The sequence below is a fragment of the Flavobacterium sp. LC2016-01 genome (genome assembly GCF_009711135.1).
GTDB lineage: Bacteria > Bacteroidota > Bacteroidia > Flavobacteriales > Flavobacteriaceae > Flavobacterium.
Genome location: NZ_WMIC01000006.1, coordinates 230,687 through 288,357, shown reverse-complemented (window position 1 = coordinate 288,357; position 57,671 = coordinate 230,687). Strand labels below are relative to the sequence as shown.

Genomic DNA, 57,671 nt, shown 5'->3' with positions numbered 1-57,671 from the left:
CAATTCCTGTAGAAATTACTGAAATACGTTTTCCTTTGTAAATTCCGGTTTGGGTTTTAAACTCTCTTTTTTGCGTAGAAAATTCTATTTTTTCAAAAAACTGAGTGATTTTTTCCACTCTGTTCTGGTCTCCCACAAAAATAATATCGTGTGCAATATGTTCAGGACGAAGATTTAAGTGGTAAACACTCCCGTCTGGGTTAAGTATTAATTCTGAGTTTTGGATCATTTTTTTTAAGTTGCTAAGTTTCTAAGGTTTGAAAAATAAATTCCAATTTTTTAAATTCCAAATTCCAAACCTAAATTTAGCTAAAGCATTGCAAACTTTGTGTTTTTTATTAAAACTTCGAGTTATTATTTTTAACTAGTTTTTGTTTTTTTTTGAATTGGAATTTGGAATTTAAAAAATTGGAATTTTATTTAACCGCCTACACGTTTCGTTTTAAATCCTTTTTCTTTTAAAATAGCCATAATCTTATCGCGATAATCGCCTTGAATAATGATTGAAGCATCTTTAAAAGTACCGCCAACGCTTAATTTTGTTTTAATTTCTTTGGCAAGAACTTTAAAATCTTCATCAGATCCTTCGTAACCTTCAATAATCGTAGTGGCTTTTCCTTTTCGTTTTTCGAATTTACAAATCATAGGTTCTTTCTGAACGTATAATACATGCTCTTCGGCCTGAATTTCCTCAGGTTCATTCGATTCAACGTGGTCTGGAAATAAGTTTTTTAATTGATCTTTAAAGTCCATAAATTTTTTTATTCTAAAAAATAAATTTCAATAAATATAGTTTGTAAAAATTAAATTCCAAATCCCAAAGTTTGAATTGGAATTTGGAATTTTAAAAATTTGAGATTTAAAAAGGTTATTTTTTTATTAACCCTAAATCTACTAAACGTTCGTATAAATAATCTCCCGCTGTAATATCTTCAAATTTCTTAGGGTTTTCAGCATCAATACAGTTTTCAAGACAATCCAAACGCATATCGCTTACAGGATGCATGAAAAATGGAATTGAGTAGCGTGAAGTTCCCCATAATTCTCTTGGCGGATTTACCACTTGGTGAATTGTTGATTTTAGTTTGTTGTTAGTATGTCTTGACAACATATCGCCAACATTAATTACTAATTCATCATCGGCTGCGATCGCGTCAATCCACTCGCCATCATGATTTTGAACCTGTAATCCTTTTCCTTGAGCACCCATTAAAAGTGTAATCAAGTTGATATCACCATGTGCTGCTGCTCTAATAGCGTTTTCAGGCTCAGTAGTAATAGGCGGGTAGTGAATTGGTCTTAAAATTGAATTTCCGTCTTTTGCATAGTTATCAAAATAAAATTCATCTAAACCTAAATGCAAAGCTAAAGCTCTAAGAACGTAAACTCCAGTTTTTTCAAGCATTTGGTAAGCTTCTTTACCAACCACATTAAAACGTGGCAACTCTTTTACTTCAACGTTGTCTGGATATTCTGACGCGTATTTTGAATCTGCATCAACATACTGGCCAAAATGCCAAAATTCTTTCAAATCTCCTTCTTTGCGTCCTTTAGCATGTTCTTTTCCAAAAGATACATAACCTCTTTGTCCGCCAATACCAGGAATTTCATAATTATGCTTAGTTTCTATTGGCAAAGCGAAAAATTTTCTAATTTCGCTATAAAGCTCGTCTACCAATTGGTCGTCAAGAAAATGACCTTTTAGGGCTACGAAGCCAATGTTTTCAAATGCATTGCCGATTTCATTTACAAATTTTTGTTTACGTTTCGGGTCGTCCGAAAGGAAATCACGTAAGTCTACACTAGGAATGTTTTGCATACTTTACATTTTTTATTTAAAGATGAAAGGTGTCGAAAAACCTTTCAGTAACAAAGGTAGAGAATATTTTAGAATTGAATTTTAAAAGTTATATTAAAATTGAAATATTATAACAAAAACAAATAAAATTGTTATAATTTTCTATATTTGAAACACTAAAAAACACTAACCCAATGATCTTTTACAGACAAAATCTGACCGACGCTCAATTACTTGATTTATATAAAAAAATTCTAAAACCTCGATTAATCGAAGAAAAAATGCTGATCCTGATTCGTCAGGGAAAAGTTTCAAAATGGTTCTCTGGAATAGGACAGGAAGCTATTGCAGTAGGTGTTACAGCTGTTTTAGACGAATCTGAATATGTACTGCCAATGCACCGAAACCTGGGCGTTTTTACCACCAGAAATATTCCGCTTCACCGTTTATTCTCGCAATGGCAGGGAAAAGCGAACGGTTTTACTAAAGGAAGAGACCGCAGTTTTCACTTTGGAACGCAAGAATATAAGATAATCGGAATGATTTCGCATCTCGGTCCGCAATTAGGTATCGCAGACGGAATCGCATTAGCCAATAAACTTCAGAATAACAAAAAAGTAACTGCGGTTTTTACTGGAGAAGGCGCAACCAGCGAAGGCGATTTTCATGAAGCGCTGAATATTGCCGCAGTCTGGAAATTGCCTGTAATGTTTGTTATTGAAAACAACGGTTACGGACTTTCGACACCAACAAACGAACAATATTTATGCGAAAATCTTGCTGATAAGGGCATTGGATACGGCATTAAAAGCCATATTATTGACGGAAATAACATACTTGAAGTTTACAATAAACTTGCTGAATTAAAAGAACAAATGCAGCGTGATCCGCATCCAGTATTATTGGAATTTAAAACGTTCAGAATGCGCGGGCATGAAGAGGCGAGTGGGACAAAATATGTTCCGCAGGAATTAATGGACGAATGGGCAGCTAAAGATCCTGTGACAAATTATCGTAATTATTTGACTGAAAAAGGAATTTTAACAGCCGAATATGACGCAGAGCTTCACAATGAAATCAAACAAGAAATTGACGAAAATTTAGCCATTGCAAATGCAGAACCTGAGATTGTTCCAACTTACAGCGGAGAATTAGATGATGTTTATAAAGATTTTGAATATGAAGAATATACTCATGGTGAAGAAGTAAAAAATATTCGCTTTATCGATGCTATCCGAAATGGTTTAGAGCAATCAATGTGGCGCAATAAAAACTTAGTCATTATGGGCCAGGATATTGCTGAATATGGCGGTGCTTTCAAAATTACAGAAGGTTTTGTTGATGCTTTTGGGAAGGATCGAGTACGCAATACGCCAATTTGTGAAAGCGCAGTAGTTTCAGCCGGAATGGGATTATCAATCAACGGATATAAAGCGATTGTAGAAATGCAATTTGCTGATTTTGTATCGACAGGTTTTAATCCAATCGTGAATTTATTGGCAAAATCACATTATCGCTGGGGCGAAAAGGCCGATGTTGTGGTTCGTATGCCTTGCGGCGGCGGTACTCAGGCGGGACCTTTCCATTCACAGACAAATGAAGCTTGGTTTACCAAAACTCCAGGATTAAAAGTAGTTTACCCAGCATTTCCTTATGATGCAAAAGGATTGCTGAATACTTCTATCAATGATCCAAATCCGGTTCTATTTTTTGAGCATAAACAATTGTATCGCAGTATTTATCAAGATGTTCCGACAGATTATTATACCATTCCGTTAGGAAAAGCAGCCGTTTTAAAAGAAGGAAATAGTGTTACCATTATTGCGTTTGGAGCAACTGTTCACTGGGCATTAGAAACCTTGGCCAGTAATCCGCAAATTGATGCCGATTTAATTGATTTAAGAACATTGATGCCTTTAGATACTGAGACTATTTTTGCATCGGTTAAAAAGACAGGAAAAGTCATTATTTATCAGGAAGATACTATGTTTGGTGGTATTGCAAGCGATATTTCAGCTTTAATCATGGAACAATGTTTTGAATATCTTGACGGTCCCGTAAAAAGAGTGGCCAGTTTAGATTCGCCGATTCCGTTTACAAAAGCTTTGGAAGATCAGTTTTTAGCAAAAAATCGCTTTGAAGAAGTTCTTTTCGATTTATTGAAATATTAATCCTTTGAGTACAATTATTCAACACATAGAAACATAGGATTTAGATGTGAATAAGAAAATAAAAAAGAAACTTAGTTTCTAACACATAGCTATGTTTGTTAATAAAAGTGAAACGCCTTTTATAAGTTTACAAAATCTATGATTCTATGTGTTAAACAATTTATAATGAAGTAAATAACTACACAAAGACTTACTGTTTTGAAGAAAGAACATTTTTTCTATCTTTAAATCGAATAAAAAACCAAATTATGAAAAAACTCTTTGTTTCTATTTTTGCTGCTTCGTTGCTTTTTTCTTGTAATAAAAGTGCCAAGGCAACTGTCGATAAAGCTTTAGATGAAAAATTTGACCAATATAAAGGTAATTTTGTTGATAATTTATGGAAGATTTATCCAGACTGGGCTTCTGGAGTTGGTTTTCATAAATATGACAGTCTTTTGCTTGTTCCAGATGCTAAACAAAGTAAAATAGAACTTGATTTTGCAAATGCACAATTAGATTCTTTAAAAAAATATGATATCGAAAGTTTGTCTGATAATAATAAGACCGATTTTCAAATGATTAAAAATCAGCTGGAAGGAACTATTTTTAGCATAAAAGAATTAAAAGCATCTGAATGGGATCCTTCAGAATATAATGTTTGTGGTTCTTTTGCAGAAATTTTAAACGGAAAATACGATTCTTTAGAAGTTCGTCTTCGTGCTTTTAACATCAAAATGAATACTATTCCGGCTTATTATGAAGCTGCAAAAAAGAATATCAAAAACCCGACAATTGAACATACTGATCTTGCTATTGCCCAAAACATTGGCGGTTCTGCTGTTTTTGAAGGTGAATTAAATAACGCGTTAAGCAAAAGCAAACTTACGGAAGCAGAGAAAAAAGAAATTCAGGACAAAGCAAAGGTTTCTGTTAAAGCTATAAAAGATTATGCGGAATGGCTGAAAAATTTGCCTAATAAAACACCGCGTTCCTTTAGATTAGGCGCAGCTTTATACGCAAAGAAATTCAACTTTGACATTCAGTCAAGTTATACTGCTGATGAAATCTATAAAATTGCCGTTGATCATAAAAATGATCTGCATGATAAAATGTTTGTCATTGCAGATAAATTATGGAAAAAATACAACGGAAACGCACCAAAACCTGCTGATAAACTGGATTTGATCAAACAAGTAATTGATAAAATCTCATTACAACACACGACTCCGGAGAAATTCCAGTCGGAAATTGAGAAACAAATTCCTGAACTTACTGCTTATGTAAAAGCTAAAAATTTGTTGTATATCGATCCCTCTAAACCTTTAGTTGTTCGTAAAGAACCTGCCTATATGGCTGGCGTAGCGGGCGCTTCAATTTCGGCTCCTGGTCCTTACGACAAAAATGCAAATACTTATTATAACGTTGGAAGCATGTCGGGATGGACGGCTGAAAATGCAGAAAGTTACTTGCGCGAATACAACGATTACATTCTTCAGATTTTAAATATCCACGAAGCAATTCCGGGTCATTATACACAATTAATTTACAGCAATCAGTCGCCAAGCATCATCAAATCTATTTTAGGAAATGGCGCAATGGTCGAAGGCTGGGCGGTTTATGCAGAAAAAATGATGCTGGAAAGCGGTTATAAAAATTCGGATGAAATGTGGTTGATGTATTATAAATGGAATTTAAGAACAACTTGCAACACTATTTTAGACAACAGCGTTCATACTAAAAACATGTCAAAAGAAGATGCGATGATATTACTTACCAGAGAAGCTTTTCAGCAACAGGCAGAAGCAGAAGGGAAGTGGAAGCGCGTAACTTTATCTCAAGTTCAATTATGTTCATATTTTACAGGATATACGGAGATTTACAATTTAAGAGAAGAACTTAAGAAGAAAGAAGGCGATAAATTCAATCTGAAACAATTTCATGAGAAATTCCTAAGTTTTGGAAGCGCTCCGGTTAAATATATTAAAGAATTGATGCTTTCTGAAGAGTAAAATTTGCAACTATTTTAAAAGAAAAAAGGTTTGATCAGATTTATTTCTCATCAAACCTTTTTTCTTTTATACATTTTGAATAAATTTAAAAGATAAATAAAACACAAGAATTAAACATAATCTTGTCATTTCGAGGAACTAGAAATCTCCACAAGTAGCTCCGTATGGAATATTTCTAATCTTTGTAGAGTTTCTCGCGGAGATTTCTAGTTCCTCTAAATGACAAACAGCGTGGATAATTGATACAAAAATAATCCGCTTTATCCGCGTTTTGCTTTAGCAATCCGTTTTGTCCGCGTTTAAATTATTTTTAAATAACTACGACCAATCTTTTACCATCAGAAACTTCAGCATTCCACATTTTTTCAATGTTGGCTAAATTGACTTTTTCAATATTTACTTTTAATTTTTTCTGAGAAGCCAAAAGAAACATTTCAGGAAGAATTTCTGAAAATAATAATTTCACTTCCTCTCTTGTCCAGCTTCCTAGACCCGAACCGGACAATTGAAGATCAACGCTTCTTAAAATTTGTGCCGACAATTGAATAAGATCCCCAGACATTGAACCTACAGAAACATATCGTGTTTTATGTGTAAAATTTCCATTTCCTTTTAAAACAGAAAGAATAAGTTCTGCGGAATGTCCCCACAAATAATCCAAAACAATATCAATGGGTGTATTTTGATGAATGTCTTTCAATTGTGAAATAAGACTTCCGTCATCTTGTTTTAAAGAAACAATTTCATCGGCGCCTAATTCTAAAAGACTTTGAAGTGTTTTTTCATTTCTGCCAGTAACGATTATTTTCTTTGCTCCATAATGCTTCGCAATCTGAATTGCCATTTGGCCTGTAAAACCAGTTGCTCCGTTGATTAAAACCGTTTCGCCAGGTTTAATTCCGGCTCTAAAACGAAGCGCCATTGCAGATCCTGCAACTGCATTTGGCATCGCTGCAGCTGTTGCATCATCAATTCCATCAGGCAATGTGACCATTCTGCTTTTCTCAACTAAAGCTTTTTCCGCAATTGTTCCTGAAATACCACGGGCGTAAACTCGGGTTCCATTTTCCAGCAAACCAATGGCGTCACTGCCAATTATGGTTCCGTTTTGATTTTCATTTTCCGAAGAATAATGTTCTCCGCTCGCAATTCCTTTATCCAAATTTGTAATCGCAACGGCTTTAACTGAAATTAAAACCTCGTTTTCGTTTGTTGCAATTGGCTCTGGAAATTCTGCATATTTAGGCAATTCGCCTTTTCTATAAACTACTGCTGCTTTCATAATTATTAAATTTTATGAAGCAAAATTAAAAAGCCGTTTATGGGCAGACGATAACATTTGTTATCAAATACAAAATGATTATTTTTTGTGTGCCAATTTACTTTTGATTCGGCTTAAATGAACTGTGGTTACGCCAAGATAAGAAGCAATGTAATGCTGAGGAACACGCTGAATAATTTGAGGTCTTTCTTCAATTAAACCAAGATAACGTTGAGTAGGAGAGTCTTTTATAAAAGAAACAAAATATTTCATATAATCAAATGTTCTTTGAAAAAGCATATTAATCAACCCGTCTCTAAGTGCTGGAATTTCTTTTATTTCTTCTAAAATCGTATCCAGATCATTTTTATGAATCCACCATAAAACAGAAGGTTCGATTGTTTCTACCACAACCGGACTAGGCGATTTTTTCATGAAACTTTCAATGGAAGCGACACTTTGATTTTCGAAAAAAAATTGTGTCGTTAAATCTTTTCCGTTATTATTGAACCAAACTCTCACACAGCCTTTTTCAATTATAAAAAGCTTTTTAGAAATTTCTCCTTCCTCTAATAGAATCGTTTTTGCAGGAACTTCAATACGATTGAAATAGTCTGTGTATTCTAACCATTTTTCATCGGTTAAAGGGAATTTATTTCGGAATTGGTCGAACATTTTTTTTAAATAAAATATTAATCGGAATTAGAATTATATCCCGTTTTTGTTGACAAAACATGAATTATAATAAACTTTAATAAGTTCATATCTTTTTCATTGATATTCAAAATTATTTTTTGAGGTGAATTCCACAACTTTTGTTTTGTTTCAGCTACTTTATTTTCTTTATAAGTATAGAAACAATTTTGATTAAAAGATAAGAAATCACTTTTTTGATTTGTCAAAGTTTTATCTTCATCAAAACAAATATATTCTTCTGTAATTTCTTTGATATTAAAATCCTGAAATAAAATTTTATACTTTGAAGTTTTGAAAGGAGCCTCATAGCATTGGAGTTCAAAAATAAGCTTATCACTAGAATCAAAAATTTTAACCAAATTCTTTCTAAGCCAATTAAACTTTATTGTAGAGTGAAACAACAATTCATCATCATTATAAACAAATAGGCTTTGTTCCCTATTTTCTACAATTTCTATTTTCATTTAGATAATCTATTTCAAATCAGATTCCACTTCAAACAACTGCACTTGGCTTTTCAATCGATCAATCAATAAATTCATCATTCGTTTGTTTAAACTTGATGAATTCTGAATATAGGTTTCATATTCTTCAATCGTAAAAAGTGCCATCACAATTCCTTTTAAAGAATTTCGGAATTTAATGTCTTTTTGAATGGAATTTTCTATCGTCTGAAGTTTCTTTTCGACGGAATAGGAGTAAAAATCGGCTTTGTTTTTATTGACGTAATTTATGAAAACGGCAATAAACAAATCATTTTGCAGTTTTAAAATGGGTCTGATGGTTTGATTTTGAAACAATTCATCTGCCGAAGACTGAGCACTGACAGTTCCTAAAGTTTCACCTCTAAATTCTCTTAAAAAATTATCTCTGTCTGCCATGTTTTTTCTTTAAATTTAGAAAAAATTACAATGCAAAAACTAATTTAAAACATAAGTTAGTTAACAAAATTTAATTTAAAATGTTTAAATGTAGTTTTATCACTTATTTAGTTTTAAAAATTTATTATGAATAAAAACTCCTTCCTTTTTCTTCTTGTAATTATGATTTCTGTTATTTCTTGTAATTCAAAAGAAAACAAAAATGATTATCAAAAAATCGTTTATCGCGCCGTAAATCAAAAAGACACTGCTATTTTGACCATCAAAATCAATGATAAACGTTTTTACGGCCGTTACGAGATACTTTATCATCAGCTTGGAAAAGATTCGGGCGATGTAAGGGGAGATATTAAAGGAAATACCCTTACAGGCGATTTTCATTATATTTCCAATGGAGGAAGCTGGAAGAGAATCCCAATAGCTTTGCTGAAAAAAGACAAAAAACTAATTTTAGGAAACGGTGTAGTAGGAACTTACATGAATCTTCCTTGTTTTATTCAGGGAACATTAAATTATAAGGAACCGAAGTTTGTTTTTGAAGAGGTTGGGAAATAGTTTTTATTTGTTTCAAGTTTCAGGTTTAACGTTGACTTAACCGCAAAGAACGCAAGGTTTTGTATGATTGGCTACATAAAAACGCAAGGTTCGCAAAGCTTTATGTAAAAAACTTTGCAAACCTTGCGTTCCCGATAGCTATCGGGATTGCGCTCTTTGCGGTTAAATAAAACTTATTCCAAACGTCCAATCGTAGACGGTAATTCAAATATTTCAAGATTAAAATATTCTACAGAAGCCATAACATGGTCAAAAATATCAGACATGATATATTCGTAATTTGCCCAGCGTTTATCACTTGAAAAAGCATAAATTTCTAGAGGAACACCATGCGCTGTTGATTGCAGCTGACGACACATAATATGCATATCTTTATTCAGTCCTGGATGCGTTATAAGATATTGCATGATATACTTTCTGAACAAACCTAAATTGGTCATATTTCGACCGTTAAGAGCAAGTGTTTTATCAACTCCTCGAAGATCATTGTACTTTTCAATTTCAGCTTGTCGTGTATCTATATAAGAAGAAATCAGCTGGACTTTTTTCATTTGGGCCAGATCTTCATCATTTAAGAATCTGATCGTACTGCTTTTTATCAAAACATGTCTTTTGATTCGGCGTCCGGCTGATTTTTGCATACCACGCCAGTTCTGGAACGAATCTGAACTTAATGCGTAAGTTGGAATTGTCGTTATCGTATTATCAAAATTTCGAACTTTTACGGTCGTTAAATTGATTTCGATTACATCTCCGTCGGCACCAAATTTATCCATCGTAATCCAATCGCCAATTCGGACCATATCATTAATCGCAACCTGAACACTCGAAACAAATCCAAGAATTGTATCTCTAAAAATCAAGATAATAATTGCCGAAAGCGTTCCTAAAATGGTCAGCAGTTCGCCTTTTTTTATTCCGAATAAAGTCGAAATAATAAGTGCAACACCAAAAATCCAGAGCACAATCATAATAACCTGAACAAAACTGTCGATAGGTTTATCGCTGTATTCTGGTTTTTGCTTTAAATAATCTCGAAGCGAATTAAAAATCGTACGGACAATCCATAATCCTAACAATACAATATAAACGCCAACTATTTTTCCGAAGATAGATTCCCAGTAATCGTATTTATCTAAAATAACTGGAACAGCCTTATAAATAAAGAAAAACGGAATTAAATAAGCGGTATATCTTGTTGTCTTATTCTGAATTAAATAATCGTCAAATTTAGTTTTAGTACGTTGCGCGAAAACAGCAGTCAAGGTCACTAAAATAAATTTGGCGATATAATAAATCACATAAGCTAAAGCTACTAAAATGGCAATATTAAAAATAAGACTGGTATAAGACGCAACGTTGCGGCTCATTCCCCAATCTCTAAAAATCGGATATAAGAAATTAAATATTTTATCCAAAAGCTTATGCATTATTTTCTAAATATTTTTTCTCAATATAAAATGTTCCAAACGGAATAAGAGAAGCAATCAAAATGATTCCGAACGTTTTTAAATCCCAATTCATTGACTTTTTCAATAAAAAAGCAAGAATAATGTATCCGATAAATAAAACACCATGTGTCATTCCCAGCGGACGAAGTAAAGTATGATAAAGTTCAGGATTATTGGTTTTTATAAAAAGCATATTGGTGAATAATACTAAATATGAAATTCCTTCTAAAATGGCAGTAACTTTAAAAATCTTGAGCATGTATATGTATTTTTTGAATTTATAGAAGCAAAATTAAGTATTAGGATTGGTTTTTAAGTTATGTGTCAGAAAAGTAATTTATTTTTACACTCTTAAACTTTGATAATGAGCAAACGCGATTTAAAAAAATATTTAGCCGAATTAAGTAAGGAACAGCTCGAAGAACAGCTTATTGAGCTCTATGAAAAATTCATTCCTGTAAAAACCTATTATGATTTTGTTTTTAATCCAAAAGAAGACAAACTTTTGCAGGAATCAAAAGTTAAAATTTCGCAGGAATATTTTCCGATTAAAAAGCCAAATGCAAAATGGCGCCCAAAAGCAAAAATGCGCCGTTCTGTTGCTCAAAAAATAATCAAACATTTCATTTCGCTTGGTGTTGATTCTTTTATAATTGCAGATTTGATGCTTTATAATATTGAAATTGCCCAAACTTATTCTTCTCAAAATTTCATAAAGCAGGAATTGTTTTACAAAAGCATGTTTAATTCATTTGAACAGGCAACTAACTTCTTAATTTCAAATGGAATTTTAAACGAATATAAAGCAAGAATTATTGCAATTCACGAGCAGACTGTTGAACAAAAATGGAAAAATAAGTACGATTTTGAAGCGGTTTTGGACAAAATTGACCTTTAAATGTACTTCTCATAAAAAATCTTTATTTAAAAAAAACATTTATTTTAAGTTAAATTACGATGAATAACTGTTTTTTCGGTGTATTTTTGCAAAAATCCAAAAATAAACGATGTCTCAAAACACTTTAGAAATAGAAAGAGAAGAAAAAAAAGAACTTTACGCGTACCAAAAAGGTGATATTGATGCCATTTTTGATCGCCTAGACAATGCACCACAAAAACACCATTTATTGTATCAATTGCCAACTGGTGGAGGTAAAACAGTGATATTCTCAGAAATTGTACGTCGTTATTTGTCAAATAATGATAAAAAAGTAGTTGTTTTAACACACCGTATCGAACTTTGCAAGCAAACGTCAAAAATGCTGAAAGGCTTTGGCGTAAGCAATAAAATAATCAATAGTAAAGTAAAAGAACTTCCTGATCAAAATGATTATTCTTGCTTTGTGGCAATGGTTGAGACTTTAAAAAACCGTATTAATGATGAGAAACTTCATCTTGATAATATTGGTCTGGTAATTATTGACGAGGCGCATTATAATTCATTCAGAAAATTATTAAACTCATTTAAGAATGCTTTTATTTTAGGAGTAACAGCAACACCTTTGAGTTCTAATATAAAACTGCCAATGCACCAAAGTTATGATGAACTGATCGTTGGTGATACTATTGGCTCATTGATTGATAAAGGATTTTTGGCTAGAGCAACAACCTATAGCTACGATGTTGGTTTGACTTCATTAAAAGTGGGTATCAACGGTGATTATACCGTAAAATCATCTGATGATTTGTATACCAATACTTTAATGCAGGAAAAACTGCTTCATGCGTATACAGAACGTTCATTAGGAAAGAAAACCTTAATCTTCAATAACGGTATTCATACATCATTATATGTATATGATACTTTTAGAGAAGCAGGTTACGATATCAGACACCTTGACAATACAAGCAGTTCTGAAGAACGTAAAGATATTTTGGCATGGTTCAAAAAGACTCCAGATGCAATTTTGACTTCGGTTGGAATTTTGACAACAGGATTTGATGAACCAACTGTTGAAACTATTATTTTGAACAGAGCAACAAAATCATTGACATTATATTTCCAGATGATTGGACGAGGATCTCGTAAATTACCTGGTAAAGATGATTTTACAGTAATCGATTTGGGTAACAATGCAGCTCGTTTTGGATTGTGGAGCGAACCAGTAAACTGGCAGCATATTTTTAAATCTCCAGAGTTTTATCTTGAAAATCTCAGAGATGATACTGAAATTGAATTATTTTTCAAATACAGTATGCCACCAGAATTGAGAGCAAAATTTAGCAAAACCGCTGATGTTACTTTTGATGTTGATGAAGAGCACAAACTGGCGATAAAACAGAATTTACGTTCTAAAATTGTTTTGGATAAATCACTAGAACAACATGCTGCAATGTGCGTAGATAATACAGAAACGCTGCAGGAAGCAAAATCATTAGGAAAAGAACTTGATGATGATATTGAATGCAGAATCAAACGTTATGCAAAATGTTTGAGCCAATGCAGTAAAAATTACCGCGAATGGCTGGTTGATGATTATAAAAAGAACATGACTTTATTAATCGGTAAAAAATACCGTGAAAAAATCATGAACGAACCGGATTGATAATTCAAAAGTTTTATTTGTTTCAGGTTTCATGTTTCAAGTTGTTGGAATCTAAAACATTATTTATAATTTTAAAGGAGAAATCGCATTTCAGAATAATTCATTTCGGATGTGATTTCTCCTTTGTTCAATTTATTAAGTTTTCGTGTAACTTGAAACATGAAACAAAAAAACAAAAACTATGTCTAAACAATTCTCAGCATTAGGAGTTTCAGCGCCAATTTTAAAAGCTTTAGGCGAATTAAGCATTGTTGAACCAACAGAAATTCAGCAAAAAACAATTCCGCTGCTTTTAGCTGAAAAGCATGATGTTGTTGGTTTAGCTAAAACCGGAACAGGAAAAACGGCAGCTTTTGGACTGCCTTTATTACAATTAATAGATACAGAATCGCCAGTAGTTCAGGCGGTAATACTAGTTCCGACAAGAGAACTTGGTCATCAGATTTTCAGAAATTTAGAAGATTTTTCCAAGCATATTCCAAATATTTCAATCGCAGCAACTTGCGGTGGAATTCCAATCAAACCTCAAATCGAGCGCCTTACACAGCCTACACATATTATTGTAGCAACTCCGGGGCGTTTAATCGATTTGATTCAGCGCAAAGCAGTCGATTTAAAAGAGACTCAATATTTAGTTTTAGACGAAGCCGATGAAATGGTTTCAATTCTAAAAGAAAGTTTAGACGAAATTGTTGCTGAACTTCCAAAGAAACACCGCACACTTTTGTTCTCTGCAACTTTGCCAGGAACAATCAAGCAGCTGATTCAGAATTATTTAAACAAAAATGTAGTTCAGATCAGTGCCAGTATGGAGACAACTGGAAATCAAGGAATTGATCACCAATACATTGTAGTTGATCCTATTGAAAAACTGGACGTTTTAATGCATTTCTTAAATTCAAGAGATGGTGAACGTGGTATTATTTTCTGTAAAACTAAAGCGGCAGTCAATAAATTAGCTAAAAATCTGGCTATAAACCGTTTTTCTTCAGGCGCGCTTCATGGCAGTTTATCACAGGGAATTCGTGACCGAATTATGGAGCAATTCCGTGAAGGTCATATCAATATTTTAATTGCAACAGATCTTGCTGCGAGAGGAATTGACGTAAAAGAAATTTCTTATGTAGTAAATTACCATTTGCCAGATACTTACGAAAATTATGTGCACCGCAGCGGGCGAACAGCAAGAGCAGGAGCAAATGGACTTTCGTTAACTGTTTTGCAGGAAGAAGAAGTAATTGAAATTCCTGATTTTGAAAGAGAACTGGGAATTAAATTTGCCAAATTTGAAAAACCTTCAGCTTTAAGTTTAGAAGAAAACAACACGCTTTTATGGGCAAAGCAGATTTTTAAAACAAAACCAAATCACGATATTTCAGCAGATTTAAAAACGAAAGTAAAAACTGTTTTTCATCATTTGACAAAAGATGAATTAATCGAAAAATTACTAGCAAACTATGTCCTTCAGAACAAAATCGATGTAGTTGAAAAACCTGTTAAAAAATTCAAAAAGTAGTAAATCTGACAATTGTCATTGCATATTAAAGTTGTATATTTATAAGGAATTATTTTATAATCCTAGTAAATATACACATATATGAAGATCGTTATAATAGGAGGCGGTTTTGCAGGAATCAATCTTGCGAAAGAGCTTGTAAACCAGCCTCAAATTGAAGTAATCCTCGTTGACAAGAATAATTATAATTTTTTTCCACCACTAATTTATCAGGTTGCAACGGCTTTTTTAGAGCCGTCAAGCATTAGTTATCCTTTCAGAAAATTTTTTGCAGGCAAAAAGAATCTCCAGTTTCGTTTGGGCGAATTACTTTCTGTAGTTCCAGCTGAAAATAAAATTATTTTAAGCAATGGCGAATTAACATATGATAAACTTGTTTTTGCAACTGGTGCAGAAACGAGTTATTTTGGTATGGAAAACGTGATGAAAAACGCCATTCCGATGAAAACCTTAAATGATGCCATCGAAATGCGTAATGCATTGCTTAAAAATCTTGAAAAAGCTGCCATTACGAAGGATATGCGTAAACGCCGTAAATTATTAACGATAGTTGTTGCCGGAGGTGGGCCAACAGGAGTAGAAGTTTCTGGAATGTTTGCCGAAATGAGAAAAAATATTCTGCTCAAAGAATATCCCGAATTAGAAACCTCTGCAAGTAATGTTTATTTGGTTGATGGAGGAGATGCATTGCTTTCTCCAATGAGCAAAGATTCTCAAAAAGATACTCTCGAAGCGCTAACAAAACTGGGAGTTGTCGTTAAATTGCACACACGCGTTACTGATTATGTTGATGATACAGTGTTTTTTGAAAATGGAGAAACCATTAAAACAAAAAACCTAATCTGGGCAGCTGGAGTTTCGGCAAAAATATTTGATGGAATTCCGAAAGAAAGTTACGGCCGTGGCAAACGTATGGCAACAGATCAATTCAATAAAGTCAACGGATTAGAAAATATTTACGCTATTGGTGACACCGCCATTTTAGCCGGCGATAAAAATTTCCCTGACGGACATCCGCAAGTAGCGCAGGTCGCCATTCAGCAAGGAATAAATTTGGCCCAAAACTTTAAAGCAATGGTTAAGAACAAAACTTTGAAACCATTTATGTACAAAGACAAAGGCTCGATGGCAATCATTGGAAAAAACAAAGCTGTTGTAGATTTACCAAGTCCGAAATGGCATTTTAAAGGATTTTTTGCTTGGATAATCTGGCTGTTTATTCACTTGATTTCTTTAATAACTTACAGAAATAGATTGCAAACTTTCTGGAACTGGATGGTCGCTTATTTTGCAAGCGATCAATCTCTTAGAATGATTATTCGACCAGATAAAAAACAACAAAGCGAATGAGTAAATTTTAATTTGAAAACGCAAAAGTTGTCTGAATTTTAAAAGTAGAAAGCCAAAATCTTTTGATTTTGGCTTTTTTTATTCCTGGAATTTGGAATTTTAAAATTTGGAATTTAAACTTACTCCGCTGTGGTTGGATCAATTACTGCTAAAATCTGATTTACCGAATTGGCTGGGAAACCTCCCAATTTAGCGTGTTCATAAATCATTTCTTCATTTGGCGCAATATAAATACAATAAAGTTTATCGTTTGTTATATAACTGTTTACCCATTGTATTTGTGTTCCTAGTTGATTTAATACTCCGCAGGAAGCCTGAGAAATACTTTGAAGTTCGTCAGATGTAAGTTTGCCAGCATTTGGGATTTCTCTTTCAATAACATATTTCGGCATAATAATTCGAAATTTATTCCTACTCGTGTGGCTTTTCGGTTTCGCCCCGTTTTTCAAATGGTATCTGGATTCCATTTAATTTTAAGCACTATAAAATTAATGAAATAAAACACGATAAAACCCTTATTTACAGATTTTTAAATATATAAATTCCAAAAGATAAATTCCAATTTCCAATAAAAAAAGCAGAATCTATTTTTAGATTCTGCTTTTTTGGAAAATACTCAAATTTGGAATTTGGAATTTTAATTTATTCTAATGAACAGCTATAACATCATCTTCAGCACTTAATTCAACTTTTTTAGTAATAAATCGCTTTCCGATATTTAAAACAATAAAAGCAATAAAGGTTGTGACGGTCATAATAAGAACCATAGGCGCTACAGAATCTTTAACAAAGATTCCAACCGCGAACGATGCAATAGATCCTAATCCTAATTGAATGGCTCCCATCAAAGCTGAAGCGCTGCCAGCATTTTTAGCAAATGGAGCCATTGTGAGTCCCGCTGTATTTGGGTTCGAAATTCCCAAGCATCCCAAAAATATAAATAGCATCGCTATAGTTTCATACAATCCTAATAAATTGTTTAAGGAAAGCATAAGGAAAACAATACTAACAACAGATTGCAAAATTAATGCTCCAAAAATCATCTGCTCACTTGAAAATTTCTTCAATAAAATCGAGTTTAACTGACTTGAACCTATAAAACTAACCGACATAAAAGCAAAAATCCATCCATAAGTTTTGGCATCAACATGGTAAATATCCATAAAAATGATAGGTGAGGCCGCTACATAGGTAAATAATCCAGAAAAAGCAATTGCTCCGGTAAATGCATAAGTAAAAAATTGAGGTTCCTTAAGAACTTTTAAAAAGTTCGAAATAATAGGCTTTGGCTTTAATGATATATAAACATCTGGTTTATAACTATTTGGCAAACCAAGTTGAGAAGCAACTAAAATAGAAATTCCCATAAACATTAAAATAATAAACACGGTATGCCAACCGTAATCTTCGGTCACATAACCGCCAATCGTTGGTGCAAGCATTGGAGAAAGACCAAGAACAAGCATTAAAAGCGAGAATACTTTTGGAATATCTTTGACAGGGAAAAGATCACGAACCATGGCTACAGAAGCAACTGTTGCAGCACAACTTCCGATTGCCTGAATAAATCGCAACAAAATAAACGAATCAATATCAGTCACATAGGCACAGCCTAACGACGCTAATATATAAACCATCAACCCCATAAATAACGGCTTTTTTCGCCCAAAACGGTCTAATAAAGGTCCGTAAAGTAATTGTCCGGCTGAAATTCCAATAAAATAACTTGACAAACTCATCGAAACTTTTGCAACACTTGTGTTTAAATCCTTAGCAATAGCAGAGAAACCAGGCAGATACATATCGATTGAAAAAGGACCAAGAGCAGTTAAAGAACCTAAGATAAGTATGAGCTTGATGTATTTTTTTGTTGTCATTTTCTTAAAGAAATTACTTTTAATTTCAAATTATCAATTAATATTTGCTATCTTGTTAGATATTATAACATTTTTATGTAAAAAATGGTAATAATGTAAGTTTTCAGAAATGTTTTGAAACTTTAACTATAAAATTTAAATTATGAAAAAAATCACTTTATTATTAGCATTTATTTTTACAACAATTTCATTTGCTCAAACAATAACTTCAAAACAAGAAGATGCAAATGTAGAACAATACGCATTGCTTACAAAAGTAAATCAGTATTATCCGGACATTACTTTAAACAAAACAATTACGAATTTTTATGCTGATGGAAACATTATCGATTCGCAGCAGCAATTTGATTTAAAAGGAACAAAATTTTCAAGTTATAAACTCGGAATTGAGCCAGGAAACAAAAAATTATTATTTGAATACGTTTCAGACGAAACTGGAAAAGTTTTTGGCGATGTGCAGCTTTTTAAAGGAAATGTTTTAAGAACAACGTTTAGCGATAAAACAAATCAAATTGAAATTTCGCTTAATGGAAAATCCGTTTATTTGAAAAAATTAAATTAAATTTTCAAATACGAGAAATTTGAAGCATCGCATATTACGTGATGCTTTTTTTATTTCAATATGCACATTGAATAAATCGCGTATTTGAGAAAAAATAAAATAAATTTTCAAATACGAGAAATATGAAAGAGATGGATCAAAGGGTAAATCTGAATAGATTAGAAAATCTGCTAAATAATATCTAATATTAGACATAGTTCCGATATATAGTTTTGACCTATAATTTATATTATGTAAAATAGAATATTTTAAAATACTTCTCTTCAAATATTGCCTTTTGAACGAAAAACAATATTCAAGCGACTATCCTTCTCACATATAGCACTGTAAATTAACATTTTACAAAAACATCAAAATATTTTAGGTTTCTATACAATAAACATTACTTCAATAATTTTTGATTTAAATGTAAAAAAAACATTTTAAAGCCTTGATATCATTAAATCTTAACATTTCTTTAAAATAATCAGATTCTCATAAAGTTGCTTTCATTGTAAGACTTTATTTTCTTATTTTTACATACGATACTTTAAAAAAATTATCAAACGTATGAATACAATTGCTGAGCATATTGCAGATTTTTTAAAAGAATACCCGCCATTTAATAATTTGACTTTTCAGGAATTATCTGATATTGCAAGCAATATCCGTGTACTTAATTTAGAAAAACATACAGTATTGTTTCAAAATAACGATACACTTCATGATAGTTTTTACGTAGTAGCTTCTGGCGTTATCAATTTAACTACAATTGCTGATGCTGAAGAAACCATTATCAATAAATGTCATGAAGGCGATATTTTTGGATTAAGACCATTCTTTGCCAAGAATAATTATATGATGACGGCTAAAGCACGTGAAGAAAGTATTATATATGCAATACCTATTGCTGTTTTTAGACCTTTTGTTGCTAATAATTCTGATGTTCTGAACTTTTTATTGGAAAGTTTTGCAACAAATTCAAGAAATACAAAAGACAGTGTCAACTCAAACGGAAAAATGATTTCTGATACTTCATTTTATGTAGATCAGCAGTCAGAAATGCAATACATTCAGTCACTTAACTACAATAATTCTCCTTTAACAACCGAGGCAACTCATATTGTTAAAGACGTTGCTATTTTAATGACTGAAGCAATGGTTGATAATATCATCGTTTGCGGTGAAAAAAACCGTCCAATTGGTATTGTTACTGCTACAGATTTGGCTTCAAAAATTGCAACTGGACGCTATCCTATTACAGAGTCCATCGATAAAATTATGTCGTCGCCTGTTGTAACAGTAATTGAAAATGTATCATTGGCCGAAGCACAGCTGCTTATGCTCAAACATAATGTAACTCATTTATGTGTCACTAAAGATGGTACAAGTAAATCTGCTGTAAAAGGAATTATTTCTGAGCACGATCTAATTGTAGCTCAAGCTAGTAACCCAGGTGTTTTAATTAAAGAAATTAAGCGTTCTCAGCTGCCAAAAGACTTAAAACAGATTCGTGATCGTCTTTCTGATCTGATTCAGAATTCGATCCAAAAAAATATTCCTATTTCGCATGTCAGCAATATTGCAAGCGAAATAAACTTAGCAATTATCAAACGTGCTGTCGAATTATCTATTTTAGACTTAGGCTCACCTCCTGCTCGTTTTGCTTGGTTAAGCATTGGTAGTCAGGGACGTAAAGAGCAATTATTACTTACAGATCAGGACAGTATTTTAATTTTTGAAGATGTCGCTCCTGAAAAGTACAGAGAAGTAAAAGATTACTTTTTAAGACTGGCTAAAAGAGCTACTACTATTTTAGAAAAAGTAGGTTATGAATTTTGCCCAAATGGCCACATGGGAAGCAACATGCTTTGGTGTAAGTCATTGACTGACTGGACTAAACAATACAACAGCTGGATGAATACTCCAGGTGAAAACAGTAACGATTTGAGCAGTATTTTCTTTGATTATGAAATTGTTTTTGGTGAACCAAAAATTGAAGAAGTAATCGAAAATGTGATTTTTAAGAATGCTGTTAATAATACCTTGTTTTTTGACTTTTTAGGAAATGATGCTTTGAAAAAGAATTCTCCGCTGAGTTTTTTCAAAAAATTCATTGTTGAAGAAGAAGGACCGCATAAAACAAAGTTTGATATTAAAACACGTGCTTTAATGCCATTAATTGACGCTGCACGTTTACTGATTTTAAATGCCAACATAAAAGGAATCAAGAATACCTATTTAAGATTCAAACAGCTGGCAATAACCGATTCTAAAAATGCTGAGATATATTTAAGCTGTGCTGAAGCTTTTTTAACACTCTCAAAATTTAGAACTGTTGAAGGATTAAAAAATGATGATTCTGGACAATATATTAATTTAAGAGAAATGTCTAAAACAGACAAAGAAAAGTTAAAAAATGCCTTGACCCCAATGAAAGATCTTGAGGAATTAATTAAGAGTAAATTTCAACTTACACAATTCTCGTAAAATATGCTAGACTGGCTAAAAAATATTAATAAAGAATATCCAGATTTTTGGAAAGATTACCTAAATAAATTCGAAACAAAACCTAACAGATTCGTTGTTTTATCAACCGAAACATCAGGTTTGAATCCGAATAAAGATGTTATTTTATCTTTAGGTGCTTTTTCAGTAGTTGATGACAGTATCGTGATCAAGGATAATTTTGAATCTGTATTGCTGCAATATAAATTTTTGCAGGATAACGGACTTTCAAATGAATTTATCATTGAAAGCAAAATGGTCAAAATGCAGGAACCGGAAGCACTGGAAGCATTTGTAAATTTCTTAGGAAATGCCGTTTTAGTCGGACATCATATTAATTTCGATATTGAAATGCTCAATTCATCACTAGAACGTCTTGACTGCGGCAGATTAAAAAATGAAGCTTTGGATGTTGACGTAATGTACAGAAAATTGATGGACATTAATGACAAACAGTTTTCACTGGATGATTTATGCGAAATTTATAAAATTCCAAAAAGTGACAGAAATTCATCTGCAGAAGATGCTTATAAAATTGCACTTTTGTTTTTGAAGTTAAAATCTAGATTGGGAATTAAATAAAAATATAATAAGTAATCAATTGTCAAACTGAGCGAAGTCGAAGTCCCGCAAAGTAATTCAGCACGAGAGACTTCGACTCCGCTCAGTTTGACAAATAGTATAAGTACTTTTGTACGACATAAAAAAAAAGCCTCTTAAATTTTTAAGAGGCTTTTTTTTTTATAATTTTAAATCTATTAGATTTTCCCTTGTGTAATTTCTTCTACAATTTCTGGATTTAACAATGTTGATGTATCTCCAAAATTAGAGAAATCACCTTCCGCTATTTTACGTAATATTCTACGCATAATTTTTCCAGAACGCGTTTTTGGCAAACCAGACACGAATTGTATTTTATCTAATTTTGCAATTGGCCCAATGTGATCAGAAATATATTGATTGATTTCTTTAGACAAGTTTTCTTTATTTCTAACTTCTCCAGTTTCTTTCAGAATTACATAACCATATAAGGCATTTCCTTTAATATCATGTGGGAATCCAACAATTGCAGATTCTGCAACTGCAGGATGCTCATTAATTGCATCTTCGATTGGAGCAGTTCCTAAATTGTGTCCAGAAACAATTACAACATCATCTACTCTACCAGTGATTCTATAATAGCCAACTTCATCTCTTAAAGCACCGTCACCTGTAAAATATTTTCCAGGGAAGGCAGAGAAATAAGTGTCTTTATAACGTTGGTGATCACCCCAGATAGTTCTTGCAATTCCAGGCCAAGGAAATTTAATACATAAACTCCCCACAACTTGGTTTCCTTCAATTTCATTACGTTTTTCATCCATTAAAACAGGCTGAATTCCTGGTAATGGTAAAGTGGCATACGTTGGTTTTGTTGGTGTTACAAAAGCAATTGGCGAAATCATGATTCCACCAGTTTCAGTTTGCCACCAAGTATCAACAACCGGACATCTTTTATCTCCCACGTGGTCATTGAACCAGTGCCAAGCTTCTTCGTTGATTGGTTCTCCAACAGATCCAATAACTTTAAGCGATTTTAGAGGATATTTTTGAATGTAATCTAAACTTTCTTTTGCTAATGAACGAATTGCTGTTGGTGCTGTATAAAATTGTGTGATTTTATGTTTTTCGATAATATCCCAAAAACGGCTAAAGTCAGGATAAGACGGAACTCCTTCAAAAATTACAGTTGTTCCACCATTTAATAATGGTCCGTATAAAATGTATGAATGTCCTGTGATCCATCCTATATCAGCTGTACACCAGAAAATATCATTTTCTTCGTGACTGAAAACATTTTTAAAAGTATAAGCAGTATAAACCATATATCCGGCAGTTGTATGCACCATACCTTTTGGTTTACCTGTTGATCCTGAAGTATATAGAATAAACAAAGGATCTTCAGCATCCATAATTTCAGCAACACTGTTATCAAGTGCAGCATCTAATAATGGCTGTAACCAGATATCACGGCCTTCTTTCATTTTTACTTCTGTTTTAGTTCTTTTAGCAACCAAAACTTTTGTTACAGATGGACAAGTATCTAAAGCTTCATCAACAATTCCTTTAAGATCAATTGTTTTATTTCCTCTATAACCTCCATCAGAAGTAATCACCATTTTACATTCGCAGTCATTAATTCTTGCAGAAACTGCTGAAGCAGAAAATCCTGCAAAAACAACTGAATGTATTGCTCCAATTCTAGCACAAGCCAAAACTGAAACTGCCAATTCTGGAATCATTGGCAAGTAAATACAAACTCTGTCTCCTTTGCGCACACCTTGCTCACGCAAAACATTCGCCATTTTTGAAACACGTTCGTACAATTCATTATACGTAATATGTAAAGCTTCTTCAGACGGATCATTCGGTTCAAAAATAATCGCCGTTTTTTCTCCTCTTTTGCTTAAATGTCTATCGATACAGTTTTTCGTAATATTAACTTTAGCGTCAGTAAACCATTTTACTTCGGCGTCGGCCATATTAAAATCAACTACTTTTTCCCATTGCTGGTACCAAGTAAAGTTCTCCTCAGCAATTTTACCCCAAAATTTTCTTGGTTCCCTTATTGACTTATTGTAATGCTTAAAATATTGTTCTAAATTTTCAATTTTATAATAACTCATATGTTTCTTGGAATTTTTTTTATAAATGTATTAAATCTCAGTGTATTCTTAAAATTATTTAATTCATAAATTTTGGCAAATAAAAACACATATTAAAAAAAATATCTTTTTTTATTGTGTTTATTACAAAAAAACACTTTTTTACATCAAAAAGCATATTATAAAAAAGGCGCAGCAAATAAATACCACGCCTTTTTACTTTTAACAATTTCAATAACAATTAATTTTGTAATTATAGAATTACAATACCTTTTCCTACTTTGAAAATAGAAGCATCTTTATTAATTAGAACAGAAATTTCAACAAGTATATTTTGCAAAATATACCCCATTATAAGGGATTAGCTTCACTTAACTTACTCTCTTCGAAGTTAAGTGAATGCAATATGCATCTATATCTACTATCTTAATAAGTGCTTACTAATTCAAAATATTACAAATCATTGATACAGTGCAAATCCCGCAAAATCGGATTTTGCGGGAATTCCCAATTTTTAATTATCCAATTTTTTTCATTGCAGTCATAGATTCTCTCAACCAAGCTCCTACTTCTTCAATAGGATGCTGGCGAATTTCTTTGTTTACAGCAATTAATATTGCGTTATCAACTCCGTTTGAAGTCGAAAATGGTTTTCCAATAATGTTAGTTTCAACAGTTTTCATGAATTCAGTCAATAATGGCTTACAAGCATGATCAAATAAGTAACATCCGTACTCAGCAGTATCAGAAATTACACGGTTCATTTCAAATAATTTCTTTCTTGCAATTGTATTTGCAATTAAAGGCAATTCGTGTAATGACTCATAATAAGCAGATTCTTCAATGATACCAGCTTCAGTCATAGTTTCAAAAGCCAATTCAACACCAGCTTTTACCATTGCAATCATCAATACTCCGTTATCAAAATATTCTTGCTCAGAAATTGGAGCTTCTTGTGGAGCTGTTTTTTCGAAGTTAGTTTCTCCTGTTGCAGCTCTCCATTTCAATAAATTAACATCGTCATTAGCCCAGTCAATCATCATAGTTCTAGAGAATTCTCCAGAAATAATGTCGTCTTGGTGTTTTTGGAATAACGGACGCATAATGTCTTTTAATTCTTCGGCCAATTCGTAAGCTTCAATTTTTGCTGGATTTGACAAACGATCCATCATATTTGTGATACCACCATGTTTCAAAGCTTCTGTGATAGTTTCCCATCCGTATTGAATTAATTTTGAAGCATATGCAGCGTCGATTCCTTTTTCAACCATTTTATCAAAACATAAAATAGATCCAGTTTGCAATAATCCGCAAAGAATTGTTTGCTCACCCATTAAATCTGATTTTACTTCAGCTACGAAAGATGATTTTAAAACTCCTGCTTTATGACCTCCAGTTGCTACAGCATAAGCTTTTGCTTGATCTAAACCAAAACTGTTTGGATCATTTTCAGGGTGAACTGCGATAAGTGTTGGCACACCAAATCCTCTTTTATATTCTTCACGAACCTCAGAACCAGGACATTTTGGAGCACACATAATTACTGTGATATCTTTACGGATCTGCATTCCTTCTTCAACGATATTAAAACCGTGAGAATATGATAAAGTCGATCCTTGTTTCATTAATGGCATAATTGCAGTAACTACAGCAGTATGTTGTTTGTCTGGAGTCAAATTACACACTAAATCAGCAGTTGGAATCAATTCTTCATACGTTCCTACTTTAAATCCATTTTCAGTTGCATTTTTATATGAAGCTCTTTTTTCAGCAATTGCATCTGCACGCAATGCGTAAGAAATATCTAAACCTGAATCTCTCATGTTTAAACCTTGATTCAAACCTTGTGCACCACAACCTACGATAACAACTTTTTTTCCTGCTAAAGCTGCAATTCCATCTGCAAATTCTGATTGCTCCATAAATTCGCAAACTCCAAGTTGCTCTAATTGTAATCTAAGTGGTAATGTGTTGAAATAATTTGCCATTTTTTTTTATTTAATGAATTGTGTAATTTAATTGATTTAATATATAACTATGAATGATACTATTTGAATGTTTCTAATAAAGATGAAATCTCCATTTTCTCTTTAGAAACTGATATTCTTCCTGAACGTACAAATTGCATAATGCCGTAAGGTTTGAATTTTGCATACAATTCTTCAATTTCAGAACGTCTTCCTGATTTTGAGATCACAAAAAAATCACGAGAAACTGTTACAATTGTTGACTGACTTTCTTTGATGATATTTTGAATTTGTTTCTCATCAAAAAGCAAATTTGAAGCAATTTTGAACAAAGCATTTTCTAAATAAATAGTCTCTTCATCTGTGTGATAAAATGCTTTTATAACTTCAATTTGTTTTTCAATCTGTCCAACGATATTCTGAACCCATTTCTCCGTTGTGTTGACAACAATAATAAACCTTGAAACATTCTCTATTTCTGATTCTGAAACGTTTAGACTTAATATATTAATGTGTCGCTTTAAGAATATCCCGGATATTCTATTCAACAATCCAACATTATTTTCTGAGTATACCGATATGGTAAATGTTTTATCTTCCATTGTTTTTTTAGTTTTATTTGTTTCAGGTTTCACGTTTCAAGTTTTGCTTAACTTGGAACGTGAAACCTGAAACTTGAAACCTTTTTCTTAGCTTAATCTAATTTCTGAAACGCATGCTCCTGTTGGAATCATTGGGAAAACGTTGTTTTCTTTTTCCACCATGACTTCTAAGAAATATGAATCTTTCGAAGCCAGCATTTCTGCAACAGCTTCATCTAAATCTTCACGTTGTGTAACTTTTTTAGATTTAATATGGTAACCTTCGGCAATTGCAGTAAAATTTGGATTAATCATTTTTGTTGAAGCATATCTGTTGTCAAAAAATAATTCTTGCCATTGACGCACCATTCCTAAAAATTCATTATTTAAAATAACAATCTTTACTGGAACCTGAGTTTGGAAAATAGTACCCAATTCCTGAATTGTCATTTGAAACCCACCATCACCAATAATTGCAACAACTTCACGCTCCGGTTTACCCATTTTAGCTCCAATTGCAGCTGGAAGAGCAAATCCCATTGTTCCTAATCCGCCAGAAGTAATATTACTTTTTGATGAATTAAATTTAGCATAACGACAGGCAAACATTTGGTGCTGACCAACATCTGAAACAATAATGGCGTCACCTTTTGAATGCTTATTGATCATCTCAATAGTTTCTCCCATTGAAATTCCTTTGCCATTCGTAGGATTTAATTCCTCTTTAATAACCGTATTATATTCAACTTCTTGTAATGCTTTAAATTCATTGTGCCATAAATCGTGAGATTTAGCATGGATTAAAGGCAATAAAGCAGCTAGAGATTCTTTTACATCGCCTAAAACTGCAACTTCAGTTTTAACGTTTTTATCAATTTCAGCTGGATCAATTTCGAAGTGAATTACTTTTGCTTGTTTCGCATAAGTAGCTAATTTTCCAGTAACACGGTCATCAAAACGCATTCCGAAAGCAATTAAAACATCACATTCGTTCGTCAATAAATTTGGACCGTAATTTCCATGCATTCCAAGCATCCCAACATTTAAAGGATGATCTGTTGGCAAAGCCGATAATCCTAAGATTGTCCAAGCTGCAGGAATTCCTGATTTTTCTACTAAAGCTTTGAATTCAGCTTCAGCCTGACCTAAAATAATTCCTTGTCCAAAAACAATGAAAGGTTTTTTAGCGCTATTGATTAAAGCTGCCGCTTCAGCAACTTTATCTAATTTTAATTTCGGAACTGGAACATAACTTCTGATTCCAGTACATTTTTCATAACTGTAATCAAACTCGTCAAACTGCGCATTTTTAGTGATATCAATCAAAACTGGACCTGGACGCCCAGAACGCGCTATATAAAACGCTTTTGCCATAATTTCCGGAATTTGAGAAGCTTCAGTAATCTGAAAATTCCATTTTGTAACCGGAGTTGAAATTCCGATAATATCAGTTTCCTGAAAAGCATCAGAACCTAATAAATGTCTTCCAACTTGTCCTGTAATACAAACCATTGGCGTTGAATCGATTTGTGCATCTGCAATTCCGGTAACTAAATTTGTAGCACCCGGTCCAGAAGTTGCAATTGCAACCCCTACTTTTCCAGTAGCTCTGGCATAACCTTGAGCCGCATGTGTTGCACCTTGTTCGTGACGAACTAATACGTGGTGCAACTGATCCTGGAATTTATATAATTCATCGTAAACTGGCATGATTGCTCCTCCTGGATAACCATAAACCAAGTCTACACCTTCTTCTAACAAACATCTTATAACGGCTTCTGCCCCTGATATTTTCATAGTATATTGTTTTTCAAGAATCAATTTCAATTTTCAATTGATTCTTGATATTATTGTTTTTTAATTAATTATCGGTAACGCATCCTGTAGAAGCGCTTGATACCGATCTTGCGTACTTAAATAAAACTCCTCTGTCAACTTTTAAAGGAGGCTGAACCCAAGCCGCTTTACGAGCAGCGAATTCTTCGTCAGATATCTTCAGGTCGATTGTATTTTTCTTAGCATCGATAGCAATTATATCTCCATCTTTTACTAGTGCAATACCACCACCGTCATATGCTTCTGGTGTAACGTGACCGACCACGAAACCGTGTGAACCTCCGGAGAATCTACCGTCTGTGATTAGTGCACAGGTGCTTCCTAATCCGGCTCCAATAATTGCAGATGTAGGTTTTAGCATTTCAGGCATTCCCGGACCACCTTTTGGTCCACAACCTCTAATGACGACTACATTGCCTGGTTTAATTTTTCCGGCTTCAAGACCTGGAATAACTTCAAATTCACCTTCAAAAACAACAGCTGGACCTTCAAAATATTCTCCTTCTTTTCCACTGATTTTTGCTACAGCTCCTTCAGAAGCAAGATTTCCGTATAAAACCTGAATATTTCCTGTTGGTTTTAACGCTTTTTGAATTTCATGAATTACTTCTTGTCCGTCTTGTAAATCTGGAGTAGAAGCTAAATTTTCAGCAACTGTTTTTCCTGTTACAGTCAAACAATCTCCGTGAATAAGTCCAACTTTCAATAGATATTTCATTACTGAAGGAATACCTCCAACTTCATGGATATCTTCCATCATATATTTACCACTTGGTTTCATATCAGCCAAAACTGGTGTTTTGTCATTAATTGCTTGAAAATCATCCAAAGTAATTGTTATTCCAACAGAGTGAGCCATAGCGATCAAGTGCATAACTGCATTTGTAGAGCCTCCTAAAACTGCTACAATTGTAATAGCGTTTTCGAAAGCTTTGCGAGTCATGATATCTCTTGGCTTAATATCTTTTTCTAATAAAATTTTAATCGCAGCTCCGGCAGCAAGACATTCGTCTCTTTTTTCCTGACTCAAAGCAGGATTTGAAGAGCTGTATGGCAAACTCATTCCTAATGCTTCGATTGCAGAAGACATTGTGTTTGCCGTGTACATACCACCACAAGCTCCAGCACCCGGACAAGCATTTTTAATAACTCCTTTAAAATCTTCCGGAGTAATTTCTCCTTTTACTTTTTTTCCTAAAGCTTCAAAAGCAGAAACGATATTTAAAGATTCGCCTTTCCATTTTCCAGAATGAATCGAACCTCCATAAACCATCATCGATGGGCGATTTAATCTTCCCATTGCGATTAACGCTCCTGGCATATTTTTATCACAGCCAGGAATTGCAATAATACTATCGTACCATTGTGCTCCTGCAACTGTTTCAATAGAATCTGCAATTACATCACGAGAAACTAAAGAATAACGCATTCCTTCTGTTCCGTTCGAAATTCCGTCACTAACACCAATGGTATTAAAAATAAGTCCGACAAGATCTGCATCCCAAACACCTTTTTTAACATCTTTTGCTAAATCATTCAAGTGCATGTTGCAAGTGTTACCATCGTAACCCATGCTCACAATTCCAACTTGTGCTTTTTTCAGATCTTCTTCAGTTAAACCAATACCGTATAACATTGCTTGCGCTGCAGGCTGTGTCTGATCTTGAGTGATGGTTTTGCTGTACTTATTTAATTCCATTATGTATTATTTTATTTTAATTTTTGTTCAAAAAAAAACCTTCCAGTATTTGGAAGGTTTATAATATAGTTTTTCAATTATATTTATAACATTCCCGACGCAGATGTGCTAATCACATTGACAACAACGACAGAAGAAATAATAATAATTGAGATTTGCATCTTTTCTATTTTTTAGTGAGACAAAAGTATTAAAACTTTAATGACTAAAAAAATAAAATCTCAACATTTTAAAGACTTCTTGTTATTTCTTCTACGTTTTAACAAAAAATATTAAACAATTGTCGATTGTCCAATACTTACATTGTCATTATTAAAATAAAGCAGATCATCTTTGCTGAAAATAAAATTAGAAACAAACTCCCCTACTTCATTTGTACCGAATTTTGAATCTGGTTTTAAATCAACTGTCACTACTTTAAATTCTATTGCTTTTTCAACCGCTGCATAAATCACATTTGCTTCTTTAAAAAGTCCAAAATGTTCTAACAACATTGCTGCTGATAAAATTGAAGCAATTGGATTGGCAATATTTTTTCCTTTTGCCTGAGGATAAGAACCGTGAATTGGCTCAAACAAAGCATTTTTTTCTCCTAAAGATGCCGATGCCAATAAACCTATCGAACCTGTAATAACACTTGCTTCATCTGATAAAATATCTCCGAACAAATTCTCTGTCAAAATCACATCGAACTGTTTTGGATTTAAAATGATTTGCATGGCTGCGTTATCAACAAATAAAAAGTCTAAAGCTACATCTGGATAGCTTTCGCCCACTTTCTGAACTACTTTTCTCCATAATCTTGAGGTTTCTAAAACATTTGCTTTGTCAACCATAGTTAACTTTTTACGTCGGTTTTGTGCCGATTTAAAAGCTAAATGTGTAATTCTTGTAATTTCTTCTTCTGAATATTCACATAAATCCGAAGCGTGTGTTCCTTCTTCATTTAATGTTTTTGCTCCAAAATAAGCACCACCTGTTAATTCTCTGAAAATAGTAAAATCAGCACCTTCAATAATTTCTCTTTTTAAAGGAGAAGATTCAACTAATGCTTTGTAAGGTTTGATTGGACGGATGTTCGCAAACAAACCCAGTTCCTTACGCAATTTCAATAATCCTTGTTCTGGGCGAACTTTTGCATTTGGATTATTATCATATTTAGGATCTCCAATTGCGCCAAACAAAACAGCATCAGTATTCAGGCAAAGATTAAGCGTTTGCTCCGGGAGCGGATTTCCTGTTTTATCAATTGCAACGGCACCCATAAGTGCTTCTTCAAAAACAAATTCATGATTGTACACCTCGCCAATAGCGTATAATGCTTTTTTGGCTTGTAAAATTACTTCTGGTCCAATTCCGTCTCCTGGTAAAACTGCTATTTTCAAATTCATAACGTCTCGTTCTTTATGATTTAAATCTTATTTTTTTAGTCTTTCTTCTTTACTCTATGCTCTATTCTCTTTCTACAACTAGCTTCTGATTAATTCTCCCTGAATTTTTGAAGCTTCGATAATTTGATGAATATCAGCATCAACAACTTCTTTTTTAATATCAGCGAATTTCAAAAACTCAATGTATACAATGTCTAATTGTACTTTTGTAAGCTCATAGCCCACTTTTTTTGCACGGTAAGCCAAAGCTGCTCTTCCGCTTCTTGCAGTCAAAATAATTGACGATTCGTTCACACCTACATCAAGCGGATCCATGATTTCGTAAGTTGCTCTGTTTTTGATAACACCATCTTGGTGAATTCCAGAACTGTGCGCAAAAGCATTTGCACCTACGATTGCTTTATTTGGCTGCACAATCATTCCCATACTTTCAGAAACCAAACGGCTCATTTCGTTTAATTCTCTAGTATTGATATTAGTATCTAAATTTAAATATGGATGTTGTTTGAAAATCATTACCACTTCTTCAAGTGCCGTATTTCCAGCTCTTTCTCCAATACCATTAATTGTACACTCGATTTGTCTAGCCCCATTTATAGCTCCTGCAATTGAGTTTGCAGTTGCCATTCCTAAATCATTATGACAGTGACATGAAAGGATTACGTTTTCGATTCCTTTTACGTTTTCTTTTAAATATTTAATTTTTGCTCCGTATTCTTCTGGAAGACAATATCCTGTTGTATCAGGAATATTTAATACTGTTGCACCAGATTTAATAACTTCTTCGCAAACTTTTGCCAAGAACGCATTATCAGTTCTTCCAGCATCTTCAGCGTAGAACTCAACATCTTCTACATATGATTTCGCGTGAGCAACTGCAAATTTTGCTCTTGCGATAATATCTTCTGGAGTAGTTTGTAATTTATGGAGGATATGAGATTCTGAGGTTCCGATTCCGGTGTGGATTCTCGGTCTTTTAGCGTGCTTTAAGGCAGCTGCAGCAACATCAATGTCGTTTTTAACTGCTCTTGTCAATCCACAGACGGTTGCATTTTCTACAATTTTACAAATCTCAGAGACCGATAAAAAATCGCCCGGACTTGACACAGGAAATCCTGCTTCGATAATATCAACTCCCATTTTGTCTAGTCGTTCTGCGATAACTAATTTTTGATTAGTATCTAACTTACATCCTGGAACTTGTTCACCATCGCGCAAAGTGGTGTCAAAAATTTGAACTTTCTCTCTATTCATATTCATTTATTTAATGTAATTTCACATTGTAATAACAAATATATATTGTACTTATGCAGTACAAAATTCGTTTTAATGAAATTATACTGTTCATAAAACAATTTATACCTAGTTAAATACTTTATAATCAATAAGTTATATTATTATTTTTTACAATGGCTAACCATCAAAAAGATTTCTTATTTGTTCTGATTAAATCACTTTCCAAATCTGAAAAAAGACAATTTAAAATTTTTGCGAGCCGATTAGAAACCAGTTCGAACACAAAATTTATCGAACTGTTTAATATTTTAGATAAATCTGAAACGTATGATGAAAAGCTGATTCTGAAAAGTGGAAGCATTAAAAAAATACAGTTATCTAACTTAAAATCATACTTGTACAAACAGATTTTGGTAAGTATCCGTTTGAATATTCCAAGCCAGAATATTCGTTATCAATTGCGTGAACAAATAGATTTTGCTGGAATCTTATACAATAAAGGTTTGTATAAACAGAGCTTGAAAATTCTGGACAAAACAAAAATGATTGCGCTTGAAAATGATGAAAAATATATGGCGTATGAAATTGTGGAATTTGAGAAATTAATCGAATCACAATACATTACCCGAAGTATTCAAGGCCGTGCTGACGAATTAGTAATTCAGGCAAAAGAGCTAAATTACAGAAATACCATTTCAAGTAAATTATCTAATTTATCGCTGCAACTTTACGGAATAATGCTGAAAACCGGTTATGTAAAAAGCGATGAAGAGTATAAATATATTGATGACTATTTCAACAGACATGTTTCAAAATTAGATGAAACTAAGTTTGGATTTCGAGAAAAATACTGGTTTTATAATGCCAATTTGTGGCGTAGTTTCTTGGTTCAAGATTTCTTGGCAAGCTATAAATACGCTTATAAATGGGTTCGATTGTTTTATGATAATCCAAACATGATTTATCAGAATCCTGTGTTTTTTCTAAAAGGGAATCATTACTTTTTGGAATCTTTATACATGCTGAAATACAAATCGAACTTCAAAAAATATTTATCTCTTTTAGAAGAGACTATTGCCGATGAAAAATTTCCGGTAAACGATAACATTGCATCACTATCATTTCTATATGTTTACAATAATAAGCTAAATCTTCATATTCTAGAAGGTACTTTTGATGAAAGTGAATACTTGATTCCTGAGATTTTGGAAAAACTGAAAATTCACAGTGAACATCTTGATGAACATCACGAAATGTTGTTTTTCTATAAAATTGCTTCAATTTATTTTGGAAATGAAAAATATAACGAATGCATTCTTTATTTAGACAAAATTATCAATAACAAAAACTTAAGCATGCGCGAGGATTTAATGTGTTTCGCCCGACTTTTGTCATTGATTGCACATTATGAGTTAGGAAAAGATTATTATTTAGAAAATCATCTTAAAAGCACTTATAAATTCTTACTGAAAATGAATGATTTACATGAAGTTCAGAAAGAAATTATAAAATTCCTAAGAAACTTGAATAACTTTTATCCTGCTGATATTAAGAAGGAATTCAAAAAAATGCACGCTCGTTTTGTAGAGCTTGAAAAGAACACTTACGAAAAAAGAGCTTTCCTGTATTTAGATATTATTTCTTGGCTTGAAAGTAAAATTGAAAATCGCAAGATTGCTGATATTATCAAAGAAAAGGCGAAGTTGAATAGCCGATAATTTAAATTCCAATATTTTTAAATTCCAAATTCCAAAAAAAGCCTGAAAGAATAAATCTTTCAGGCTTTTGTCATCCTTCGCTCCTCACGATGACAAAATAGGGCCAAAAAAAATCCCAAATCCCAATCGTAAAATTGGAATTTGGGATTTTAAAATATTGGAATTTTAAAAACTCTATTCTATAATATTCGAAGTTGTAACATAAAAATCTTTATCAACTTCTACTTTGCGAGTTTCATCAGTTGTTTTCTCAGATTGCCATTCGGTTGTTGGTTTTAACCAAGTTTCAACACCATTTAATTTTACTCGAACTGGCATATCAAATTTAGCAACACAGTTTGTCCAGTGGTATCCAAAAGTTCCATTTTTAAACATATATTCAAAAACTGGAATTTGAGTTGTTGTTAAATATTGTGCAAAAACTCTGTTAAAATTAATTCCAGACTGCTCATTAATATAATCCTGTATCTGCTTGCCAGTAACTGTTTGATGATAAAACGTTTTATTCATGCCTCTTAAAATCGACTTCCATTTTGCATCATCATTAATTACCTGGCGAATCATATGAAGCATATTTGCACCTTTTGGATACATATCTCCTGATCCTTCGTTATTTACATCATAATGACCAATAATTGGTGTGTCATTATGAATGTTTTTTCTGCATCCAATGATATATTCCGAAGCAGCATCTTTTCCATAATAATATTCAAGAAAAAGACTTTCAGAATAATTTGTGAAGCTTTCATGAACCCACATATCAGCAATATCTTTATAGGTAATATTGTTGGCAAACCATTCATGTCCAGACTCGTGAATAATAATAAAATCAAATTTTAATCCCCAGCCAGTTCCGCTTAGATCACGGCCTAAATAGCCATTTTTATATTCATTCCCATAAGTTACAGAACTTTGGTGCTCCATACCTAAATATGGCACTTCTACTAATTTATAGCTGTCTTCGTACCAAGGATATGGGCCAAACCAATTCTCAAAAGCTTTAAGCATTTTTGGAGCATCTTTAAATTGTTCTTTGGCTTTAGCTAAATTATCTCTCAAAACATAATAATTACAATCTAAATTTCCTTTTTCACCTTTAAATACTTCTGAGAAATTAACATAATCACCAATATTAATATTCACACCGTAATTATTAATTGGGTTCGAAACGTACCAATTAAAAGTTTTAGTTCCATCTTTTTCTTTTTTAACGCTTTTAAGTCTTCCATTCGAAACCTCTGTTAAATCTCCTGGAACATTGACACTGATCATCATGTTTTCAACTTCATCATACATATGGTCTTTACAAGGCCACCAAACACTCGCACCTAAACCTTGACAAGATGTAGCGATAAAGTCCTTTCCGTTTTTATCTTTTTTCCAAGAAAATCCGCCATCCCAAGGTGCTCTTACAGCTTCTTTAGGTTTTCCTTCAAACGAGATTATAATTTCTTTCGAATCTCCAACTTTCTGTTTTTCGGCTAAAGTAATAAAGAAAGCATTTCCATCTCTTTCAAACTTTAAAGGCAAGCCATTCTGAGTCACTTTAGTGATATTCATTGGCTGCTGTAAATCGATTTGCATTCTGTTGCTTTCTGTTAAAACAGTATAACGAACTGTATTTGAACCAGAAATTGATTTCTCAGAAGGATTTACTTTTACATTTAAATGATAGTATTTTAAATCCCACCAAGCTCTTTCTTTTGTAATACTGCCACGTAAAGTGTCCTGATGCGTAAAAACAGTTTCTGACTTATTCAAAAGCCCTTGAGCATTTGCACCGAAACCAACTAAAAAGGCGATAAAAGCGCCACCAAAGTATTTTCTCATTATTTATAATTTTGTAATAAATAAGGTAATTAAACCTGTTTAATCTCTAACAAATGTAAACATTCAGATTAATTATTTTAAAATTTTATGATTTCTCATAGAAAATAAATGCACTCAAATTGATTATTGTTCTCTATTTTAGTACTTTCAAATTATTAGACTTCAAATATGAAATTTGTTACTGTTTTTTCATTTTTTTTATCGGCACTTTCAATTACAGTAAATTCACAGACTATTGCTGTTCACAAAACAATTGATAAAGTGATTGTTGATGGAGATTTATCGGAATGGAAAAACACTTTTTTGGGACCTTTTGTAATTCATAATTCAGGCGACAAAGCAAGTCAAAATACTTTTGTTTCACTTTCGTGGAATGATGAAAATCTATATATAGTCTACCGTTCAGCCGATTCAAAAATAATTGGGAAACCACAAAAGCCGGATTCTCGAATTTTTGATACTGATGATTTAGTCGAAATTTTTATTGATGCCGACGGAGATGGAAAAAATTATATTGAAATTGGCGTAAATGCCTATTCTTCTTATTATGATGTGCTTTTAAAATGTATCTCTCCAGATTGCGGAGGATGGAAAATGTCAATGGATTTTAATATTTCAGGACTTGAAACAGCCAGTAAAATTACGCCTGAAGGTTTTTGCACCGAAATTAAAATCCCGTTTTCAAGTTTAGAAAAAATTGAGAATGGCAATTTCTTAAAACCAAATATCGGTACAAAATGGAGAGGAAATCTTTTCAGAATTGACTATGGAAATACCACTGAATATCAAGCTTTACAGCCTTATAAAAGTTTGAAATTTGGGTTTCACCAACCAGCCGAATTTGCTGTTTTTGAGTTTGCTAATTAGTTTAACTGTTGAATCGTTGATTTGTTTAAGCGAATCTTATTGTCGATTGGTTAATTCTTCAACATCGAATTAATTATTACGGAATGAAGAATTTGCTTCTGTTTTATCCATAAGATTCAAGTCCAATCTGAGCTCCTCTTTTTAAATTTCTTTTTCCAGCAATTCCGTTGATTACTAATCCAAAACCAGACAAAACAGCTCCGTAAAAAACAATTCCGCCACCGGTTCCTATTGAAAATACAAGACCTAGAGTTAAAAGAACAATTCCTATTATTATATTTCTAGTAAATTTTCGAGAAAAGTCTTTTCTAGTAATATCATTAATGCGGTCAATTTTTTTCAGAATTGAAACAGGAATTTCAATACTTCGCTGTTCAATAATATTACTTACAATGAAGTAGTTTTCTTTAGAATGACTGTCTGTCAATTCACCGAAGTTTCCAGTTTCAATAATTTTATTCAGAATATCTTCAAAACTTAAAAGCAATTCTGCATCCGTCAAATCTTTGTTTTTATCTTCAATTATGTCCTCGATATTTTCTTCAAATTCAAGTCTTCTTTCAGATAAATATTCAATTTGTTCTAACGGAGAAAGATCTTCAATATGTCTTCTTCCGTTTTCTTCTTGCTCTAATTTTTTCCGATTTTCATTCTCTGTTTTAAGAATGGTTTCGATATCAATATTTCTGGCGATTAAAATTTCCTTTGCAACAACAAGTGCGTCAGGATTGTATTTACTGGCGTTTTTGGTAAGCATTAAAATTAGATCTTCATCGGAATGATCTACAAAACGCTTTCTGAATGTTTCTATATCCATGGCTTAAATATTTACGTAAATATCAAAAAATAAATTTTATTTTAACATAATTTAGTAAATATTTTTTCACATTTTATTGTTACTTCTGACGTTTCTTCAATACCTCAATAACATCATTTAATTGAAAACCTTTTGCCTGCAATAAAATCAAATAATGAAAAAGCAAATCGGCACTTTCGCTCAAAAATAAATCATCATTGTCGTCTTTAGCTTCAATAACCACTTCTACCGCTTCTTCACCAACTTTCTGTGCAATTTTATTGATGCCTTTTTCGAATAAAGATGCTACATAACTTTTCTCAGAATCTGCGTTTTCTCTGCGCGTTTTGATTGTATTTTCTAATTGTGAAATAAATCCGTAATTAACTTTATTTTCTTCCTGCCAGCAAGTATCTGCACCTGTGTGACAAGTAGGTCCAACAGGTTTTGCCTGGATTAAAAGCGTATCGCCATCGCAGTCGTTTTTAATACTTACTAAATTTAAAAAATTACCGCTCTCCTCGCCTTTTGTCCAAAGTCTTTGTTTTGAACGGCTGAAGAAAGTTACTTTCTGAGTTTCAATTGTTTTCTGAAGCGATTCTTCGTTCATATAACCCAACATTAAAACATTTTTAGTTTCTGAATCTTGGATTATTGCTGGAATTAAACCGTGTGCACTTTTTATATCGATTTCCATATTTTTAGTCTAAAGTTGTAAAGTCGAAAGTTTTAAAGTTAAAACTAAACTCGAACTTCTATATTATTTTATTTTTTTTTAAATCTTTCTTCTTGTTTCTTGCTTCTATTTTCTAAAGCCTTACTTCAATATCATTCTTCCTCAATTCTTCTTTCAAAGTTCTGATCTCTATTTCTTTAAAATGAAAAACGCTTGCCGCCAAAGCCGCGTCTGCTTTTCCTTCTTTAAAAGAATCTACAAAATGCTGTATATTTCCCGCTCCTCCCGAAGCAATAATTGGAATATTTACTAATTCTGAAAGTTTGGCCAAAGCTTCGTTTGCAAAACCATTTTTAGTTCCGTCATTATCCATCGAAGTGAATAAAATTTCACCTGCACCACGTTCTGCTACTTCTACAGCCCAATCGAATAAATTCAGTTCTGTGGGAACTTTTCCACCAACCAAATGTACGATCCATTGTCCATCAATTTGTTTGGCGTCGATAGCTACAACAACGCATTGGCTTCCAAATTTTTGTGCCAAATCATTAATCAATTGCGGATTTTTTACTGCCGATGAATTAATCGAAACTTTATCGGCTCCATTATTCAGCAGAATATCAACATCTTCTACAGACGAAATTCCACCGCCAACCGTAAACGGAATATTGATTTTTTCTGCAACACTTCTCACCATATTAACCAACGTTTTGCGCCTTTCTTCTGTGGCTGAAATATCGAGAAAAACCAGTTCGTCTGCGCCTTCAGCCGAGTAAATTTCTGCCAATTCAACTGGATCTCCAGCATCACGCAGGTCAACGAAATTAACACCTTTTACCGTTCTTCCGTTTTTTATATCTAAACAAGGTATGATTCTTTTTGCTAACATGTTTTTAATGTGTTAATGAGAAAATTTGATAATTAGATAATTTCAGCACAACGCTAAAACAATTATCTAATTATCTAATTGACATATTATCTCAATTATTTATTTTCTAATTATATAGTTCTCCAATTGTTTCAAACTAATTCTTCCTTCGTAAATCGCTTTTCCAATTATTGTTCCTTCGCATCCTAATTCGGCTAATTTTGGTAATTCATCGAAAGTTGAAATGCCGCCAGAGGCAATTAGTTTTACTCCTTTTGCTTCTGCTAAAATTTTGCTGTATAAATCAAAACTCGGTCCTTCAAGCATTCCGTCTTTAGCAATATCAGTGCAGATTACATATTCTATTCCTTTATTCATATAATCTTTTATAAACGGAATTAAATCCTCATTTGATTCTTCTAACCAGCCAGAAACTGCTATTTTTTCATCTTTTGCATCAGCACCTAAAATGATTTTTTCTGAACCGTATTCTGAAATCCATTTTTCAAAAATTGCTCTGTTTTTTACGGCAATACTTCCGCCAGTGATTTGGTTTGCACCACTTTCAAAAGCAATTCTCAAATCATCATCCGATTTTAATCCACCTCCAAAATCAATTTTTAAGCTTGTTTGCGATGCAATTTGTTCTAAAATTTTATAATTGACAATTTTACTTGATTTCGCACCATCTAAATCTACTAAATGCAGATATTCAATTCCGTGTGCCTCAAATGTTTTCGCCACTTCAAGCGGATTCTCATTGTAAATTATTTTGGTATCATAATCACCTTTGGACAAACGAACGCATTTTCCGTCAATGATATCTATAGCTGGTATTATTCTCATTTTTATTATTTTAGATTTCTGATTTTAGATTTTAGATTTTCTAAAATTGAAATTGATATTTTGATTCTTTTTTGAATTGGAATTTGGAATTTTAAAAATTGGAATTTAATTTAAGGAAATTTCCTAAAATCTTCTCCCCAACATCACCGCTTTTTTCTGGGTGAAACTGAGTTCCGTAAAAATTATCTTTTTGCAAAGCTGACGCATATTCAACGTCATAATTTGTTGTTGCAATAGATTCTGCACAATTTGGAGCATAAAAACTATGAACCAAATACATAAATTCATTCTCCGAAATTTCATTAAACAAATCAGATTTTAAATCATAAATCTGATTCCAGCCCATTTGCGGTACTTTTACATTGTTTGAAAATTTCACCACATCAACATCAAAAATTCCTAAACCTTTGGTATTTCCTTCTTCAGTTTGATTGCACATTAGCTGCATTCCGAGGCAAATTCCTAAAACCGGCTGTTTCAATTCTGGAATCAAACTATCCAAACCGCTTTCACGAAGTTTAGCCATCGCCGAACTCGCCTCGCCCACACCAGGAAAAATCACTTTATCTGCCGATTTTATTTCCTCTGGATTATTACTCAAAACAGCCTTAAAACCTAATCTTTCAATAGCAAACATAATGCTCTGAATATTTCCTGCTCCGTAATTTATAATTACTATTTTCATTTTGTTTAGTCTTAAAGTCCAAAGTCTAAAGTCTTAAAGTCGCTTTTTGATAACCATAATTTAGTAATCTTTTGACTTTATGACTTTCAACTTTTGACTCAATTAAAGCATTCCTTTCGTTGAAGGCAAAATCATCTTTTCGGTGTCTCTTTTTACGGCTACTTTTATTGCTTTCGCGAAAGCTTTAAAAATAGCTTCAATTTTATGATGTTCGTTGATTCCTTCTGCTTTGATATTTAAGTTGGCTTTTGCGCCGTCTGTAAATGATTTGAAGAAATGATAAAACATTTCAGTAGGCATTTTACCCACCATTTCGCGTTTAAATTCGGTTTCCCAAATCAACCAGTTTCTTCCACCAAAATCAATTGCCGCTTGAGCCAGACAATCGTCCATTGGCAAACAGAATCCGTAACGCTCAATTCCTAGTTTATTTCCTAACGCTTTCGCGAAAACCTCACCCAATGCAATTGCTGTATCTTCGATCGTATGATGTTCATCAACTTCTAAATCTCCCTTTACAAGAATTTCTAAGTCCATTTGACCGTGACGCGAAATTTGATCTAACATATGGTCAAAAAAAGCAATTCCAGTATCGATTTTGCTTTTTCCTGTACCGTCGAGATTTAGATTGATATAGATATCGGTTTCATTCGTTTTACGCGTAATTGAAGCCGAACGTGCTTCTAGTTTCAAAAACTCATAAATTTTCTTCCAATCCATGGACTGTAAAACAATTGTTTCGTCTAATTCTTCGCGTTTTGACGAAATTTCATTGCTTCCTGCTCCATCTGTATCGTTCATAAATATCGCTTTTGCACCAAGGTTTTTTGCCAATTCAACATCTGTCAAACGATCTCCTAAAACAAAAGAATTTGCCAAATCATATTCGGGATTATTCAAATATTTCGTCAGCATTCCAGTTCTCGGTTTTCTTGTTGGAGCATTTTCTTCTGGAAAAGAACGATCAACAAAAATTTCATCAAATAAAACGCCTTCATTTTCAAAAGCTCTCAAAATGAAATTTTGTGTTGGCCAAAACGTCTCTTCAGGAAAACTGTCTGTTCCTAATCCATCCTGATTGGTTACCATTGCCAATTCGTAATCTAATTCATTGGCAATTTTAGCCAGATATTGAAAAGCTTTTGGATAAAACTCCAGTTTATCCAAACTGTCTAATTGTAAATTTTCAGGTTCTAAAACGATCGTTCCGTCACGATCGATAAAAAGTACTTTTTTCATATTTTTATTTTTGAGAATAAAGAAAAAAGAGTAAAGAAAATAGACTTTTCATTCTATCCAAAAAGCTCTTTCATTTTTTTTCTTTCTTCTTTGCTCTATATTCTTTCTTCTATTTTAATAACTTTAATTCTTTAATTAAAACAGCATTTTCTTCTCCTGTTCCAATTGTAAAACGAAGACAGTTTTCGCATAAAGGCTGCGTTGTTCTGTTACGAATTACGATTCCTTTTTGGATTAATTGATCGTATCTTTTGTTTGCGTCATCTACTTTTACTAAGACAAAATTGGCTTCAGTCGGATATACTTTTTCGACAAAATTTACTTCAACTAAAACTTTAAGTAATTCTTCTCTTTGTTCAATAATAGAAGCTATTTCTTGCTTTATTTTTTCTGAATCTTTTAAACGTTCTTTCGCTCTTTGCTGTGTTAGCTCATTTACATTATATGGAGGTTTTATTTTGTTCAAAACCGAAATAACAGCTTCAGAAGCATAACAAATTCCTAAACGAATTCCAGCTAAACCATAGGCTTTTGAAAGTGTCTGCGTGATCACCAAATTTGGATATTCGTCGATTTCTGTCAGCCAGCTTTCTTTTTCTGAAAAGTCAATATACGCTTCATCAATTACAATTAATCCTTTAAAATTTTGAAGCAGTTTCACTACGCTTTCATCAGAAAAAGAATTTCCAGTTGGATTGTTTGGCGAACATAAAAAAATGATTTTTGTATTCTCATCAACAGCTTCTAAAATCTTTTCCACCTGTGGCTGAAAATCAGTTGTCAACAGAATTTCCCTGTTTTCGACCGCATTGATATTTGCCAAAACGCCGTACATTCCGTAAGTTGGCGGCAACGAAATAATATTGTCTTTTTTTGGTTCGCAAAAAGCTCTAAAAAGCAAATCTAGAACTTCGTCGCTGCCGTTACCTAACAAAATCTGGCTTTGTTTGGTATTATTGTTTTTAGCCAAAATCGCTTTAACCGAATTCTGCTGTGGATCTGGATAACGATTCACACCATTCTGATAAGGGTTTTCATTGGCGTCCAAAAAAATCATTTCGGCGGTATCGAAATCTTCAAATTCATCTCTTGCAGACGAATAAGGCTTTAAAGATTTTACGTTTTCACGTGTTATTGTATTTATATCGAATGTACTCATTACTTTATTTTTTTTAAGAAGCAAGAACCAAGATGAAAGACTTTTTTTAAATCTTGCTTCTTTGCTCTTTCTTCTTCCTTTGTCTTTTATTCTAAACTCTTCAACCTTAAAGTTACTGCATTTTTATGCGCCTGTAAACCTTCAGCTTCAGCCATAACTTCAATCGCTTTTCCAATATTTTGAATTCCGATTTTAGATATTTTCTGAAATGTCATCGATTTCATGAAACTATCCAGATTTACACCGCTGTAATTTTTTGCATAACCGTTTGTCGGCAAAGTATGATTGGTTCCTGAAGCATAATCCCCAGCACTTTCTGGCGTATAATTTCCAATAAAGACAGAACCAGCATTTACGATTCCATTGCAGTAAAAATCATCATATTCTGAACAAATAATAAAGTGTTCTGGCCCATATTCGTTGATTAAATCAAGTGCAATCTGATCATTTTCAACATAAATTAATTTCGAATTTTCAATTGCTTTTTTTGCTATTGCTTTTCTTGGAAGCGCTTCCAGCTGGGACTGAATTTCTTCTTCAACTTCAGTAATCAATTTTCTTGAAGTCGAAACCAAAATTACCTGACTGTCTGTTCCATGTTCTGCCTGTGATAATAAATCTGAAGCTACAAAAGCAGGAACTGCAGTATCATCGGCAACAATTAACAATTCTGAAGGACCAGCCGGCATATCGATTGCAACACCAAACTGCGTTGCCAATTGTTTTGCCACAGTTACGAACTGATTTCCAGGTCCGAAAATTTTGTACACTTTTGGAATCGATTGTGTCCCGAAAGTCATTCCCGCAATTGCCTGAATACCGCCAACTTTTAAAATTTTCGTCACACCGCATAAGTTTGCAGCGTATAAAATTGCCGGATTTATTTTTCCTGTTTTATCTGGCGGAGAACATAATACAATTTCTTTACAGCCAGCAATTTCAGCAGGCACAGCCAACATTAAAACAGTTGAAAACAAAGGCGCCGTTCCGCCCGGAATATACAAGCCAATTTTTTGAATAGGTCTTTTTTCCTGCCAGCAATTTACGCCTTCAACAGTTTCAATTTCGATCCTGTCTGTTTTTTGAGCGCTGTGGAATTTATAAATATTGTCTTTTGCTAATTGAATCGCTTCTTTCAATTCAGTCGGAATCAATTTAATTGCATCCTGTATTTCTTCTTCAGAAACTTCATAGTTGTCTAATGAAATTCCGTCAAAAATAGAAGTGTATTTTGCTACGGCTTCATCTCCTTTTCTTTGTATTTCTTTGAAGATTTCTTTTACTGTAACCTCAATATCATCAATAGTTTGAGTCGGTCTTTTTAATATATCTGACCAGTTTTCTGGTTTTGGATTGTCTATTATATTCATCCTTATGTTTTTTTTTAACCGCAAAACTTTGTGTGTTTTTTAACCGCAAAGTACGCAAGGTTTTTTTCTATTCTTTGTCTTAGAAAACGCTAAGTTCGCAAAGCTGTTGTCGACAATTGGAATTTGGAATTTTCCAATTGAAATTTCTTCTTATAGAACCATTTTCTCAATTGGGCAAACTAAAATTCCTTCTGCTCCAACTTCTTTTAATTGGTCGATTACATCCCAAAAAGTGTCTTTGTCAATTACAGAGTGAACACTGCTCCAGCCTTCTTGTGCCAACGGCAAAACCGTTAAGCTTCTCAAAACCGGAAGGATTTTTCCAACTGCATCAATTTTATCATTTGGAACGTTCATCAAAATATATTTTGAATTTCTAGCTCTTAAAACAGCCTGAATCCTAAATTTTAACGTATCAATGTGTTTTTGAATTTCTGGAGAAACTTTTGGTGAAACTGCAAGAACCGCTTCACTTTTTAAGATAACTTCAACTTCTTTTAAATTGTTTTTGAATAAAGTGCTTCCGCTTGAAACAATATCTACAATAGCATCGGCAAGACCTATGTTTGGTGCAATTTCTACCGAACCAGAAATTTGGTGAATATCAACAGACAAACCGAATTGGCTAAAATATTCATTTACAGTATTTGGGTAAGAAGTCGCGATACGTAATCCAGCTAAATCCTGTACCGAATTATAGTCGAATGTTTTAGGAACTGCGACAGAAACTTTGCATTTTGAGAAACCTAATTTCTGAACCACTTCGATCCCTTTTCCTTTTTCTACCAAAAGATTGTCGCCCACAATAGCTAAATCAACTACTCCATCTAGAAGATATTGAGGAATATCTGAATTTCTTAGATATAAAACTTCAAGAGGAAAGTTTGAAGCTTCGGCTTTTAGCTGGTCAATTCCATTATTGATCGAAATACCGCAGTCTTTTAGAATTTGAATGCTGTCTTCGTTTAGACGTCCAGATTTTTGAATTGCAATTTTTAAAGTACTCATTTTTTAGTTTTTTGTTGGATTGATAGTTTGAGTACAAAGAATTGGTATAAAAAAAACCCGTTTGATGTACTCAAACGGGTTTTAAAATATGATGATTTACATGCATACCATTAATACATCGCTTGAGAGCAATAATGAAAATGATGATGATGTAATTGAATTGAAATCATTGTTTGGTTTGTTTTATAATTCTTTGATTCGGTTGCAAATATACTAGTTAATTTCATAAAAAAGCAATTTTTAATTTAACTTAACGAAAGTTTATTGTTAAAAAAAAAGTCCAAGCACCTTTTTTAATGCATATTTTCAATTTACGATAACGTTTTCTTATTTATCATTAAAAGTCAAAATTACCGTTGTTCCAACTTCTAATTCACTTTCAATTTTAAACTTTATATGCAGTAATTCCGTTGTTCTTTTTACAATGGACAAACCTAAACCAGTTCCTTTAATTTCAGGGTGATCCGTAGAATTTGATCTAAAAAATGGATTTAAAATAGATTCTAAATCGGCTTTTGCAATTCCTATTCCGTTGTCTGAAATTTTTAATACTATTTTGCCATTTTCTTTCAAGAGCAAAATTAAAATATGACCGCCATTGTTTGTGTATTTAATTGCATTAGAAATAATATTTCTCAATATCGTAATCACTAAAAAATTATCCGACTGAATATAGCAATCTGCAACGGCATCAAATTGTACGTCAATTTTTTTACCGCTTATCTTCTCCGAATTTAAAGTTAAAACATCTAAAATTAATGCATTTAAATAAACAGATTCGGTGCTGATATTTTGCTTTTGATTCTCAAAACGCGCCATTAAAAGCAATTGATCTACGAGCGTATTTAAGTGGTCAACTTCATTTATGCAATAGTTTATTTTCTCTTCATATTCCTTGCTGTCTCTAGGTTTACGAACAAGCACTTCAAGTGTTCCTTTAATAACCGTTAATGGCGTTCTTAATTCGTGTGAAGCATCTGAAGTAAATTGTTTTTCGCGCTCGATTGCATCTTCAATTCTGTTCAATAAATTATTGATCGTTTTTGAAAGTGTAAACAATTCGTCACGCGTTTTTGGCAGTGGAATTCTCGTTTTTAAATTGTCTTTTGTAATTATTCGAGACGTATTTATAATCGCATTAATTGGTTTTATGCTTCGGCCTGCAAAAAAACGGGCAATTAAAAACAGTAGAACCAGAATAATTGGAAATGCAATCACCAAAGTATCAAGAAGGTTTTTTAAAACTTTGGCCGAATCAGCCAGTGACATCGCAATAATCAAATACCCAATTTTCTTCGATTTTAAATAAAGCGGGATCTGAATTTGCCTGATTTTATTGTTTAATAACTTCGTGTCAAATAATTCATAATGGTCTTTGCTACCGTGATAAACAAGTACTTCTTTTTTTAAATTTGGAGATTTTTCAATAATCTTCTTATTCAAATCTAAAAACTGAACAAAAACCGGATTCACATCGACAGAATTATGCTCTCGCTCCTCCCATTCTTCAGTATCCATGAAAATCACTTTCTTATTCTCTGCCCTGATTTCTTTTAAATGATCTTGAATTTCAATCATTAAATTTTCATCAATATGCTTATAAACAGTGAATTTTACAGTAAAATAAGTTGCTGAAAAAACCACTAAAATCAGCAAACCTGTTGTGATTATATAGTTTAAGGCAATTCTGTTTTTAAACGAAAGCTGTGTCATTTATAAGTCGTTTGCGATGTACCCAATACCTCGGATTGTTTTGATATAATCTTCTTCAATTTTTAAATTCAGCTTTTTTCGTATTGCGTTCATAAAAACATCAATTACGCCTGTATCATACTCAAAATTAATATCCCAGACATCTTTTAAAATTTGATTTCGCGTACAGACTTTTCCTTTATGCTGAATTAAATAAGTCAGCAGTTCAAACTCTCTTTGAGTAAGTGTGACTTCTTCTTCATTTTTGAGCACAATATGCTTAGATAAATCAATTTTAATTGTTCCTAAAGTCAATTCTTTATCTTCTTTTTTATGCCTAAAATGCACCTTAATACGTTCTACAAGTTCTTCAAAACTAAAAGGTTTTTTAATATAATCGTTTGCACCAGCTTTTAAACCCGCTATAGTTTCCTGAACAGTATCTTTGGCTGTCAAAAATATTATTGGCGTATGCTGATCTTTAATTCTTATGGCTTTGCACAAATCCAAGCCGTTAATTTTGGGAAGCATCCAATCCAGCAAAATCAAGTCGTATTGGTGATTCTGAATTAATTCAAAACCTTTAGAACCGTCATTGGCAGTGGTAACCAAATAACCTTCTTCCTGCAGTCCCTGCTGTAAAAATTGTACAATTCCTAATTCATCTTCTACTATTAAAATATGCATGTATTTTGATTTTAATTAAGATTAATCTGCCTTAACGGTTTGTCAAAGATACCTATTTTCACGCAGAGAAATCACTTAATAATTACTTAAGAATTGCAAAAATAAATACATTTTAATCATCTTAAGAAAACATTAAGTTAACACTAAGGAAGATAAAAGCCTAACTTCATCTGCCATTCATTAATGCAAATTAACTTTGCACAAATTATAATGACATGATTTTTTACAAAAAGCTTTCACCATTTTACAATCTCGCAGTTTTCTATTTCATTATCAGTTTTCTTTTGCGAATTGTCCTTTTTTTTCATCCAATAACACAAAGCAGCTTTACAGTTCTTGATAGTCTGAAGATTTTTTCATTAGGATTAATCTCTGATTTTTTTGTTTTTGTTTTAGCGAGCGTGTTTCTGTGGCTGTATCTGATTTTTATATCCAATTTAAAATATGACAAGCCTTACGGATATATTATTCTAGGTTCTTTCATTGCTTTATTTCTTTATATAGCATCTGGAAAAAGTATTTTTGATGAATACGGAGGAGCTTTGCCAAGAATAATTTTGATTTTCATAGGAATAAAGACTGCTCTTTTTGCGCTTTTGCTTTTTTTACCAAAATGGAGAGACAAAATACGTTTCTGGATGTTCGCTTTCGTAATTTTCCTTTATGTTGTATTGATTCTTCAGAATGGCTTAAGCGAATATTTCTTTTGGAATGAATTTGGCGTAAAATACAACTTTATTGCTGTTAATTATTTGATTTACACTAATGAAGTAATAGGAAACATCATGCAGTCATATCCTGTAGTACCGTTGTTTTCTGCCTTGTTTTTAGCATCTGGAACTGTTACTTATTTCATATTGAAGAACTCAGGTGACTTTATAAAAGAAATTCCGAATCTTGTTGAAAAAATTAAATTTTCGGCACTTTATATCGTTTTGTTTGCAATTTCATTAGCAGCAATTCCAATGTTTGCCAAAACAGAAAACTCTAAAAATGTTTTTGTAAACGAATTACAGTCCAATGGATTATATAAATTTTACTTGGCTTTCCAAAACAATAAACTTGATTATTTAAAGTTCTATAAAACACTGCCAAATCATCAGGCGTTTGCAAATTTAAGAGAACAGTTTCCAACTATTTCGGGAGAAAATACAATTCGAACCATTAGTGAAGATTCTCTTGAAAATCATAAAAATGTCGTTTTAATTACCATTGAAAGTTACAGCGCTGATTTCATGAAAGCGTATGGAAACAAGCAGAACATAACACCATTTTTAGATAGTCTGGCGCAAAAAAGTCTGCAGTTTACAAACTTGTATGCTGCAGGAAATAGAACTGTACGCGGTCTTGAAGCGGTGACTTTGTGCCTGCCTCCTACTGCCGGAGAAAGTGTAGTAAAACGCGAAGACAATAAAAATAAGTTTTCAACCGGAGCTGTCTTCAAACAAAAAGGCTACAATGTAAAATTCATGTATGGCGGTGATGCTTTCTTTGACAATATGCAGGATTTTTATTCTGGAAACGGTTATGACATTATTGACAAATCAAGTTTTTCGCCTGAAGAGATCACATTTTCGAATGTTTGGGGCGTTTGTGATGAAGATATGTACAACAAGGCAATAAAAGTGATGAATGCTGAGGCTAAACAAAACAAGCCGTTCTTTAATCATATCATGACGGTGAGCAATCACAGGCCGTTTACATATCCTAATAACAAAATCGATATACCAGGTGATATAAAATCTCGTGAAGGCGGCGTAAAATATACAGATTATGCACTTCGAAGATTTTTTGCAATGGCAAGTAAACAGCCTTGGTTTCAAAATACTGTTTTTGTTATCGTGGCTGATCATTGTGCTTCCAGCGCAGGAAAAACGCAGCTTCCACTAGACAAATATCGAATTCCAGCTTTCATTTATACGCCAAATAAAAAGCCAGCTCAATACAATCAATTAATGTCGCAGATTGATTTGATGCCAACGCTTTTTGGATTATTGCATTTTGATTATGAAAGCAAATTTTTCGGACAAAATGTTTTTAAAGCCGATTATAAACCAAGAGCTTTTATTGCAACTTATCAGGATCTAGGGTTGATAAAAGATAATGTATTGACCATTTTATCACCTAAACAAGTTGTAAAACAATATGATTTAAAAGTGAAACCATCAGCGGGAGTTGCTCCAGAATTTCAAGTTCTTTACGACGAAATCCCAGTAAAAACGGAAAGAAATGATTTAGTAAATGACGCTATTTCTTTTTACCAGTCGGCATCCTATTTATTAAAAGAAAAGCAATATCAATTTGAAGATCTAAAAGCGAAGAATAAAAAGTTATATGCAAAACTTCGTTAGAAAATAGACGCAAGAAAAAGGGGAATAGATACAAGAAGAAAGAGAAAAGAAAAGCCTCAAATTCATTTGAATTTGAGGCTTTCTCTTTTTAAGTTTCAAGTTGACCTGCAACTTGAAACATTAACTTGAAACAAAAAATTAATCATTCTGATTTCTCATTCCGAATAAATCTCCTTTTTGATATAATTTCAAATCGTCTTGTAAAGATTGATAATTTCTTTGCGTCACTGCAGGCGCATCTAAATCACTTAAATCTGGTTTTCCAGCATTTACCCAAGCTGTGTACCAAAAACTCGCTGTTGCAGCAATAGCTTTTCGCATCTGTTGTTCAACCATTCCATTTAAATCGGTGTTCAGTTTTGCAGCATATTCATCAGTAAAAAGAGCCGTATTGTATTTGCTTTTCATCACTTTCCCATCAGCATCTACTTTAAACACTTTATTTTCTGGAGTTGAAGTACGTAGTTTTTTATCGATATCTAATAAAGGTTTTACCAGAGCATGCGTATCATTAATCATATCCCAAGTCGCTTTATGAACATCTTGATAATACTGTGCTTCAGGAACATTATATTTATAGTTTTTAGCAAATAATTCAGGCAATCTGCTTTCCCAAAGAGAATGGATTCCTTTTTGGTCACTCAATTGGCCGTCGTGATTTGCAGAAGTATGCAATGGCATGTGCGCATCACCAATATAATGACCTAAATCAGCAGCTAAAAACAAGATTTCAGCTCTGTTTTTATCTTTAAATGCTTTGGTCAATTTTGCCATCATATCTTCAATATACCAAGGCAGGATTCCGTTATCATTCAAGAATTTAGCATTATATTTTTTCTTTGCTTCTTCCATAGTCTGCGGAATACTGTCAGCAGAACCAAAGTTTTCCATATCAAAATAATGCCTAGGATTTTCATCTTTATAATTTAAAGCATATTTACGAATGTCCGGAACCGAAGCTTCTTGTGTAATAAAATCGATATGATTGTAAAAAAATACTTGAACCTGTTTTGGCAAAGCCATTACAGCTGCTTTATTGATTCGTTCGTGACCGACAATTCCCCATGAAAGGGTGAAAAAACCAATAACTAATGCGAATAATGCGATTAATTTTGGTCTCATTTTGAAGTTTTTCATTTTGTTTTTGTATTTGGAAAGCAAAGTTACCTTATTTAAAGATAATTTAAAAATTTACTAATTAAGATTCTGCTAATTTGATTTTTTACAGTTTTTACGTCATATAAGTAATTTAAGTTCATGAACAAGATTTTTTATTTGTATGTTTGATACAAAGTCAAATCTTACAAATATGCGCCTTGCTTTTTTAAATTTCATTTTCCTTTTTTCTACTTTTTGTTTCGCACAACAACCTAGTTTACAGCTAAAAAATTTAAATGATACTGTTTTGAATCCAAAAAGAGTACTTAAAATTTCTGAACCTTTTGATGGTGTAAAAACAATGCAGAAACTTTTTCCCGGCAAATTATTTAATCTGCCAGATCATAATACTTTTATAAACTGGAGTTGTAAAACTTGTAAACCTGCTCCTTTTACTGATGTTAACGGTATCGAAGGTGATCAATTATTTCCTTATACCGAAGGCGTTGCAACAAGACTTCTTGCTAATATTGATTATTCAGATTCAAAAGAAAATAAATTCAAGCTTATATTTTTCAATCATTCAGAAGGGGATGAAGATGGATTGCAAACTGGCCGATTCTTTGGTGGTCTTGTTGGCGTTGCTAAATTTGCCAAAAATGGATCAATTTGGGAAATGCGATCGTTCCAGCCCGCTGTTGCAGCATTTGGCGCTTTTTCTCAGGCTCCGAAACCTAAACTTGTAGAAATTGGCGAAGATCAATATGCGTTTACATTCCTGCATGTTAATGGAGGCGCCGGCGGACCTTTTGAAGGCTGGCTTTATCTAGTTGCCGGATTTGAAGGTCGATACCAACCTATATTAGAGGTTCCGTACTATCAAATGACAAACGTTGCAAGCGCCCAATGGTCTAGTTCTTACACTGTTGTAAATGATAATACCAAAAAACATTTCAGAGATATCATCATCAAAACAAATGGTTCTTTTGATAAAGCCGCACAAGCCGAAGATGAATTTGAAGTTGACTTCCCGAAAGAATTAGCTCTAATGGCAAAAACTAAAAAACAATTTAATTTTGAGATTGAAAGACGTTTTTCATTTAAAGGAAAATTCTATAAAATGACGGGCGAACCAATTGTAAAATTCTCCAACGTAAAATAATTTAGCCTAAATAGATAATTGCCAGTAAACTCAAACTAGCAATAAATACCCAAAGAAAAACACCTTGAAGCAATGGCTTTACTCCTACTGATTTTAAAGTATTGACATTCAAAGTAGCGCCAATTAAGAACAAAGTTATGGTCAAACCAATTTTAGCTAAATTTACAATGTGTGGCGCAAAAGAAGAAACGCTTGGGGTATACGAATTCAAAAGCATTGCTACAATAAAAAGTCCTATAAAGTAAGGAATTTTGATTTTACTGTTCTTATTCTTGAAAATTACTGCGGTTAAAAGTGAAATCGGGATAATCCATAAAGCTCTGGCTAGTTTTACAGTTGTCGCGATCTGTAAAGCTTCAGCTCCGTATCTGTTTGCTGCTCCCACAACAGAACTTGTATCATGAATGGCGATTGCGCACCATAATCCGAAATCTTTTTGTGACAAATCCAACTGATGTCCGATAAAAGGGAAAACAAATAAGGCAATTGAATTTAGGATAAAAATAACTCCTAACGCTATTGAAGTCTGATTTTCGTTTGATTTAATTACAGGAGAAATTGCCGCAATAGCACTTCCTCCGCAAATTGCTGTTCCGCAGGAAATTAAATGTGATGTTTTTTTCTCTGTTTTTAGCCATTTCCCTAACAGAAATCCAAAAAGCAATGTGCTGAAAATTGAAAATACAGTTAAAACAAACCCTTCTTGACCAGCTGAAAAAGCACTTTCAGCATTCATGCCAAAACCCAAACCGATAACTGAGAACTGCAATAAAAATGTGATTGCTTTGGCATTAAATGCTGCAAACGGATTTCCGAAAACATTTACCATTACTACTCCAAACAATAAAGCAATTGGCGGCGAAATTATTGAAAATAAACACAATACTATTACAACAGCAAAAATTAACTGTTGTAAAAAAATAGTAACTTCAAATAATTGTGACGCGGTATGTTGTTTCGTTTTCAAAATAGAAAAATAGATTATTATGCAGCAAAGTTCCGCCGATTAAACGGAATAAGCTAATTCTAAAAAACAATCCGCTATAACTTCAGATTATAATGAGACGCAATATTCTGAATAAACAATTCTGATAAAGCATCTGATTTCCCTACTAATGTGATAATATAAAAATATCTTTCGATTGTCAAATTCTCGACGTCCAAAACAATTAATTCTTTGTTTTTCAATTCTTTATTCACAGCATGAATAGACATAAAAGCAAAACAATCTGAATTTAACAAATACGATTTTATACTTTCTGTACTTCCAAGCTGCATTTCAATTTGTAAATCAGAAAACTTGATACCAGCTTTTTTCAATTCAAATTCAATAACTTCAAGTGTTCCTGATCCGCGCTCCCGAGTTATGAATTTCATTGATTTTAAATCCTTTAAAGAAATTTCATTCTGTTTTGCAAATGGATTATTATTGCTGCAGACTAAAACCAATTCGTCTTTTAAAAACGGAATATATTTTATGGATTGATTTTTAGATTGCCCTTCAACAATTCCAATTTCGATTTCTTTATTAATTAAAGCATTTTCGATTTGTTCTGTATTTCCGTTCAGCAAATTGACTTTTATATCTTTTTGCTTCTGATGAAAACGGGCTAAAATAGGCGAAATTATATATTGAGAAATGGTTGTACTTGCTCCTAACCTCAATAAACCTTGGCGTTCACTGATAAATGAACTCATTTCAAAATCAATTTCGCGGTAAATTTCGAAAATCTCTTTTGTATGTTTCAGCAGAATATGTCCGGCAGGAGTTAATGCAATTTTAGAACCGTTTCGTTCAAAAAGTTTTGTTTTATAGGTTTCTTCAAGTTCCTGAATGTGTTTCGAAACTGCTGGCTGTGTAATGTATAATTCCGTGGCCGCTTTAGTAAAATTAAGGCGGAGCGCAACGGTGTAAAATACTTTTAGCCTGAAATCCATAATCATAAATTTTTAATCCCTAATCCACTTTTCTCCGTAATATGTTTTTGCAATAAAATAATTTTAAAATTTATAACAAAAGTTCAGGTCGATACTCAAAATGCATTGTGTCATAATGTTTCCAATTTCCTCCCCAAATAAAGCCATATTTTTCAAAAATTGAAACTAGCTTGAGGGGAATTTGATTTCTATACGAAAGAGTATCTTCTTCATTTTTACATTTACAATCCCATTGCCAATAATTAGAATTTTTGACATTAATATCAATTGTCATTCCATAACTATGCATACTCAATCGGTTTGTTCCTGAAATTTTTCTCCAATTAAATGTACCTCCAATATCACTAATGTATTTTTTAAATTCTGGATTATTATCTAATTCTGCTGAGAGTTTTTTTACTATTTTATCAATTCCATTTACGGTTGTTACTTTTATACTCTGATTGACTAATTTCGGGCACCAAATAATTTCTGTCAATTTTGATTCAACTTCTGATTTTGAATTTCCGTAAATTTTCTTAAAAAAAGCTTCATTTCGAATTCTTCCTGCATCTTCCTTTGGAATTAAATTCTTATCTGCTTTATTATAAACAAACTTAAATTGATCCTCAATATCAGGATTGTCTAATAATTCTTGATTCGTTTTATTTTTAAAATCATCATAAATCAAATTTGATTTATCGCTAAAAATAATTTTATTGTCTTTATAACCAACAATTTGATCTGGATATGCTTTCATTAATTTTTGAACATTCAATGGAATTTCTTGCGAAAAAGCATTTTGAAATATAAGGACTAAAAAAAAGAATCGTTTCATTTAAAAACGTTTTAATTGTGAGGAACTAAAAGTCCATTCGGGGGTTTTCAGAGAAGTTCCAAAATCGACAGCGTACCAAGGACTCAACGAACTATTATTTGGATTTTTCAATATTTGAATTTCCTGCGCAGGCATATAACTTTGTGCTAAAAGCATAATTTTTTGATTGTTTTTTGGATTCACAGCCATATCAACTACAATAACAGCGTGACCTGGAAAGCCTCCTTTTATAAAAACATCCCCTATTTTTATGTCTGAAATATTAATTGGTTTCAGTTCTTTTTCTAACGAAGCCGTTCCCGCATACATAAAAACCGTCTCTAAGTATTTCCAATAAGTTTCATAACTGTCAGATGGTTTTGCAGTTTTAGCCCAACTAGTTTTGTTGCCTTTAATTGCAATTCTGTACCCTGCGGCCCATTTACTAAAATCAGCTCGAAAGCCATTTGTAAAATTAAAATGTATTTTATCGTACTGTTTTTGGCTATAAAAATAATCCGCTCGCAAACGCATCACGGCATCAGCACATTGATGCAAATCTTGTTTTCCAATGGGTAAATCCACAACCGCTTCATAAACGTTTTTATTTGGTTTTGTAGTTCCATCAAAATACAAAACATTTGAACCAGATGATTTTAATGGAAGATTTCGTAAAAAAAAGTCAAACGAAGTTTTAGATTCCTCTTCTCTCACAAATCCCTGAGGTAGTTGAAAACGTTGTTGAATTGTGTTTTCCAAAAGATTGCTTTTGCTAATAGCATTTGTCTCTGAAAATGAAAAAAAACAAAAAATTACTATCAAAATTGCCACAATAGAAAAGAATTTAACTTTCATAATTTTATACTTTTAATTTACAACCATAAGATTACAAAATGCTAGAAGAAATTCAATTATATTTCATCACAACAATCCGTTATATTTTCTAACAAACCATTCAGTAGTCAATAAAGCAGCGATTAAGATCAACAACCAAACCCAATCAATTATTGGAGTTTTTGTTGAAACGTTTTTTTCGATTGATTTGTATTCTTTGTTTTCTAAAAGTGTATTGATCAAATCATCGGCTTGATTTTCAAAGAAAGCTTTACCGTTTGTTTGTAGTGCCAATTGCTTTAATTTTAAAACGTCAGGATTTACGAATTGTTTTTCAATATCAAAATCTAAAATCTCAAAATGACTTGAATACGAAGTATTTGAATTTAATTCTTTTACCGTAAAATTATATTTTCCGGCTGTTAATCCGTCTAGATTTACAGAATACGAATTGTTTCCTTTTAATAAATCGTAGTTTTTATTTTGTTTCGTTTCTAAATTTGTTACTGAAATTGTTAATCGCGCCTTTTCGTCAAATTCGTAGTTTTTATTAAAATATTGCGCATTGATCACCAATTCATCTCCAGAATTGTAAAAACTTTCATGTGTTACAACCAAAGATTTTTTTGAAGCCGAAGTCGCTAAAAACTGAATTATCTTATCTATAAAAACATCATATTTTTCAAACGACTGATTGTCAATATGACTTTGCAAACGCCATTTCCAGCTGTTTTCTCCTAAAAGAAAAGCGGTTCTTTTTCCTTGATTTTCGGCGAAAGCCAATAAAGGCGCATTTGTAGAAACATTTCTAATTCTTGAAGAAAGCAGAACAGAAACATTTCCGTTAGTTGTTATCGTTCCGAATGCATTTTGTAATGGAGGGAAATTTTCGAAACCTATATTATCAATTGCAAACAGATTAAACTGAGATTGAAATTCAGACAAATAATCCTCAACTTGTCCACTCATTTTAAAAATCAGATTGTTTTGTTGCTGATTTAAAAAATTGAAATCGGTATTGTTTCCTGTGATGATGAAGATATTTCTTCCTGCATTTTTATTGTTGTCAAAAACAGCTTTGAAAGATGCATTTGGTTGATACAAAACCAAAACAGAAGCTTCTTGCAACTGATTGATATCATTTGGTTTAACCAAAATTACTTTACGTTGCGCATTAACTTCAATTGAACGTTTTAAAGCCGCAATATCTGGATGATTTATAGCCGAAACAATTGCAATTGTAGATTTTTGATCAATTATTTCAACAGCAAAATTCTTGATATTATTATAGCTGTTTTTCTCTTTTGCATTTGAAGAAACACTAGCTCTAAAAATCTGCAATCCAACTTTATCTGCTGGCAAAAGCAAATTCAACGAAGCTGTTTTTTTCGATGGTGAAAAGGAAACTTTCTCTTTTGCAACAACTGAATTTCCTTGTGAAATTGTAAAATCAGCAGTTGTGGCTTTTTCACCAGAATATTGCAGAAAAATTTCGACAGGAAATTTATTTTTATGAAAAGCGTATTTATTTACGTTAAGCTGATTGATTTTTAA

Annotated in this window: 51 protein-coding genes (2 of these 51 running past the window's edge); 15 read left to right on the top strand and 36 right to left on the bottom strand. The window is 32.8% G+C overall.

Going from position 1 to position 57,671, the window contains the following annotated elements; genetic code table 11:
- The 3 genes from GKZ88_RS14295 to GKZ88_RS14285 all read right to left on the bottom strand — a co-directional run.
- Positions 1-229, bottom strand: partial view of a nucleoside phosphorylase gene (locus GKZ88_RS14295; protein ID WP_155103033.1) — the beginning only. The gene continues 641 nt to the left of window position 1, outside the view; only the first 229 of its 870 coding nucleotides appear in the window; the start codon lies at positions 227-229; the stop codon falls past the left edge of the window.
- Between the two features lie 191 nt (positions 230-420).
- Complete coding sequence (locus GKZ88_RS14290) at positions 421-753, bottom strand: translation initiation factor (RefSeq protein WP_133523916.1); 333 nt, start codon at positions 751-753, stop codon at positions 421-423.
- 115 nt (positions 754-868) lie between these two features.
- Positions 869-1,819, bottom strand: a complete 951-nt coding sequence (locus GKZ88_RS14285) for a 2-oxoglutarate and iron-dependent oxygenase domain-containing protein (protein WP_155103032.1) — start codon at positions 1,817-1,819, stop codon at positions 869-871.
- 173 nt (positions 1,820-1,992) lie between these two features.
- On the opposite strand from GKZ88_RS14285, the gene GKZ88_RS14280 reads away from it, so the two are divergent.
- A complete protein-coding gene (locus GKZ88_RS14280; RefSeq protein WP_155103031.1) occupies positions 1,993-3,969 on the top strand; it encodes a dehydrogenase E1 component subunit alpha/beta in 1,977 nt (658 codons plus the stop codon).
- Between the two features lie 248 nt (positions 3,970-4,217).
- Positions 4,218-5,960 (top strand): DUF885 domain-containing protein, encoded by a 1,743-nt coding sequence (locus GKZ88_RS14275; protein ID WP_155103030.1) that lies wholly within the window; start codon positions 4,218-4,220, stop codon positions 5,958-5,960.
- Between the two features lie 310 nt (positions 5,961-6,270).
- Here GKZ88_RS14275 and GKZ88_RS14270 read toward each other — a convergent pair whose 3' ends face one another.
- From GKZ88_RS14270 to GKZ88_RS14255, 4 genes are all read right to left on the bottom strand, one after another.
- The gene (locus GKZ88_RS14270) at positions 6,271-7,242 is read right to left on the bottom strand and encodes a zinc-binding alcohol dehydrogenase family protein (protein WP_155103029.1); all 972 of its coding nucleotides are present in this window, start codon (positions 7,240-7,242) and stop codon (positions 6,271-6,273) included.
- Between the two features lie 78 nt (positions 7,243-7,320).
- Positions 7,321-7,896: a Crp/Fnr family transcriptional regulator gene (locus GKZ88_RS14265; protein WP_155103028.1), complete on the bottom strand. Its 576-nt coding sequence runs from the start codon at positions 7,894-7,896 to the stop codon at positions 7,321-7,323.
- A 17-nt stretch (positions 7,897-7,913) separates the two neighbouring features.
- A complete protein-coding gene (locus tag GKZ88_RS14260; protein WP_155103027.1) occupies positions 7,914-8,381 on the bottom strand; it encodes a hypothetical protein in 468 nt (155 codons plus the stop codon).
- A gap of 9 nt (positions 8,382-8,390) precedes the next feature.
- Positions 8,391-8,798, bottom strand: a complete 408-nt coding sequence (locus GKZ88_RS14255) for a glyoxalase (RefSeq protein WP_155103026.1) — start codon at positions 8,796-8,798, stop codon at positions 8,391-8,393.
- 126 nt (positions 8,799-8,924) lie between these two features.
- On the opposite strand from GKZ88_RS14255, the gene GKZ88_RS14250 reads away from it, so the two are divergent.
- Entirely contained in the window at positions 8,925-9,353 is a 429-nt protein-coding gene (locus GKZ88_RS14250; protein WP_155103025.1) for a hypothetical protein, read from the top strand.
- 173 nt (positions 9,354-9,526) lie between these two features.
- Here the strand turns inward: GKZ88_RS14250 and GKZ88_RS14245 are convergent, their stop codons facing one another.
- The gene (locus GKZ88_RS14245; protein ID WP_155103024.1) at positions 9,527-10,783 is read right to left on the bottom strand and encodes a mechanosensitive ion channel domain-containing protein; all 1,257 of its coding nucleotides are present in this window, start codon (positions 10,781-10,783) and stop codon (positions 9,527-9,529) included.
- On the bottom strand, positions 10,776-11,063 hold the full coding sequence (locus GKZ88_RS14240) for a DUF3817 domain-containing protein (protein ID WP_155103023.1): 288 nt from the start codon (positions 11,061-11,063) through the stop codon (positions 10,776-10,778). Before GKZ88_RS14240 ends, GKZ88_RS14245 begins: the two co-directional genes overlap by 8 nt.
- Before the next feature lie 105 nt (positions 11,064-11,168).
- Between GKZ88_RS14240 and GKZ88_RS14235 the strand changes: the two genes are divergently transcribed.
- The 4 genes from GKZ88_RS14235 to GKZ88_RS14220 all read left to right on the top strand — a co-directional run bounded on the left by GKZ88_RS14235 (position 11,169) and on the right by GKZ88_RS14220 (position 16,216).
- The gene (locus GKZ88_RS14235; RefSeq protein ID WP_155103022.1) at positions 11,169-11,702 is read left to right on the top strand and encodes a DUF6155 family protein; all 534 of its coding nucleotides are present in this window, start codon (positions 11,169-11,171) and stop codon (positions 11,700-11,702) included.
- A gap of 109 nt (positions 11,703-11,811) precedes the next feature.
- Positions 11,812-13,350 (top strand): DEAD/DEAH box helicase, encoded by a 1,539-nt coding sequence (locus GKZ88_RS14230; RefSeq protein ID WP_155103021.1) that lies wholly within the window; start codon positions 11,812-11,814, stop codon positions 13,348-13,350.
- Between the two features lie 181 nt (positions 13,351-13,531).
- Entirely contained in the window at positions 13,532-14,866 is a 1,335-nt protein-coding gene (locus GKZ88_RS14225; RefSeq protein ID WP_155103020.1) for a DEAD/DEAH box helicase, read from the top strand.
- 81 nt (positions 14,867-14,947) lie between these two features.
- On the top strand, positions 14,948-16,216 hold the full coding sequence (locus tag GKZ88_RS14220; protein ID WP_155103019.1) for an NAD(P)/FAD-dependent oxidoreductase: 1,269 nt from the start codon (positions 14,948-14,950) through the stop codon (positions 16,214-16,216).
- 119 nt (positions 16,217-16,335) lie between these two features.
- Here the strand turns inward: GKZ88_RS14220 and GKZ88_RS14215 are convergent, their stop codons facing one another.
- Both GKZ88_RS14215 and GKZ88_RS14210 read right to left on the bottom strand, forming a co-directional pair.
- Complete coding sequence (locus tag GKZ88_RS14215) at positions 16,336-16,608, bottom strand: DUF4242 domain-containing protein (RefSeq protein ID WP_155103018.1); 273 nt, start codon at positions 16,606-16,608, stop codon at positions 16,336-16,338.
- Between the two features lie 255 nt (positions 16,609-16,863).
- Positions 16,864-18,093: a multidrug effflux MFS transporter gene (locus GKZ88_RS14210; protein ID WP_155103017.1), complete on the bottom strand. Its 1,230-nt coding sequence runs from the start codon at positions 18,091-18,093 to the stop codon at positions 16,864-16,866.
- A 142-nt stretch (positions 18,094-18,235) separates the two neighbouring features.
- On the opposite strand from GKZ88_RS14210, the gene GKZ88_RS14205 reads away from it, so the two are divergent.
- From GKZ88_RS14205 to GKZ88_RS14195, 3 genes are all read left to right on the top strand, one after another.
- The gene (locus GKZ88_RS14205; RefSeq protein ID WP_155103016.1) at positions 18,236-18,655 is read left to right on the top strand and encodes a hypothetical protein; all 420 of its coding nucleotides are present in this window, start codon (positions 18,236-18,238) and stop codon (positions 18,653-18,655) included.
- Between the two features lie 549 nt (positions 18,656-19,204).
- Positions 19,205-21,124 carry a DUF294 nucleotidyltransferase-like domain-containing protein gene (locus tag GKZ88_RS14200; protein WP_155103015.1) on the top strand — a complete coding sequence of 640 codons (1,920 nt, stop codon included), beginning with the start codon at positions 19,205-19,207 and terminating at the stop codon, positions 21,122-21,124.
- A 3-nt stretch (positions 21,125-21,127) separates the two neighbouring features.
- Complete coding sequence (locus GKZ88_RS14195) at positions 21,128-21,724, top strand: 3'-5' exonuclease (RefSeq protein ID WP_155103014.1); 597 nt, start codon at positions 21,128-21,130, stop codon at positions 21,722-21,724.
- Positions 21,725-21,900: 176 nt separating this feature from the next.
- Here GKZ88_RS14195 and acs read toward each other — a convergent pair whose 3' ends face one another.
- The 7 genes from acs to GKZ88_RS14160 all read right to left on the bottom strand — a co-directional run bounded on the left by acs (position 21,901) and on the right by GKZ88_RS14160 (position 32,515).
- The gene (gene acs / locus GKZ88_RS14190) at positions 21,901-23,808 is read right to left on the bottom strand and encodes an acetate--CoA ligase (protein WP_155103013.1); all 1,908 of its coding nucleotides are present in this window, start codon (positions 23,806-23,808) and stop codon (positions 21,901-21,903) included.
- A gap of 497 nt (positions 23,809-24,305) precedes the next feature.
- Complete coding sequence (ilvC, locus tag GKZ88_RS14185) at positions 24,306-25,775, bottom strand: ketol-acid reductoisomerase (protein WP_155103012.1); 1,470 nt, start codon at positions 25,773-25,775, stop codon at positions 24,306-24,308.
- A 59-nt stretch (positions 25,776-25,834) separates the two neighbouring features.
- Complete coding sequence (gene ilvN, locus GKZ88_RS14180; RefSeq protein WP_155103011.1) at positions 25,835-26,356, bottom strand: acetolactate synthase small subunit; 522 nt, start codon at positions 26,354-26,356, stop codon at positions 25,835-25,837.
- Between the two features lie 87 nt (positions 26,357-26,443).
- Positions 26,444-28,132 carry a biosynthetic-type acetolactate synthase large subunit gene (gene ilvB, locus GKZ88_RS14175; protein WP_155103010.1) on the bottom strand — a complete coding sequence of 563 codons (1,689 nt, stop codon included), beginning with the start codon at positions 28,130-28,132 and terminating at the stop codon, positions 26,444-26,446.
- A 64-nt stretch (positions 28,133-28,196) separates the two neighbouring features.
- On the bottom strand, positions 28,197-29,870 hold the full coding sequence (ilvD, locus tag GKZ88_RS14170) for a dihydroxy-acid dehydratase (protein WP_155103009.1): 1,674 nt from the start codon (positions 29,868-29,870) through the stop codon (positions 28,197-28,199).
- Between the two features lie 272 nt (positions 29,871-30,142).
- Entirely contained in the window at positions 30,143-31,261 is a 1,119-nt protein-coding gene (leuB, locus tag GKZ88_RS14165; RefSeq protein WP_155103008.1) for a 3-isopropylmalate dehydrogenase, read from the bottom strand.
- Between the two features lie 78 nt (positions 31,262-31,339).
- Positions 31,340-32,515 carry a 2-isopropylmalate synthase gene (locus GKZ88_RS14160; protein WP_133523945.1) on the bottom strand — a complete coding sequence of 392 codons (1,176 nt, stop codon included), beginning with the start codon at positions 32,513-32,515 and terminating at the stop codon, positions 31,340-31,342.
- 155 nt (positions 32,516-32,670) lie between these two features.
- Here GKZ88_RS14160 and GKZ88_RS14155 point away from each other — a divergent pair, with 155 nt between their 5' ends.
- On the top strand, positions 32,671-34,215 hold the full coding sequence (locus GKZ88_RS14155) for a hypothetical protein (protein WP_155103007.1): 1,545 nt from the start codon (positions 32,671-32,673) through the stop codon (positions 34,213-34,215).
- A 174-nt stretch (positions 34,216-34,389) separates the two neighbouring features.
- Here GKZ88_RS14155 and GKZ88_RS14150 read toward each other — a convergent pair whose 3' ends face one another.
- The gene (locus GKZ88_RS14150) at positions 34,390-36,045 is read right to left on the bottom strand and encodes a M1 family metallopeptidase (RefSeq protein WP_155103006.1); all 1,656 of its coding nucleotides are present in this window, start codon (positions 36,043-36,045) and stop codon (positions 34,390-34,392) included.
- Positions 36,046-36,213: 168 nt separating this feature from the next.
- On the opposite strand from GKZ88_RS14150, the gene GKZ88_RS14145 reads away from it, so the two are divergent.
- Positions 36,214-36,912, top strand: coding sequence for a carbohydrate-binding family 9-like protein (locus tag GKZ88_RS14145; RefSeq protein ID WP_155103005.1), 699 nt, complete (start codon positions 36,214-36,216; stop codon positions 36,910-36,912).
- Between the two features lie 103 nt (positions 36,913-37,015).
- Here the strand turns inward: GKZ88_RS14145 and GKZ88_RS14140 are convergent, their stop codons facing one another.
- The 9 genes from GKZ88_RS14140 to hisG form a co-directional block, all read right to left on the bottom strand.
- Positions 37,016-37,729, bottom strand: coding sequence for a hypothetical protein (locus tag GKZ88_RS14140; RefSeq protein ID WP_155103004.1), 714 nt, complete (start codon positions 37,727-37,729; stop codon positions 37,016-37,018).
- A 79-nt stretch (positions 37,730-37,808) separates the two neighbouring features.
- On the bottom strand, positions 37,809-38,405 hold the full coding sequence (gene hisIE / locus GKZ88_RS14135; protein WP_155103003.1) for a bifunctional phosphoribosyl-AMP cyclohydrolase/phosphoribosyl-ATP diphosphatase HisIE: 597 nt from the start codon (positions 38,403-38,405) through the stop codon (positions 37,809-37,811).
- Positions 38,406-38,517: 112 nt separating this feature from the next.
- Positions 38,518-39,273 carry an imidazole glycerol phosphate synthase subunit HisF gene (gene hisF, locus GKZ88_RS14130; protein WP_155103002.1) on the bottom strand — a complete coding sequence of 252 codons (756 nt, stop codon included), beginning with the start codon at positions 39,271-39,273 and terminating at the stop codon, positions 38,518-38,520.
- Positions 39,274-39,372: 99 nt separating this feature from the next.
- Positions 39,373-40,098 carry a 1-(5-phosphoribosyl)-5-[(5-phosphoribosylamino)methylideneamino]imidazole-4-carboxamide isomerase gene (gene hisA / locus GKZ88_RS14125; protein WP_155103001.1) on the bottom strand — a complete coding sequence of 242 codons (726 nt, stop codon included), beginning with the start codon at positions 40,096-40,098 and terminating at the stop codon, positions 39,373-39,375.
- 91 nt (positions 40,099-40,189) lie between these two features.
- Positions 40,190-40,783 (bottom strand): imidazole glycerol phosphate synthase subunit HisH, encoded by a 594-nt coding sequence (gene hisH, locus GKZ88_RS14120; protein WP_155103000.1) that lies wholly within the window; start codon positions 40,781-40,783, stop codon positions 40,190-40,192.
- A 102-nt stretch (positions 40,784-40,885) separates the two neighbouring features.
- A complete protein-coding gene (gene hisB / locus GKZ88_RS14115) occupies positions 40,886-42,022 on the bottom strand; it encodes a bifunctional histidinol-phosphatase/imidazoleglycerol-phosphate dehydratase HisB (protein ID WP_155102999.1) in 1,137 nt (378 codons plus the stop codon).
- A gap of 109 nt (positions 42,023-42,131) precedes the next feature.
- A complete protein-coding gene (gene hisC, locus GKZ88_RS14110) occupies positions 42,132-43,181 on the bottom strand; it encodes a histidinol-phosphate transaminase (RefSeq protein ID WP_155102998.1) in 1,050 nt (349 codons plus the stop codon).
- An 86-nt stretch (positions 43,182-43,267) separates the two neighbouring features.
- Entirely contained in the window at positions 43,268-44,551 is a 1,284-nt protein-coding gene (hisD, locus tag GKZ88_RS14105; protein WP_155102997.1) for a histidinol dehydrogenase, read from the bottom strand.
- A gap of 150 nt (positions 44,552-44,701) precedes the next feature.
- Positions 44,702-45,559: an ATP phosphoribosyltransferase gene (gene hisG, locus GKZ88_RS14100; protein WP_155102996.1), complete on the bottom strand. Its 858-nt coding sequence runs from the start codon at positions 45,557-45,559 to the stop codon at positions 44,702-44,704.
- An 88-nt stretch (positions 45,560-45,647) separates the two neighbouring features.
- On the opposite strand from hisG, the gene GKZ88_RS22605 reads away from it, so the two are divergent.
- Positions 45,648-45,776 carry a hypothetical protein gene (locus tag GKZ88_RS22605; RefSeq protein ID WP_255474710.1) on the top strand — a complete coding sequence of 43 codons (129 nt, stop codon included), beginning with the start codon at positions 45,648-45,650 and terminating at the stop codon, positions 45,774-45,776.
- A 110-nt stretch (positions 45,777-45,886) separates the two neighbouring features.
- On the opposite strand, the gene GKZ88_RS14095 is transcribed toward GKZ88_RS22605, so the two are convergent.
- Positions 45,887-47,272: a HAMP domain-containing sensor histidine kinase gene (locus GKZ88_RS14095; RefSeq protein ID WP_155102995.1), complete on the bottom strand. Its 1,386-nt coding sequence runs from the start codon at positions 47,270-47,272 to the stop codon at positions 45,887-45,889.
- On the bottom strand, positions 47,273-47,938 hold the full coding sequence (locus GKZ88_RS14090) for a response regulator transcription factor (RefSeq protein WP_155102994.1): 666 nt from the start codon (positions 47,936-47,938) through the stop codon (positions 47,273-47,275).
- 215 nt (positions 47,939-48,153) lie between these two features.
- On the opposite strand from GKZ88_RS14090, the gene GKZ88_RS14085 reads away from it, so the two are divergent.
- Entirely contained in the window at positions 48,154-50,289 is a 2,136-nt protein-coding gene (locus GKZ88_RS14085) for an alkaline phosphatase family protein (protein WP_155102993.1), read from the top strand.
- A 138-nt stretch (positions 50,290-50,427) separates the two neighbouring features.
- Here the strand turns inward: GKZ88_RS14085 and GKZ88_RS14080 are convergent, their stop codons facing one another.
- Positions 50,428-51,426, bottom strand: coding sequence for a zinc dependent phospholipase C family protein (locus tag GKZ88_RS14080; RefSeq protein WP_155102992.1), 999 nt, complete (start codon positions 51,424-51,426; stop codon positions 50,428-50,430).
- Between the two features lie 268 nt (positions 51,427-51,694).
- Between GKZ88_RS14080 and GKZ88_RS14075 the strand changes: the two genes are divergently transcribed.
- Positions 51,695-52,549 (top strand): hypothetical protein, encoded by an 855-nt coding sequence (locus GKZ88_RS14075; protein ID WP_230392526.1) that lies wholly within the window; start codon positions 51,695-51,697, stop codon positions 52,547-52,549.
- Between the two features lies 1 nt (position 52,550).
- Here GKZ88_RS14075 and GKZ88_RS14070 read toward each other — a convergent pair whose 3' ends face one another.
- The 5 genes from GKZ88_RS14070 to GKZ88_RS14050 all read right to left on the bottom strand — a co-directional run.
- A complete protein-coding gene (locus GKZ88_RS14070) occupies positions 52,551-53,516 on the bottom strand; it encodes a putative sulfate exporter family transporter (RefSeq protein WP_155102991.1) in 966 nt (321 codons plus the stop codon).
- Positions 53,517-53,590: 74 nt separating this feature from the next.
- Positions 53,591-54,487 (bottom strand): LysR family transcriptional regulator, encoded by an 897-nt coding sequence (locus GKZ88_RS14065; RefSeq protein WP_155102990.1) that lies wholly within the window; start codon positions 54,485-54,487, stop codon positions 53,591-53,593.
- 70 nt (positions 54,488-54,557) lie between these two features.
- Positions 54,558-55,304 (bottom strand): M15 family metallopeptidase, encoded by a 747-nt coding sequence (locus tag GKZ88_RS14060; RefSeq protein WP_155102989.1) that lies wholly within the window; start codon positions 55,302-55,304, stop codon positions 54,558-54,560.
- Complete coding sequence (locus tag GKZ88_RS14055) at positions 55,305-56,042, bottom strand: DUF4846 domain-containing protein (protein WP_230392525.1); 738 nt, start codon at positions 56,040-56,042, stop codon at positions 55,305-55,307.
- Between the two features lie 162 nt (positions 56,043-56,204).
- On the bottom strand, positions 56,205-57,671 hold the 3' portion of the coding sequence (locus tag GKZ88_RS14050; protein ID WP_155102987.1) for a hypothetical protein. The gene runs 561 nt beyond the window's last position; only the last 1,467 of its 2,028 coding nucleotides appear in the window; its start codon lies beyond the right edge, outside the window; its stop codon occupies positions 56,205-56,207.

Bases quoted from the DNA above. Each gene is read 5' to 3' on its own strand.
- GKZ88_RS14290 (WP_133523916.1), bottom strand. From the start codon at position 753: ATGGACTTTAAAGATCAATTAAAAAACTTATTTCCAGACCACGTTGAA.
- GKZ88_RS14285 (WP_155103032.1), bottom strand. From the start codon at position 1,819: ATGCAAAACATTCCTAGTGTAGACTTACGTGATTTCCTTTCGGACGAC.
- GKZ88_RS14280 (WP_155103031.1), top strand. From the start codon at position 1,993: ATGATCTTTTACAGACAAAATCTGACCGACGCTCAATTACTTGATTTA.
- GKZ88_RS14275 (WP_155103030.1), top strand. From the start codon at position 4,218: ATGAAAAAACTCTTTGTTTCTATTTTTGCTGCTTCGTTGCTTTTTTCT.
- GKZ88_RS14270 (WP_155103029.1), bottom strand. From the start codon at position 7,242: ATGAAAGCAGCAGTAGTTTATAGAAAAGGCGAATTGCCTAAATATGCA.
- GKZ88_RS14265 (WP_155103028.1), bottom strand. From the start codon at position 7,896: ATGTTCGACCAATTCCGAAATAAATTCCCTTTAACCGATGAAAAATGG.
- GKZ88_RS14260 (WP_155103027.1), bottom strand. From the start codon at position 8,381: ATGAAAATAGAAATTGTAGAAAATAGGGAACAAAGCCTATTTGTTTAT.
- GKZ88_RS14255 (WP_155103026.1), bottom strand. From the start codon at position 8,798: ATGGCAGACAGAGATAATTTTTTAAGAGAATTTAGAGGTGAAACTTTA.
- GKZ88_RS14250 (WP_155103025.1), top strand. From the start codon at position 8,925: ATGAATAAAAACTCCTTCCTTTTTCTTCTTGTAATTATGATTTCTGTT.
- GKZ88_RS14245 (WP_155103024.1), bottom strand. From the start codon at position 10,783: ATGCATAAGCTTTTGGATAAAATATTTAATTTCTTATATCCGATTTTT.
- GKZ88_RS14240 (WP_155103023.1), bottom strand. From the start codon at position 11,063: ATGCTCAAGATTTTTAAAGTTACTGCCATTTTAGAAGGAATTTCATAT.
- GKZ88_RS14235 (WP_155103022.1), top strand. From the start codon at position 11,169: ATGAGCAAACGCGATTTAAAAAAATATTTAGCCGAATTAAGTAAGGAA.
- GKZ88_RS14230 (WP_155103021.1), top strand. From the start codon at position 11,812: ATGTCTCAAAACACTTTAGAAATAGAAAGAGAAGAAAAAAAAGAACTT.
- GKZ88_RS14225 (WP_155103020.1), top strand. From the start codon at position 13,532: ATGTCTAAACAATTCTCAGCATTAGGAGTTTCAGCGCCAATTTTAAAA.
- GKZ88_RS14220 (WP_155103019.1), top strand. From the start codon at position 14,948: ATGAAGATCGTTATAATAGGAGGCGGTTTTGCAGGAATCAATCTTGCG.
- GKZ88_RS14215 (WP_155103018.1), bottom strand. From the start codon at position 16,608: ATGCCGAAATATGTTATTGAAAGAGAAATCCCAAATGCTGGCAAACTT.
- GKZ88_RS14210 (WP_155103017.1), bottom strand. From the start codon at position 18,093: ATGACAACAAAAAAATACATCAAGCTCATACTTATCTTAGGTTCTTTA.
- GKZ88_RS14205 (WP_155103016.1), top strand. From the start codon at position 18,236: ATGAAAAAAATCACTTTATTATTAGCATTTATTTTTACAACAATTTCA.
- GKZ88_RS14200 (WP_155103015.1), top strand. From the start codon at position 19,205: ATGAATACAATTGCTGAGCATATTGCAGATTTTTTAAAAGAATACCCG.
- GKZ88_RS14195 (WP_155103014.1), top strand. From the start codon at position 21,128: ATGCTAGACTGGCTAAAAAATATTAATAAAGAATATCCAGATTTTTGG.
- acs (WP_155103013.1), bottom strand. From the start codon at position 23,808: ATGAGTTATTATAAAATTGAAAATTTAGAACAATATTTTAAGCATTAC.
- ilvC (WP_155103012.1), bottom strand. From the start codon at position 25,775: ATGGCAAATTATTTCAACACATTACCACTTAGATTACAATTAGAGCAA.
- ilvN (WP_155103011.1), bottom strand. From the start codon at position 26,356: ATGGAAGATAAAACATTTACCATATCGGTATACTCAGAAAATAATGTT.
- ilvB (WP_155103010.1), bottom strand. From the start codon at position 28,132: ATGAAAATATCAGGGGCAGAAGCCGTTATAAGATGTTTGTTAGAAGAA.
- ilvD (WP_155103009.1), bottom strand. From the start codon at position 29,870: ATGGAATTAAATAAGTACAGCAAAACCATCACTCAAGATCAGACACAG.
- leuB (WP_155103008.1), bottom strand. From the start codon at position 31,261: ATGAATTTGAAAATAGCAGTTTTACCAGGAGACGGAATTGGACCAGAA.
- GKZ88_RS14160 (WP_133523945.1), bottom strand. From the start codon at position 32,515: ATGAATAGAGAGAAAGTTCAAATTTTTGACACCACTTTGCGCGATGGT.
- GKZ88_RS14155 (WP_155103007.1), top strand. From the start codon at position 32,671: ATGGCTAACCATCAAAAAGATTTCTTATTTGTTCTGATTAAATCACTT.
- GKZ88_RS14150 (WP_155103006.1), bottom strand. From the start codon at position 36,045: ATGAGAAAATACTTTGGTGGCGCTTTTATCGCCTTTTTAGTTGGTTTC.
- GKZ88_RS14145 (WP_155103005.1), top strand. From the start codon at position 36,214: ATGAAATTTGTTACTGTTTTTTCATTTTTTTTATCGGCACTTTCAATT.
- GKZ88_RS14140 (WP_155103004.1), bottom strand. From the start codon at position 37,729: ATGGATATAGAAACATTCAGAAAGCGTTTTGTAGATCATTCCGATGAA.
- hisIE (WP_155103003.1), bottom strand. From the start codon at position 38,405: ATGGAAATCGATATAAAAAGTGCACACGGTTTAATTCCAGCAATAATC.
- hisF (WP_155103002.1), bottom strand. From the start codon at position 39,273: ATGTTAGCAAAAAGAATCATACCTTGTTTAGATATAAAAAACGGAAGA.
- hisA (WP_155103001.1), bottom strand. From the start codon at position 40,098: ATGAGAATAATACCAGCTATAGATATCATTGACGGAAAATGCGTTCGT.
- hisH (WP_155103000.1), bottom strand. From the start codon at position 40,783: ATGAAAATAGTAATTATAAATTACGGAGCAGGAAATATTCAGAGCATT.
- hisB (WP_155102999.1), bottom strand. From the start codon at position 42,022: ATGAAAAAAGTACTTTTTATCGATCGTGACGGAACGATCGTTTTAGAA.
- hisC (WP_155102998.1), bottom strand. From the start codon at position 43,181: ATGAGTACATTCGATATAAATACAATAACACGTGAAAACGTAAAATCT.
- hisD (WP_155102997.1), bottom strand. From the start codon at position 44,551: ATGAATATAATAGACAATCCAAAACCAGAAAACTGGTCAGATATATTA.
- hisG (WP_155102996.1), bottom strand. From the start codon at position 45,559: ATGAGTACTTTAAAAATTGCAATTCAAAAATCTGGACGTCTAAACGAA.
- GKZ88_RS22605 (WP_255474710.1), top strand. From the start codon at position 45,648: ATGATGATTTACATGCATACCATTAATACATCGCTTGAGAGCAATAAT.
- GKZ88_RS14095 (WP_155102995.1), bottom strand. From the start codon at position 47,272: ATGACACAGCTTTCGTTTAAAAACAGAATTGCCTTAAACTATATAATC.
- GKZ88_RS14090 (WP_155102994.1), bottom strand. From the start codon at position 47,938: ATGCATATTTTAATAGTAGAAGATGAATTAGGAATTGTACAATTTTTA.
- GKZ88_RS14085 (WP_155102993.1), top strand. From the start codon at position 48,154: ATGATTTTTTACAAAAAGCTTTCACCATTTTACAATCTCGCAGTTTTC.
- GKZ88_RS14080 (WP_155102992.1), bottom strand. From the start codon at position 51,426: ATGAAAAACTTCAAAATGAGACCAAAATTAATCGCATTATTCGCATTA.
- GKZ88_RS14065 (WP_155102990.1), bottom strand. From the start codon at position 54,487: ATGGATTTCAGGCTAAAAGTATTTTACACCGTTGCGCTCCGCCTTAAT.
- GKZ88_RS14060 (WP_155102989.1), bottom strand. From the start codon at position 55,304: ATGAAACGATTCTTTTTTTTAGTCCTTATATTTCAAAATGCTTTTTCG.